We start from the raw sequence: 56,871 nt of genomic DNA on the forward strand, positions 1-56,871 counted from the left end.
AAAGACCGCGATCCGCTGGCGCTTCTTCACTGCGGCGAGGAAGCGGGCGGCGGCCTTCTCCATGTCGCGCAGAGACCGGGGATCGGGCAGCAGGGTGCCGAGCTTGGGCTCAAGGAAGGCCGCGGCCTCCTCGGGCGGCACGCCGCGCCGCGCCAGCACCTGGCACAGCGGGCGGGGCAGGGCGGTGACCTGCTCCATCGCCTCGGCCATGCGGTCCACCTCGGCCCCCGGGCCGACCCAGCGGCGGCCCGTGAGCGAGGCGGAGATGCCGAGGAAATCCGACAAACCGGGCCTCAGACCTGCTCGATCCGCAGGGTGACCGGGCCCGAGACCACCACGCCGGTGGCCTGCATCGCCTCGATCGCGCGGTCGAGATCGTTGCGCAGGCACTTGTGGGTGACGATCAGCACCGGGGCGCAGGATTCGTCATGGTCATACTGGCGCAGTCGGTGGATCGAGATGCCCTCGCTGCCAAGCGCGGTGGCCACCTTGGCAAGCGCACCGGGTTTGTCCTGCAGCATCATGCGCAGGTAGTAGGGCGCGGCCGAAACGGAGCGTGCAGGCGTGGCCGCCTCCAGCGTGGCGGCGGGCTGGCCGAAGACCGGCAGGCGGAAGCCGCGCGCGATGTCGCAGATGTCGGAGAGCACGGCCGAGGCGGTCGGCCCTTCGCCGGCGCCGGCGCCGCGCAGGACGATCTGGCCCACGGCGTCGCCTTCCAGCACCACCATGTTGGTGCCGCCTTCCAGCTGACCCAGCGGCGAGGAGGCGGGCACGAGGCAGGGCGCCATGCGCTGTTCAAGCCCGCGGCCGGTCTTGCGGCTCACCCCCAGCAGCTTGATGCGATAGCCCATGTCGGCGGCCTGACGGATGTCGTCGATGGTGATCTCGCCGATGCCTTCCAGCTCCATGTCGTCGAAGGCGACCTGCGTGCCGAAGGCGACCGAGGCGAGGATCGACAGCTTGTGGCCCGCGTCGATGCCGCCCACGTCAAGTTCGGGATCGGCCTCCAGATAGCCCAGCTGGCGGGCCTCCTCGAAGACTTCCTCGTAGGGCAGGCCCGCGCTTTCCATCCGGGTCAGGATGTAGTTGCAGGTGCCGTTCATGACGCCCATGACGCGGGTGATCTCGTTCCCGGCCAGCCCTTCGAGCAGGGATTTCACGACCGGGATGCCCCCTGCGACGGCGGCCTCGTAGCGGATCACGCGGCCCGCGCCCTCGGCCAGTTCGGCCAGCGCCTGACCGTTCACGGCCAGCATCGCCTTGTTCGCGGTGACCACGTCCTTGCCGGCCTTCAGGGCGGCCTCGGTCGCGGCCTTGGCGGGGCCGTCGGCGCCGCCCATCAGCTCGACGAAGATGTCGACGTCGTCGCGCGTGGCGAGCTTCACGGGATCGTCTTCCCATGCGTAACCGGCAAGCGAAACGCCGCGGTCCTTGTCGCGGGTGCGGGCAGAGACGGCGGTGATGACGATCTCGCGGCCCGTGCGGGCGGTCAGCATGGCGGCCTGTCGGCGGATAATGCGGACGACGCCAACGCCCACGGTGCCGAGGCCGGCGATCCCGAGGCGGAGCGGTGCGGCGGTCTGGCTCATGCTGTTCTCCCGATGTTCAGAGTGCGGTTTTGCCGGGGATAATCGGTTCGGGGGCGGCGTGCAACGCGGCTTTCACGGTGGCCTGCGGCCTTTTTCCCCGATCCCTCTGCCTGGGGTCCTACTCGGACAGGGTCCGGTTGCGCAGCCGGTCTGCCCGGGCCCGCAATCCGGCCGCGCGGGCCTCCAGCTGGGCCTGTGTCTCGGGCGTGGCGGTCTGGGCGGCGGCGGCCCCGTCGAGGATGCGGACCACCGGCATCACCTTGGGATAGGGGGCGGCGGCGGCCTCGGGGCTGATCGTGCCCTCCAGCGCCGGGATCTCGGCGCAGCCCGCCGTCAGCAGGCAGCCCGCCACGAGGGCAGGCAGGAGACGGGGGGAGGGGCGATCAGCTCGGCGCATGCCTGTTCATTGCCCCAAGCCCCGGCCGCTTGCAAGCGCGCAGAGGCTGCGGCGGCCTTGCCGCTGCTTACCGGCTTGAACGCGCCGGGGGGGCAGGTAGAAAGGACGCCATGGCCCGCACCCAAGGTTCCTTTGCCGCCCAGACCGGCCCCCGCGTCCGCGCCGCGGCCCTGACGCTCTTTGCCCGTCAGGGCTATGCCGCCGTCTCCATGCGCCAGATCGCGGCGGAAGTGGGGATGCAGGTCGGCGGGCTCTATAACTACGTCAGCGACAAGCAGTCCCTGCTGATGGACCTGCTGACCGTCCACATGGAAGAGGTCCTGACCGCGCTGGAGGCCGAGCCGCGCCCGGCCGATCCGGTGGCCGCGCTGGAAAGCTTCACCCGGTTCCACCTGCGCTTCCACACGGAGCGGCCCGACGAGGTCTTCATCTCCTACATGGAACTGCGCAACCTGACGGAGGAGAACTTCGCCACGCTGGAGGCGATGCGGGCCCGCTACGAGGCGCAGCTTGAGGCCATCCTGAGCGACGGACAGGCGGCGGGCGCGTTCCACATCACCGATGCGCGGGTCAGCACTAGGGCGCTGATCGCCATGCTGACCGGGGTGACCACATGGTATCGCCCGGGCGGCAAGCTGACGCTGGCGGAACTGGAAGAGATCTATTGCGCCCTCGTGCTGGGCGCTGTAGGCGGGCGACCCTGACCGGACCCAAGCGAGATCTCGCGCGGCTCTGGACAGACCCCGCCCCCGGACCGATATTCCCTACATGAGCCTGCCACCCGGATTCCTCGATGAACTGCGCACCCGCCTGAGCCTGAGCCAGGTCGTGGGTCGCAAGGTCATGTGGGATCAACGGAAATCGAACCAGGCCAAGGGCGACTGGTGGGCGCCATGCCCCTTCCACCACGAAAAATCCGCGTCTTTCCATGTGGATGACCAGAAGGGCTTCTACTACTGCTTCGGCTGCCACGCCAAGGGCGACGCGATTTCCTTCGTGCGTGAGACCGAGAACACCGGCTTCATGGAGGCGGTGGAGATCCTCGCCCGCGAGGCCGGGCTCCAGATGCCCGCACGGGACCCGCAGGCGCAGAAGAAGGCCGACAAGCGCAGCCAGCTGGTCGAGGTCATGGAAGCCGCGGTGCAATATTACCGGATGCAGCTCTCCACCGGAGCGGCCACCGAGGCGCGCGCCTACCTCGAACGCCGCGGGTTGCGCGGCGAGGCGCTGCAACGCCACGAGATCGGCTTTGCGCCCAATGCCCGGCAAGGCGCCTTCCAGCACCTGACCGCCAAAGGCATTTCGCCCGAGTTGATCATCGAGGCGGGCATCTGCGCCAAGCCCGATGAACCGGGCCGCAATGCCGCGCCCTATGACCGGTTCCGCGACCGGATCATGTATCCGATCCGCGATGCCCGGGGCCGCTGCATCGCCTTCGGCGGCCGCGCGATGGACCCGAATGCGCGGGCCAAGTACCTGAATTCGCCGGAAACGCCGCTCTTCGACAAGAGCCGCTCTCTCTACAATCACGGGCCCGCGCGGGCGGCGGCAGGCAAGGGGCAGCCTGTCATCGTGGCCGAAGGCTACATGGACGTGATCGCTCTGGTCGAGGCTGGCTTCGGCGGGGCCGTGGCGCCCTTGGGGACGGCGGTGACGGAACACCAACTCCAGATGCTGTGGCAGATGTCGCCGGAGCCGATCGTGGCGCTGGATGGCGATGCCGCGGGCTTCCGCGCCGCGCTCAGGGTGATTGACCTTGCCCTGCCGCTGCTGGAGGCGGGCCGCGCCCTGCGCTTTGCCCTGATGCCCGAGGGCAAGGACCCCGACGACCTGATCAAGGCCGAGGGCGCCGAGGCCATGCAGAAGGTGCTGGAGGGCGCCCTGCCGATGGTCAACCTGCTCTGGCAGCGTGAGGTCGAGGGCAAGACCTTCGACAGCCCGGAACGGCGTGCGGCGCTCGACAAGACGCTGCGGCTGAAGCTGCAGCAGATCAAGGACACCTCGCTGCGCCGCCATTATGGCGACGCGATCTTCGACCTGCGTCAGGACCTCTTCAAGCGCCGCCGCGACAGCGATGGCCGCGGGGACGGGGGCTTTGACGGCGGGTTCAACGGCGGTGGCTTCAACGGAGGCGGCTTCTCCGGCAAGCGCGGTCCGCGCAAGCCGTGGTCGCCCGGCGGGCGCAACGTGGCGCTGCCGCCCACGGCCTCGACCAAGGCCTCGCCGCTGGCGATGGACGACGACAGCGTGCAGGAGCGCCTGCGCGAGGCGGTCATTCTGGCCGCGCTGATCCTGATGCCGGAACTGGTGCTGGAATTCGACATGCAGGTCGAACGCATGGCCTGTTCCGACCCGCATCACGCCGCCCTACGCCGCCTGATCCTGACCCATGCGGGCAACGGATCGGAGGCGCTGCAGGAGGCGATCGCCTACGAAATGGGCCCCCACGCGGTTGATTCCTTCTTGTCCAATCCCCATGTGGCGCTTACGCCCCCGGTACGCCGCCGCGGGGATGTTGAGATCGCCCGCATGACGGTGGCCGAGGAACTGGCCAAGCTTTCCGCCCAGCATGGGCTGCGTGGCGAAATAGAAGAGGCGCTGGAAGAATTCGACGGTCCTGCGGACGAGACCCTGACCTATCGTCTGGGCGAGGCTGCACAGGCCCGAAATCGTGCGGCCCGGTCCCTGCAGGAGGATAAGGCCGAGTACGACCTGGGCGCGAATGGCGCCCGAATCAACCGGGAAGAACGCAGTGCGCTGGATGCGCTGATGGAGACGATTCGCTTCACCAAGCCTCGTAAGTGAAGACTTGGTGACGAAAATATAAAGAAAACGGGGTAAACGGGTGTGCGAATCGAGGATTCGCGTTATTGATTCGGACCATCGAATCATCCCGAGCCCGCTTTTAGGAGCACCGCATGGCCGCCAAGGACAATACCGAAGAGACCCAGCAGGAAGACCAGGAGCAGGAAGTCTCGCTCGATATGAGCCAGGCACAGGTCAAGAAGATGATTGCGGAAGCGCGCGAGCGTGGCTTCATCACCTATGACCAGCTGAACCAGGTCCTGCCGCCCGATCAGGTCTCCTCGGAACAGATCGAGGACGTGATGTCGATGCTCTCCGAAATGGGCATCAACATCATCGAAGACGACGAGGTCGAGGAAGAGGAACAGAAATCCACCGCCGTGGTCGAGACCAACTCGAACCGCGACGTGGCGCTGTCCTCGGGCACGCAGGAAAAGCTCGACCGCACCGATGACCCGGTGCGCATGTACCTGCGCGAGATGGGCTCGGTCGAACTGCTGTCGCGCGAGGGCGAGATCGCCATCGCCAAGCGGATCGAGGCCGGTCGCAACACGATGATCGCAGGGCTCTGCGAAAGCCCGCTGACCTTCCAGGCAATCACGATCTGGCGCGACGAACTTCTGTCCGAAGACATTCTGCTGCGCGACGTGATCGACCTCGAAACCACCTTCGGCGATCAGCTGGGCGACGACGAGGCGCCGGTCGTGGATGCGGCCAATGTCTCCACCGCGCCCAATGCAGAGCGCAGCAAGGGGCAGGAACTCGACGCGGACGGCAACCCGATCTCCTCGGACGATGACGAGGACGAGGACGACCAGGCGAACATGTCGCTGGCCGCGATGGAGGCCGCGCTGAAGCCGCGCGTGCTCGAAACGCTGGACCGCATCGCCTCCGATTACGCCACCCTGTCGGAAATTCAGGACAGCCGGATCAGCGCCACGCTGAACGAGGACGGCTCCTTCTCCGCCGAGGAAGAGGCCGAGTACCAGACGCTGCGCTCCGAGATCGTGAAGCTGGTGAACGAGCTTCACCTGCACAACAACCGGATCGAGGCGCTGATCGACCAGCTCTATGGCATCAACCGCCGGATCATGCAGATCGACAGCGCCATGGTGAAGCTGGCGGACCAGGCCCGCATCAACCGGCGCGAGTTCATCGATGAGTACCGCGGTCACGAGCTGGACCCGAACTGGATGGACCGCATGTCGGAGAAGGCCGGCCGCGGCTGGCAAATGTTCTTCGAACGCTCCGCCGACAAGGTCGAGGAACTGCGCAACGACATGGCGCAGGTCGGCACCTATGTCGGCCTCGACATCTCGGAATTCCGCCGCATCGTCCAACAGGTGCAGAAGGGCGAGAAAGAGGCCCGTCAGGCCAAGAAGGAAATGGTCGAGGCGAACCTGCGCCTCGTAATCTCCATCGCCAAGAAGTACACGAACCGCGGCCTGCAATTCCTTGATCTCATTCAGGAAGGCAACATCGGCCTGATGAAGGCCGTGGACAAGTTCGAGTACCGCCGCGGCTACAAGTTCTCGACCTATGCGACCTGGTGGATCCGTCAGGCGATCACCCGGTCCATCGCGGACCAGGCGCGCACGATCCGTATCCCGGTCCACATGATCGAGACGATCAACAAGCTGGTCCGCACCGGACGCCAGATGCTGCACGAGATCGGCCGCGAGCCGACCCCGGAAGAGCTGGCCGAGAAGCTGCAGATGCCGCTCGAGAAGGTCCGCAAGGTGATGAAGATCGCCAAGGAGCCGATCTCCCTCGAAACCCCGATCGGGGACGAGGAAGACAGCCAGCTGGGCGATTTCATCGAGGACAAGAACGCGATCCTGCCGCTGGACAGCGCCATTCAGGAAAACCTGAAGGAGACCACGACCCGCGTTCTGGCCTCGCTCACCCCGCGCGAGGAGCGGGTTCTGCGGATGCGTTTCGGCATCGGCATGAACACCGACCACACGCTGGAAGAGGTGGGTCAGCAGTTCTCGGTCACCCGCGAACGTATCCGCCAGATCGAGGCAAAGGCGCTGCGCAAGCTCAAGCACCCGAGCCGCTCGCGCAAGCTGCGGTCGTTCCTCGACCAGTAAGCCCGCAGGGCAGTGACAAACATCTGAAAGGCGCGCGGACCTCCGTGCGCCTTTTTCCATGCGCGCTCTGGCCGTCGCTCTGCCCTTGGTCTCGGCACCTGACCGGGCCGCCAAGGGTGCCAAGGTCCGGAATCCCTGACTGTCGCGCCTGCGTAAGAAGTTGTTATGCCTTCTCCCGTCTCATGGCCTTGGAACGATTTTCGCCATCGGGGCGTTATTTGATCAAAGAACGAAGGATGCGATTATGCGCAAGGCCCTCATTTCCCTGTCTTTCATCGCCGTTGCCGCGACGGCTTCGGCCGCCTTTGCGGCCTATTCCGTGATCGACGGTTCGCACAACGATCTGGTGTCGCCGTCGGAGTTCTATGACCCGTCCGAGCCGGTGCTGATCGAAGTCAGCCCCGAGGAACTCGGGCGCTGCGTGATGACGATCGCCAGCGTCTTCCAGCCGCCGGTGGATGACAGCGCCCCCCTTCAGATGTCCTCGGACATGCCGCCCGCACCGCCGGTGCGCTGCGTGGCGAAGTGACCCGCTTGCCCGCGGGGCAGGGGCCGGTCTAGGCTGGCCCCGACGTCCCGACGGCAGGCAGCATGGCCCATACCACCTTCACGATCCCGACCCGCGGCCCCGGCCTTTATGAATTCACCCGGCAGGTGGCGGACTGGGTGTCCGATCACGACCGGGACGAGGGGCTTCTGACGCTCTTCGTCCGTCACACCTCCGCCTCGCTCCTGATCCAGGAGAACGCCGACCCGGAGGTGCGCAGCGATCTGACCGAGTTCTTTCACCGCCTCGTGCCGCCCTCGGATGATCCCGCCATGTCTTACCTGACCCACACCTACGAGGGGCCGGACGACATGCCCGCCCATATCAAGGCCGCGCTGCTGCCGGTCAGCCTGTCGATCCCGGTCCGGGCCGGGCGGATGGTGCTGGGCACATGGCAGGGGATCTATCTCTTCGAGCACCGGCGCGCGCCCCATGCCCGTCAGGTCGCAGCACATCTAGGTCATTGAATTCGGTACTACCCAAGGCTTCGTGGCTGTCCTATAGTCGCTGTGGATAAGTTGGGGCATGAACCCCACAACGTGACGAGGCGGAAGTGAAAAGGGGACCGGCTGATGCGCTGTCCGTTTTGCGGCAATATTGATACCCAGGTGAAGGATTCCCGCCCGGCGGAAGATCACGCGGCCATCCGGCGCCGGCGGTTCTGCCCGGCCTGCGGCGGGCGCTTCACCACCTATGAACGCGTCCAACTGCGCGATCTGGTCGTGATCAAGTCCAACGGGCGGCGGGAAGATTTCGACCGCGACAAGCTGGAGCGTTCGATCCGGATCTCGATGCAGAAACGCCCGGTGGAGCCGGAGCGGATCGACCAGATGATCAGCGGCATCGTGCGTCGCCTCGAAAGCATGGGCGAGACGGACATTCCCTCCAAGGTGATCGGCGAGATCGTGATGGAGGCCCTGGCCCGGATCGACACCGTGGCCTACGTGCGGTTCGCGAGTGTTTACAAGAACTTCCAGGCTGCCGACGACTTCGATCGCTTCGTGAGCGAACTGCGTCCGCCGGTCCTGCCCGAGGACAAGCCCGGCGACGACGGGTGAGCGAGGCAGACGACCGACGCTTCCTGGCGATGGCCCTCTCGTTGGGCCGTCGCGGGCGCGGGCAGACATGGCCGAACCCCGCGGTCGGCTGCGTTCTGGTCAAGGACGGCCGCGTCGTCGGGCGCGGCTGGACCCAGCCCGGCGGGCGGCCCCACGCGGAGCCTGTGGCGCTTGCTCAGGCGGGCGCGGCCGCGCGCGGCGCCACCGCCTATGTCTCCCTCGAACCCTGCGCCCATCACGGCAAGACCCCGCCCTGCGCCGAGGCGCTGATCGCCGCGGGCGTGGCCCGTGTTGTGGCGCCGCTGGAAGACAGCGACGCCCGCGTTTCCGGTCAGGGCTTTGCCATGTTGCGTGCCGCCGGGATCGAGGTCTCCACCGGGCTGCTGGCGCAGGAGGCGCTGCATGATCACGCGGGCTTCTTCCTGCGCACCGAACAGGGCCGCCCCCTCGTCACGCTGAAACTGGCCCTGTCCCTCGACGGGCGGATCGCCACGGCCAGCGGCGAGAGCCAGTGGATCACCGGCCCCGAGGCACGCCGCCACGTCCACCTGCTGCGCCACCGCCATGACGCGGTGATGGTGGGGGCGGGTACGGCGCGCGCCGACGATCCCGCGCTCACCGTGCGCGGCATGGGCGTGACCCGCCAGCCGGTCCGCGTGGTGGTCTCGCGCCGCCTCGACCTGCCGCTACTGGGGCAACTGGCCCGGACGGCAAACGAGGTGCCGGTCTGGCTCTGCCACGGGGCGGATGCCGATGCGACGCTGGTGCGGACATGGCAGGGGCTCGGCGCGCGGCTCTTCTCCTGCGCGCTGCGCGATCGTCAGCTCGACCCCGCCGCGGTGCTGCAGGCGCTCGGCGGCGCCGGCCTCACGCGGGTCTTCTGCGAAGGGGGCGGAGCGCTCGCGGCCTCGCTGCTGCAGGCGGATCTGGTCGATGAACTCATCGTCTTCTCCGCAGGCGTCGCCCTTGGGGCCGAAGGCCGCCCCGGCCTCGGCGCGCTTGGCATCGACCGCCTTGCCGAGGCTCCGCGCTTCACCCTGCGGGAAACCCGCGCCCTTGGCGGCGACGTGATGCACCGCTGGCACAGGGCGACCTGTTAAGGGACCACCTGCCGCGGCGGCCCGCTCACCGCCAAGGTTCACCCCGGGCGCGCCTCAAGCCCCAACGATTCCCCGCCGCAGGCCCGTCCCAAAACCGCAGTCCCCTCATCCACTGTTCCCAAATATCCTCGGGGGACGGCCCGCAGGGCCGGGGGGCAGACAGCCCCCTCTCCCCTCACCGCCAGAGCGACGCTCGGCTCGCCAGCAGCCCCTGCACCTTCGCCAGCAGCCGCAGCCCCGGTCCGCGTCGCCCGATGGCGCCCTCCGCCAGCCGTTCCAGCGCCAGTTCCACCGCGCAGGGCAGCCCGCTGACCGGATCACGGTAGCGCGGATAATCGATCAGCGCTGCGTGGACGAGGCCCGCCAGCGTCACATGGGCCTGCCGCCGTTCCGGCATGGGCCCGAGGTCGCGGGTCAGGCCCCAGCCAGCATAGAAGGGCGCGCCGAGCACGGTAATCCTGCGCCCGCGCAGCAGCGCCTCGAAACCGGTGAGGGAGGTGATGGTCCAGACCTCGTCGACTGCCTCCAGCAATTGCGCCATGTCCTGCTGTGCGACCTCGGCATCGGCCAGAGCCGCGACGTCTTCGGGCGCCACCGCGCCTGGCCGCAGCCCGGCGGTGACATCCGGATGCGGGCGGTAGAGGATCACCGCTTCCGGGTTGGCGGTCCGGGCGGCCTGCAGCAGCGCAAGGTTGGTGCGCACCTCGCCGGCGCCGAGACGGATCGAGGCGTCGTCCTCCACCTGTCCGGGCACGAGGATGCGGTAGCCCTCGGGCAGCGGTGCGTCGTCACCGGGCAGGTTGTACTTGGTCAGCCCGCGCGCCACGAGGGCGCGGGTCAGCGCCTCGGCCCGGGCCTGCTGTTCGGGGCGCAGGCGGGCGCGGGTCGCGATCATCCGTTCGAGGCGGCTCTCGCGGGTCGGATCGTAGTAGATGCCGAGATCGTCAAGCGCCAGCGACAGCGGCGGCACCAGCTCCGCCCCCAGCCCGCGCGAGCGCAGGAAGCCATCCTCCAGCCGCCAGGCCTCGCTGCCCTCGGCGGCCTTCCCGGCCCAGACCATGGTGCGGGCAGGCGGCGTGGCCTCCCGTCCGGAGAAACGCACACGGCGTTGCCCGCCAAAGAACCCCTGCACGAACGGCCGTTTCCACAGCCGCATCCCCTGCGCGACCCATCCGTGACGATCTTCGCGCCACGCCCGGACCTGCGCCTCGAACTGGCCGAGCGCCTCCTCGAAGGTGGCCAGCCGGTCGCGGGCGGGATCGTACCATGTCGGGTAAAGCAGCATCGCCCCGGCAAAGAGCTGAGCCGCGGTGAGGCTGCGGCCCCGGCGCGGCGCGCGCAGGGGCAGGGGATGGCGATCCTCGGTCAGACCCCATCCGGCATAGAAGGGCTGGCCGTAGACCCGGGGACGGTGGCCCGCGAGGATCGCCTCGAAGCCAAGCTGCGAGGTCACGACATAGACCGCCACGGCGCCTTCCAGCAGCGCCCAGGGGCTGACCGGATCGGAGAAGAGTGTGACGCGCTCGCTGGTGTCCTGATCGGTGAAATAGCCGGACCGGTGGCCCTGCGCTGTCTCCGGGTGGGTCTTGATCAGCACCGGCGCGCCGGGGTTCTCCTCCTGCGCGTAGTAGAGCATCTCGCGGAAGGTGTTCGCATCCGCCCCGCCGTGGGTGACCGAGGCATCGCCGCGGGTCTGGTCGATGACGAGGACATAGCCCGGCGCGGGCAGGGGCGCCTCGGGATCGACGGCGGAATACTTGGTGAGATGGGCCTCGCGCAGCCGGGCGATGCCGCCACGGGCGCGGTTCAGCAGCGCGGTGTCATCCAGCGGATGACTCGCCAGCAGCACCTCGAGGTCCGAGGGCTGTGCCGCGTCGAAATAGGCACCACGCTGGTCGATCAGCAGGCCAAGCGGCGGTTCCCCGGCGCGTCCGGGATGGAGCGAGCGCAGGAAGGCATCCTCGATCCTGAGAAGCGACGCGCCGCTGGCCTCGGCCACGGCCTCGCCCCGGTGGGCATAAGCAGCCCGGCCCCAGACCGCGATCAGGTCGTCCGGCCCCATCCGGCGGGCGGGACGGCCCGGTGTCAGGTCATAACCCGCCAGCGTCAGGATGCGCCGCAGGCGCCGCTGGCGCAGGAAACCGGCGGTGTAGAAATGCAGCCGCCGGCGGGAGGACCCGCCGGCGGCATCATCATGGAAACGCTCGTCCATCTCCTGCCTTAGTTGGCGATGGAGTCGATCGTGTTGAGGGTGGTCAGCGACCCGGTCAGCATCGAGATCGTCTTGTTCCACTGGGCGAAGGGCGCCTCGGTCACATAGAGCGTATCGCCGTCGCGGATCACGAAGTCGCGGGCCATGAACATCCCGTTGGGGCGCGTCAGGTCGAGGACATAGACCATGCGCTGCTCGCCCATGAGGTCATTGCGGCCCAGCACCTGGTTCGCGATCTCGGCCGGTTCGTTGCGCAGAACGAAGACGCCGGTGGGATCGGCCCAGGCCGCCATCAGCCCGCCGACCTGCGCGATGGCCTCGAGGCCCGAGAGGTTCTGGCTCTCGAAGGGCACGCGGGCCTGCTGGCCGGTGGCGCCAAGCGCGGTGAAGGAGCGGGTGTCTTCCTCGATCAGGATCCGGTCACCTCCGCGCAGGGCGATGTCGAAGCGCGGGCTCTTGTAGAGGTCCTGGAACCAGACGGTGGATTTCTGGCCGCCGCGCATCACGCTGATCTGGGCGATCTCGGGCTCGATGGTGATGCCGCCGGCGCGGGCGATCATCGAGGAGAGCGTGCGGGTGGGGCGCTCGATCGGGTAGACGCCCTGCGCGCCGATGGAGCCGACGAGGCTGACGGTGGAGCCGTCGCCTGCAAGTCGGCGCACCTGCACCTGCGGGTCCGGGGTCTGCTCTTCGAGCTTGGTGGTGATCAGCCGACGGACCGCTTCGGGCGTGTTGCCCGAGGCTTTGACGCGCCCGGCATAGGGCACGAAGATGAAGCCCTGACCGTCGACCTGAACCTCTTCCAACGACGTGGAGTTCAGGCCCTCGTCGGCCAGCAGGCCGTCATCGACGTTTTCCCAGATCGTAAGGCCCAGCGTATCACCGGGCTGGATCGTGTCCGAGCCGACCTGACCTGCGTTGATGAAGTTGTCCGAGAAGCCGAGCGCGGGCACCACGGCAGTGGCGCGCGTCACGCGATCGTTCACGGAGACCACGAAGGCATCGCCTTCACGCTGCACGGAACCGGAGAAAAGTTGCTTCTTCGTCGGGCCGGTCCGGGGCAGGCCACAAGCGGCGACGAGGCCCACAATGGCCAAAAGGGCGACGGATCTCGCCCAGCGGGTTGCAAGGGGTTTCACTGCTCGGTCTCCTCGACCTGTTTTTATCTGCCTCAAGTTTTGCTCGTAAACTAGCGGAATCCGGTCTTAAAAACCAGTCCCGTCTTATGGGGATGTCAGTTCACGAGCCGCAATTGTTGCCGAGGTGCCGCGGTTCCGGACTTCAGCGCATCATAGGGGTCTTCAGGGGCCAGCATCATGTCCACCACGAGGCGCAGCAGTTGCCGCCGCGCGCGGGCCGAGTAGAAGCCCCCCGGAATCTGGCTGGTTTCAAGCAGATAGCGCCGATAATCCTGATAGGCCTTGCGGTCCGGGCGGCCCGGCTGGGCAAAGAATTCCGGCAGCGGCTGGGTCGAGACGAACTCGGGCTTGGCATAGACCGCATCGCCGAAGACCTTGATCGGAATCCCCCGGAAGAGGACCTGCTGGGCGGCGGTGGAATTCACGGTGACCGCGGTGCGGGCATCGGCCAGCAGCTGCGCCAGCTTGCCGCCGCGGACGTAATGGACCCGGCCCTTGAGGCCGTATTGCGCGGTCAGGCGGCGAATCTCGTTGCGCAGGTTCACCCGGCCGTCCTCCAGCGGATGCGCCTTGAAGACGAGGTGATGATGCAGCGGCGCGCCCTCGGCAAAGCCCTTGATCACCACTTCGAGGAAGTCGGTCATGGTGGAGAAGGGCGAATGCATCTGGAACGAACTGTCGTGTTCCAGCTGCAGCAGCGCCAGGTGATAGGGGAAGCCGCCGGTGCGGATGCGCCAGGTGGCGATCCAGCGTTCCAGCGCGGTGAAGGGCAGGGTCAGCAGGCGGCGGATATAGAGCCGGAACTCCTGCGTCACGGACAGCGAACGGTGTGGGCGGAAGTTGGCATAGCGCCCGTTCCGGAACATCACGAACCAGTGGTAGAGCGCGCCGTAGAAGATGTGATGCCGCATGTCGCCCCATTTCGCGGGGGGCAGGGGCGTGTCCATGTCGGACATCTCCAGATCGCGGCGCATCTCCTCGACGCTCATCTCCATCAGCCGCGAATGCCCGTTGGAGCCGCCGCGCTCATAGGTGACCCAGTAGGGCCGCATGTAGCCTTCCTCGAAGACATGGACCTGAAGGCCCATGGCGCGGGCGCGTTTCACGGCCTCTGCGTGGATCGCCCGTGTGTCGCCATAGAGGACAATGTCGGTGATGCCTTTCTCCTGCGCCAGTTTCGCGAAGGTGTCGGGCCAGTCCTCGACGCTGCCGAGGTAGGGGATGTAGCTGGACCTGTCGCGCCAGAACGCCTGATCGCCCGCGTTGAACCCCACCCGCCAGACCTGCGTCCCCGCACGCCGCAACATGCGGGCCAGACGGTGGAAGAAGGGGCCGTGCGGCCCTTGCAGGAACAGGAACACCCGGTTCTGTGCCGGGGAGCGGGGCAGGGTCTGGGGCATTGGGACCGGGGATCACTTGTTGTCTTTCCCTGTCTTTATCTTTCTTCTTCGGCAAAAATAAGGCGTGCAGCACGTCATTGTTGCCGCTTGGGCGTTGCCGTCGCGGCGGGGCGCGAGGCGCGTTCAGAGGGCCGGAGTGCAGGCGGCTCTTGTCGCGGGGCAAGTCCTTGGATAGGCAGGAAAACGAAGGAGAGAGCCCATGTTCACCGGCCTTGTCACCGATATCGGCACCCTCGTTGAGCGCAGCGAGGACCCGGGGCTGCGGCTGAAGATCCGCACGCGGTATGATACCGGCAGCCTGCCGCGCGGGGCTTCGCTGGCCTGCGACGGGGTCTGGCTGATCGTGGTGGACACCGGGCCGGACTGGTTCGCGGTCGAGGCCTCGGACGAGACGCAGGCGCGCACGACCATCGGCGGCTGGCAGCCGGGCAAACGCATCAACCTCGAACGGCCCCTGCGGGTGGGGGACGAGTTGGGCGGCCATATCGTGGCCGGTCACGTGGATGGCACGGCGCGGGTGGTCGAGATGACGCCGGTGGGAGGCTCGATCCGGATGCTCTTCGAGGCGCCGGAGGATCTGGCCCGGTACATCGCCGCCAAGGGCTCCGTCGCGCTCAACGGCGTGTCGCTGACCGTGAACGAGGTTGCGGGGCGGCGCTTCGCGATCACCATGATCCCGCACACCCGTTCGGTCACCAACTGGGACGACGTGCAGGTGGGGGACGCGGTCAACATCGAGATCGACACCATGGCCCGCTACGTGGCCCGGCTGCAGGAATGGCAGGACTGACCGACACGCCGCCTCCGCCACCGGGACCCGGTCACAACAACGGCCCCAGCATGGAGGCCGGGCGGGCGTGGCGTGTCCATTGCTGGACCAAGGCCCGCGCGGCGCGGCCCGAGGCCAAGCTGCCGCTGCCGATCGTCCGGATGCGGATCGCCCGGGCGCAGGAACTGGGTCTGCCCTACAAGACCTATGCCTCGGTCCGCGCGGTGTCGGGGCGCGACGTGGCGGCGCTGCTCTTCACCTCCAACGCGCTGCGGCTCTTCCGCGAAGGCGCGCTGCCCGAGGATCGGCGCGCGGCGCTGGATGCGGTGCGGCACTGCCTGCTGGCGGGGCTGATCCATCCGCCCCTGCCGGTCGCCGCGCCTGAACCGCTGACGCAGGCCGCCCGCGCGCCGGGCCTCTTCCACGGCTGGAGCGAGACCCGCGACATGGTCGCCGCCGCCCATCCGCGCCTGCCGGGCCCCGCGGTGCTGCTCATCGGGGAGACCGCGCTGGAGGAGACATGGGCCGCGGCCGGGCGGCTAGCGGGCTATCTCGACGGGGCAGGATATTTCGGGCCGAAAACGTCCTGACATATTCGCATCTGTTTACGGGACGCGCGGCGCACCCTAAGCTCGGCGGCAGGAGAGAGGAGACCCCCATGCCGCTGCTGCGCCCCACCCGCCGCGACCTGCTCAAGCTGGCCGCCGCCGCCCCCGCCCTCGGGCTGTCCCGCCCCCTGCGGGCCGAGCTTGGACCGCCCGCGGGCGAGAACCCGTCGCATTTCCGCTTCACCCTCGGGGAGATGCGGCTGACCGTCGTCTCGGACGGGTATTTCCAGATCCCGGCCTCTACGCTGGGGGTGAACGCCGATCCGGCCGAGGTGCAGGCCTTCCTCACGCGCTACTTCCTGTCGCCGGAGCAGAGCTATTCCCACACCAATCACCTGCTGATCGAAACCGGCGACGCCCGGGTGCTCGTGGATGTCGGCTCGGGCCATCGTTTCTTCGACACCGCCGGACGGCTGGTGGCGAACCTCGACGCGCTCGGGCTGGGGCTGGAGGATATCACCCATGTGATCATCACCCATGCCCACCCGGATCACATCTGGGGCATGCGCGACGAATTCGACGAGGCGCTCTTCCCCGAGGCGGCCTATACCATCGGGGCTGCGGAACATGCCTATTGGCTCGACGATGGCCTCGTGGACCGGGTGGCGCCGCAGGAACAGCAGTTCGTCGTCGGCGCGATCAACTCTCTCCAGACCGAGGGGGTGGAGTGGACGCTGGCGGAGGCGGGGCACGAGGTCGTGCCCGGTATCACGATGATCGCCACGCCGGGCCACACGCCCGGTCACATGTCGGTGCGGGTGCAGAGCGGCGAGGACGTGCTCTATGCCCTTGGTGATGCCATGACCCATGCCTGGCTGAGCTTTGCCCGGCCGGAGTGGTAAAATACCACGGACACCGACGGGCCGCTGGCCGTGGAGACCCGGCAGCGCCTGCTGGCCACGGTCTCGGCAGAGCGGAGCACCGTGCTGGGCTATCACTTCCCCTTCCCGGGCGTGGGTCACGTCGTGGAGGAGGGCGGGGCCTATCGCTTTGTCCCCGCGCTCTGGCAGTTCGACTGAGGACAACGCCGTTTCGCGCCCCCGGAGGGTCGCAGGGCAACGCGCCGCGGCGGGGCGGCGGGGCTAGGGAAAGGGCCGGGGCTGCGCAGCATCTGTGCGTCCCGGCCCGCCCGTCGCCCTAGCCATCGCTGCCGGTCTGCGGTAAGGCCACCGAAAGATTTGCCGAGGTGACCCATGTCCAGCACCCAATCCTACGAAGACGCCGGCCCTGTCGAACGGGACTGGCGCGATGCCATCTCCTCCATCGAGGAGATCCTCGACGACGCCCGCAACGGCCGGATGTTCATCCTCGTCGATCATGAGGACCGCGAGAACGAGGGCGACCTCGTCATTCCCGCGCAGATGGCGACGCCCGAGGCGATCAACTTCATGGCGACCCACGGGCGCGGGCTGATCTGCCTCACGCTCACCGGCAAGCGGGTGGACGAGCTGAACCTGCCGCTGATGGCCTCGCACAACTCTTCGCGCCACGAGACGAACTTCACCGTCTCGATCGAGGCGCGCGAAGGGGTCTCCACCGGGATTTCCGCCCATGACCGCGCGCGCACCGTCGCCGTGGCGATCGACGCGGGCAAGACCGCGGCCGACATCGCGACGCCGGGCCACGTCTTCCCGCTGCGCGCCCGCGAGGGCGGCGTGCTGGTCCGTGCCGGCCATACCGAGGCCGCAGTGGACGTCAGCCGCTTGGCCGGGCTCAACCCCTCGGGCGTGATCTGCGAGATCATGAACGAGGACGGCACCATGTCCCGCCTGCCGGAACTGGTGGCCTTTGCCCAGCGTCACAACCTCAAGATCGGCACCATCTCGGACCTGATCAAATACCGCCGTCGCCACGACAACCTCGTGCAGGTTTCCCGCGAGGAAGAGATCGAGGCCGAGTTCGGCGGCACCTGGACCCTGCGCGTCTATACCGACGCCATCGAGGGGGCCGAGCATATCGTACTGATCAAGGGCGACGTGTCCGGGCCCGAGCCGGTGCTGGTGCGGATGCATGCCCTCGACCCGCTCAAGGACGTGGCGGGCCTCGGCCCGTCGGGCCGTGCGGATGAATTCCGCGACGCGATGAAGATCATCGCCGAGGAGGGCCGGGGGGTTCTCGTGCTGCTGCGCGACACCCATATGAAGCTGAACGCCGACGCCGGTGTCTCGCCGCAGGTGCTGCGGCAGTACGGGCTGGGGGCGCAGATCCTCACCTCGCTCGGGATCAGCGCCATGACCTTGCTGACCAACCACGGTACGCCCTCGGTCGTCGGTCTGGATGCCTACGGGCTCGATATCGCCGGCACCCGCCGCATCAGTGGAGACAAGTGACATGGCCGCAGCCGAACAGCATTACATCCTGCCGCGCGGCAGCTTCGACAAGCCCGCCAAGGCGCTGATCGTCGTCTCGCCCTACTACAAGGACATCGCGGACGAGCTGATCGCCGGGGCCCGCGCCGAGATCGAGGGCTGGGGCGCGACCCATGACCTGATCGAAGTGCCCGGCGCGCTGGAGATCCCCACCGCCATCGCCATGGCCGCGCGGATGTCGAACTACGACGCTTTCGTGGCGCTCGGCTGTGTCATCCGTGGCGAGACGACCCACTACGAGACGGTCTGCAATGACAGCTCGCGCGGGCTGACGCTGCTGGGCCTGCAGGGGCTTTGCATCGGCAATGGCATCCTCACGGTCGAGACCCGGGAACAGGCGCTGGTCCGCGCCCGCGTGGCCGATCAGAATAAAGGTGGCGGTGCGGCGGCTGCGGCCTTGCATTTGCTGGCGCTTTCGCGCAAATGGGGCGCTCCGCGCGAAGGCGTCGGATTCCGTCCCTCGGACGAGGTCCAGATCGCCAGCGGCACCACCACGGCCTGAAAAGCGAACACCATGACCGAAGGACCCGCCCTCTCCGGCAACCAGAAGCGCAAGATGCGCAGCGCCTCGCGGCTCTATGCCGTGCAGGCCCTGTTCCAGATGGAACGCTCCGGCCAGACGGTCGAGGCTGTCTGCCGGGAGTTCGAGGATTTCCGGTTCGGCGCCGTCTATGACGGCGACGAAATGGCGGAAGGCGACCTGTCGCTGTTCCGCAAGCTGGTGCGCGACGCGGTGAACCATCAGGCCAAGATTGACCAGATGACCGACCGCGCGCTGGTGGCCAAATGGCCGATCGCCCGCATCGACCCGACCCTGCGCGCGCTCTTCCGCGCCGCCGGTGCCGAGTTCGTCGAGGGTGAGGCCCCGCCGCGCGTCGTGATCGTGGAGTTCGTCGATGTGGCGCGCGCCTTCTTCCCGGAAAGCAAGGAGCCGAAGTTCGTCAACGCCGTGCTCGATCACATGGCCCGCGAGGCCAAGCCCGAGGCGTTCTGACCGCCTCGCGCATCGCCCTCCGCCTGCGCATTTGGTCGCGGGGGAGGGCTGCGGCTTGATATATTGGCAATTGAATGTATCTTGTTTCCCGGAGACAGGAGTCGTTCCATGCCCAAGCTCATTCGCCTGTACATCACCCATGTCCTCATCGGTTTCGGCGTTGCCGCGCTCTTCGTGGCGGTGCTGATCGGCTTCAACGTGGCCAACCTGCGCCATCTGGTGAGCAGCACCAACGGCGGCCTACTGGCCGTGTTCCTGCTGTGGTTCTCCAACGGGATCGTCTTTGCGGGCGTGCAGTTCGCCATCGCGGTCATGCGCCTGCGCGAGGATGACGGCCCCTCGGGTGGCAAGCACCAGCCGATGCTGTCGCGTGTCCTGCATCCTGTGCGGGCCGAGGCCACGGCAAAGCCGCGCCGCTGAGCAGGGCTGCCAAGATGCGCCGCGCCCGCTGGGGCGGGGTCTTTTTCATGGATCTTAAGAGCTTGAAGTGGCGGGCCCGCACGCGACCGTTTGGTTGACGCATTCCCGAGGACCTGTTCATACAGGTGGGCGCCAGGTAACCGAACCAGGGCTCGGACAGAGCCAGCTCCCTCGGATTTGCTTAAGGCCACCGGAATGTAACCGTTCACGAGAAGGGCAGCACCCGCCAAGGCCTGACATAGGCCTCTGACAGGGGCGCGACAAGGGGGCAGGTGCATTCCGTCGTGCACATCTCGCTCGCGCAGAGGTGTCTGCTGCGCTCTTGCCTCTGTTCACCTTATGTTCATATGATGGCGTCATGAGTGACGCGCTGCTTCCCCCGATCCCGCCCCAGCCCGGCCAGCTGATCGCCCGGGGCGTCTGCCGCCTGCTGGCGGGCTACGATTTCGCCTGCCTCGAGGAATTCGTGCCAGAGCGCGGCCGCCGGGTCGACGTCATGGCCGTGGGCCCCAAGGGCGAGATCTGGGTGGTGGAATGCAAGTCCTCCCGGGCCGACTACATGTCGGACGCCAAGTGGCAGGGATACCTGCAATGGTGCGATCGGTTCTTCTGGGCGGTGGATGGGGATTTCCCGGTGGAGATCCTGCCCGAAGAGACCGGGCTGATCATCGCGGATGCCTATGGCGGGGAAATTGTCCGCATGGCGCCAGAGGACAAACTGGCCGGTGCGCGCCGCAAGGCGCTGACGCTGAAGTTCGCCCGCGACACGGCGCGCCGCCTGCAATCCTACCGGGATCCGCAGGGCGGCGTGTCGCGCTGACTCAGCGCTTCTTCTTGCTCTTGCCGCCGAGCTTCTCGGCAGCGGCAGCGGCGGCGCGGATCTCTTCGGCGATCTCCAGCGCCTCGTCAGGGTCGAAATCCATGGGGATCTCGGTGCCGCCCGCTTCGATGAAGAGGCGGACCATGCCCTGGTCGGTCGGACCGATCTGAAGATTCGCTTCGATGTCGCGTTCTGTGTCGATGCCCATGACGCTCTCCTGATTGAATGCGACTGGCTATCGCGGACGGGCAAAAGTTGCAAGATCCGGCGTCTTGGGGCCGCGGTACCCGGGGGCGACTGACGGTATTCTTCGGTTCTGCAGGTGCATTCAAGGTGGAAAAAAGACTGCCATTTCGGGCCGTTGGCTGGAAGGTTCGTGAGAGGCTTCGCTTGTATACAGATGCGGGCGCGCGGTGGAGGATCACGGCGCAGAACCACGTAAGTAGTTGACTTTGCATACATATGAAGATGCGTGACACTTCCTGTAAAACGGCGTAAAACAAGATTGCTTGGGGGACGCCCGTGGCAAAGACATACTTTTGCCACAATTGGGAAACATCCTGAGATGGTTAACCAGTGTGCCTCCGGTTTTGTTTTGGGGAGGCAGGCAGAGGCCTCATCCTCTCGCGTCAGCGGCGAGACGATGGAACGCAGGCCGGGGAGGGGGCACGATCCTTGATTGCGCCGCCTCTCCTGCTCAACGCAAAGGCCAGAGCCAAACGGGCCCGCGCTTTCCTCGTTGGATCGCGCGGGTTTTCTTTTACCGCGCAGGGGGAAGGGCGGGCGCAAAGCCGCCGTCGGGGAAGGCGAGATTTTTCCGTTACACTCTCTTGCATTCATCGCGAGAGGGCTGTATTTCGCCCCCCAGTGCCGCCTTAGCTCAGTTGGTTAGAGCGCTGGATTGTGGATCCAGAGGTCTCCCGTTCAAACCGGGAAGGCGGTACCATTTCCCTCACCTTCAGAATGTATATCCCGGATACACTGATTCCCGTCCGGGTGTCCGTTTCCGGGCCCGCGCCTCGCGGTCCGCTCTCTGGGCGGGTGCTTGCGCGCATCCGGTGGAATTGACCCACCGACGGCCCCGGGATTCTTCGCGATCAGTAAGATGCTAAGCTCCGCATTTGCGGGGCTTTTTCTGTGTGCGCTTCCTCGTTTGCGCAGGTTTGTCACGGCGGCGAAGAGCGATAATTTCATCTTATTGATGCGTGAACAAAATGCGATTTTGGTTTATCGTCCTCGACGGGTAGAGAGGACCCAGGCCCCGACTGAACGCGATCTCCTGCGCACGGGTTGAGGGCGATGGGATTATATCCGGCAGGGCAGAGGCGCTGCCGGAACACAGGTACCGAATTTCGGAGGACATCATGGACGGCAACGATATTCCCGCAGGCGGCAAATGCCCCGTCATGCACGGCGGTCAGACTTCGACCAAGACCTCGGTCACCAGCTGGTGGCCCAATGCGCTGAACCTCGACATCCTGCACCAGCACGATACCAAGACGAAACCGCTCGGCGCGGACTTCAACTATCGGGAAGAGCTCAAGACGCTCGACGTCGAGGCGCTGAAGGATGACCTGCGCCAACTCATGAAGGAAAGCCAGGACTGGTGGCCCGCGGACTGGGGCTCCTACGTGGGCATGTTCGCGCGCGTCGCATGGCACGCCGCCGGCTCCTACCGTCTGGCCGATGGCCGCGGTGGCGGCGGCACCGGCAACCAGCGCTTTGCCCCGCTGAACTCCTGGCCCGACAACGTGAACACCGATAAGGGCCGCCGTCTGCTCTGGCCGATCAAGAAGAAGTACGGCAATGCCGTCTCCTGGGCGGACCTGATGATCCTCTCGGGCACGATTGCCTACGAGGTCGCGGGCCTGAAGACCTTCGGTTTCGCCTTCGGCCGCGAAGACATCTGGCACCCCGAGAAGGACGTCTACTGGGGCGCCGAGAAGGAATGGCTCGCCCCCTCCGACACCCGCTATGGCGACGTCTCCAAGCCCGAGACGATGGAAAACCCGCTGGCCGCCGTCCAGATGGGCCTGATCTACGTGAACCCGGAAGGGGTGAACGGCCAGCCCGATCCGATGAAGACCGCCGCGCAGGTGCGCGAGACTTTTGCCCGGATGGCGATGGACGACGAGGAAACCGCGGCGCTGACCGCAGGGGGCCACACCATCGGCAAATGCCACGGCAACGGCGATGCGGCCAACCTCTCGGCCGATCCCGAAGCGGCGGACGTCGAGTATCAGGGCATCGGCTGGATGAACACCAAGGGCCGCGGCATTGGCCGTGACACCGTGGTGTCCGGCATCGAGGGCGCCTGGACCAAGAACCCCACCCAGTGGGACATGGGCTGGTTCGAGATGCTCTTCGGCCACGAGTGGGAGCTGAAGAAATCCCCCGCAGGCGCCTGGCAGTGGGAGCCGGTGAACATCAAGGAAGAGGACATGCCGGTCGACGTCGAGGACCCCTCGATCAAGAAGATGCCGATCATGACCGACGCCGACATGGCGATGAAGGTGGACCCGACCTACAACGCGATCTGCCAGAAGTTCATGGCCGATCCGGCCTACTTCAACGAGACCTTCGCCCGCGCCTGGTTCAAGCTGACCCACCGCGACATGGGCCCGAAAGCGCGCTACGTCGGCCCCGACGTGCCGCAGGAAGACCTGATCTGGCAGGATCCGATCCCCGAAGGCCCGGTGAATTACGACATCGGCGGGCTCAAGTCCAAGATCGCCGCCTCGGGCCTCAGCATCGCTGACCTCGTCTCGACCGCATGGGACAGCGCGCGCACCTACCGTGGCTCGGACATGCGCGGCGGGGCCAATGGCGCCCGTATCCGTCTCGCACCGCAGAAGGACTGGGCCGGCAACGAGCCCGAGCGTCTGGCCCGCGTGCTGGCCGTGCTGGAGCCGCTGGCCGCTGCGGCGGGCGCCTCGATCGCGGATACCATCGTGCTGGCGGGCAACGTCGGTGTCGAAATGGCGGCCAAGGCGGCCGGTCACGACATCGCTGTGCCCTTCGCCCCGGGCCGCGGCGACGCGACCGACGCGATGACCGATGCCGACAGCTTCGACGCGCTGGAGCCGGTGGCCGATGGCTTCCGCAACTGGCAGAAGCAGGACTACGTCGTCTCCGCCGAGGAAATGCTCCTCGACCGGGCGCAGCTTCTCGGGCTGACCGCCAACGAGATGACCGTTCTGGTCGGCGGGATGCGCGCCATGGGCACCAACCACGGCGGCACCAAGCATGGCGTCTTCACCGAGACCGAAGGCGCGCTGACCAACGACTTCTTCGTCACCCTGACGGACATGGTCTATGCCTGGGAGCCGAAGGGCAACGGGCTCTACGACATCCGCGACCGCAAGTCGGGCGCGGTGAAATACACCGCCACCCGCGCGGACCTCGTCTTCGGGTCGAACTCGATCCTGCGGGCCTATGCGGAAGTCTACGCGCAGGATGACGGCATGCCCGCCTTCCTCAAGGCCTTCGTGGCCGCCTGGACCAAGGTGATGAACGCGGACCGCTTCGACATCGCATAAGCGATGCGGATGGGATGAGAGGCCCCGCGCTGCCGAAAGGTAGCGCGGGGTTTTTCGTATCTGCCGGGGCAGGGGGCTTGCGTCTGCCGGTCTCGGGCTCTCGCCATGGCGGATCACAGGAGGTCCCGACGGCGCACCGCGCCTTGTCGGCGCGGGCCGTCACGCTATGTCCGGTGGGCGGGGGGCGACGCGGGCGCTGCTCAGTCCCTCAGGTCGAGGCTGTCGCGCAGGGCGCCGCTTGCGCTGTCATAGACGAGGATCTGCTGATCGTCGGTCACCACCGCGATCCAGCCCGTACCGAAGGTGATCGCCTGCGCACTCGCGCCCTCGGGCAGGGAAATCGCCTCGGGCAGCTGTGGCAGGGCCGGGCCGGCCGCGGGAGTGGACCAGAAACGGATGACAATCAGCGCAATGAGGATTATGAGGCCCACGATCATTGTCCCGGTGAGCGCCGTCACAAGGCGCCGCAGGAACCGAAGGTTCGCGGGTTCGTTCATCTCTTGCTGCTGAGGATTGTCCTCCATGGACCTTGACCGCCTTGTCGTCACCATTGCCGCGGACCCGCCGCCCCGCCTTGATAAGGCGCTTTCGCGGGATGTGCCAGAGAGCGCCGCGCTCTCCCGGACCCGGCTGGCCAAGCTGATCGCGGAAGGCGCCGTGAGCCGTGGGGACGAGGTCCTCAGTGACCCGAAAACCAAAGTAGCCGAAGGGGAGGTCATCGAGATCACGATACCGGTACTTCACGACACGCTGGTCGCCCCCGAGGCGATCCCGCTCGACATCACCTACGAGGACGAAGACGTCATCGTGGTCAACAAACCCGCGGGCATGGTCGTCCATCCTGCGCCCGGCTCGCCCAACGGCACGCTGGTGAACGCCCTGCTGGCCCATTGCGGCGACACGCTGTCGGGCATCGGCGGCGAGAAGCGGCCCGGCATCGTCCACCGGATCGACAAGGACACCTCGGGCCTGCTGGTGGTGGCCAAGAGCGACCGCGCCCACCATGGCCTTGCCGCCCAGTTCGAGGCCCACAGCGCTGAACGCGCCTACCAGGCGATCTGCTACGGCGTGCCCGATGCGGCTGATCCCCGGCTGCGCGGCATCCGTGGCACCTCCTTCGAACAGGGCGGTGTGCTCAAGATCACCACGCAGCTTGCCCGCCACCGGCACGACCGGCAGAAACAGGCGGTCTTCTTCAACACCGGACGCCACGCCGTCACCCGCGCCCGGGTGGAGGAGACCTTCGGCACGCCGCCCACGCTGGCGCTGCTGGAATGCCGGCTGGAAACAGGGCGCACGCATCAGATTCGCGTCCACCTCGCCCATGTCGGCCATGGCCTCGTGGGCGATCCGGTCTATGGCGGCACCCGCAAGCTCTCTCCCCGTGCCGTGAACGAGGCCGCCATCGCCGCGGTGAACGCTTTCCCGCGTCAGGCGCTGCACGCGGCCCTTCTGGGCTTCGAACATCCCGTCACCGGGGAAATGCTCCGCTTCACGGCGCCTCTGCCCGCCGATATGTCCCGCCTGCTGGACACCCTGCGCGGCTCACCGAGCTGACACATCGACGTGAGTCAGCGGTAACATCGGGCCTTTTTGCGTCAGATCCCGGCCTTTCATGCGTTAAGCACGGGTAACCCAAGAAGACCCACGGCGCTTGAACCGGCGTCACAGGCACCCTATCTGGATGTTAAAGCCTCTTACATGAGGCGCAGAGACGAGAGAGAACGGGACATGAGCAACTACGCCAATCTGCCGGCCCCGACGCCGGAAGGCGGGATGAACCGCTACCTTCAGGAGATCCGCAAGTTTCCCCTCCTGGAGCCCGAAGAAGAATACATGCTGGCGAAACGCTGGGTCGAGGATCAGGACACGCAGGCGGCGCACCGCCTGGTGACCTCCCACCTGCGTCTCGCGGCCAAGATCGCCATGGGCTACCGCGGCTATGGCCTGCCCCAGGCCGAGGTGATCTCCGAGGCCAACGTCGGCCTGATGCAGGCGGTGAAACGCTTCGACCCGGAGAAGGGCTTCCGCCTCGCGACCTATGCGATGTGGTGGATCCGCGCCTCGATCCAGGAATATATCCTGCGGTCCTGGAGCCTCGTGAAGCTCGGCACCACCTCGGCGCAGAAGAAACTCTTCTTCAACCTGCGCAAGGCCAAGGCCCGCATCGGCGCGCTGGAAGAGGGCGACCTGCGTCCGGAACACGTCAAGCAGATCGCCAATGATCTGGGCGTGACCGAGGAGGAAGTCACCTCGATGAACCGCCGGATGTCCGGCGGCGATGCCTCCCTGAACGCCACCGTCGGCTCGGACGCCGACAGCACGATGCAATGGCAGGATTGGCTCGAGGACGAGGACGCCGATCAGGCCACCGACTACGAGGAGCGCGACGAGATGACCGCCCGCCGCGAGCTTCTGGTAGAGGCCATGTCGGTGCTCAACGACCGCGAGAAGGACATCCTCACCCAGCGGCGCCTCTCGGACGAGACGGTGACGCTGGAGGACCTCTCCTCGCAATACGACGTCAGCCGCGAGCGCATCCGCCAGATCGAGGTTCGCGCCTTCGAGAAGCTGCAAAAGCGCATGCGCGAACTGGCCTCCGACAAGGGCATGCTCCCCGCCGCGTAACGCGCGCGGTGGGCATCATCCACTGTTCGGAAATATCCTCGGGGGGGCTTGGCCCCGCCGGGGCCAAGGGGGGGCAGACAGCCCCCCTTTTTCATGACCTCGCCACAGGCGCCACCACCAGCAGCATCGCCGCCAAAATTCTTGAACCAAGAATTTTGAGAAGAATTTTGCTTAAATTCTTCCGCGCCCACCCGCAAAGGGATCGCGCCGGTCAAGCGGGTCCCCGCCCCATCACCGCGCATAAAGACACCGCGCGACCAGTCGCGGCGCAGCAAAAAGGCCCGGCCGCAGCGCGACCGGGCCTTTCCCATGTCTCGGCAGGCTCTGCCTCAGTCTTCCATCGCCTCGAGCTCGTCGATCATGCCCGAGATCATCGACAGGCCCTTGTCCCAGAAGGCCGGGTCCGAGGCGTCGAGGCCGAAGGGCGCCAGCAGCTCCTTGTGGTGCTTCGACCCGCCCGCCTTGAGCATGTCGAAGTACTTCTCCTGGAAGCCCTCCGGCTGATCCCGGTAGACCGCGTAGAGCGCATTCACCAGCCCGTCGCCGAAGGCATAGGCATAGACGTAGAAGGGTGAGTGGATGAAGTGCGGGATATAGGCCCAGAAGGTCTCGTAGCCCTCCATGAAGTCGAACGCCGGCCCGAGGCTCTCGGCCTGCACGGACATCCAGAGCGCGTTGATGTCGTCGGGCGTCAGCTCGCCCCCGCGGCGCGCCTCGTGCAGCTTGCACTCGAAGTCGTAGAAGGCGATCTGGCGCACGACCGTGTTGATCATGTCCTCGACCTTGCCGGCCAGCAGCGTCTTGCGCTCCTTGTCGTCGGCGGCATTGTCGAGCAGCCGGCGGAAGGTCAGCATCTCGCCGAAGACCGAGGCCGTCTCGGCCAGCGTCAGCGGCGTGGAGGAGAGCATTTCGCCCTGGCCCGCGGCCAGCACCTGGTGCACCCCGTGGCCCAGCTCGTGCGCCAGCGTCATCACGTCCCGCGGCTTGCCGAGGTAGTTCAGCATCACGTAGGGGTGCACGTCGGTCACGGTGGGGTGGGCGAAGGCGCCCGGCGCCTTGCCGGGCTTCACGCCCGCGTCGATCCAGCCCTTGTCGAAGAACGGCTTGGCGATCTCGGCCATGCGGGGATCAAAGGCGTCATAGGCGTTCATCACCGTCTCGCGGGCCTCGGTCCAACCGATGGTACGGGTCTCTTCCGAGGGCAGCGGCGCGTTGCGGTCCCAGACCTGCATCCGGTCGAGGCCCAGCCACTTGCGCTTCAGCTCGTAGTAGCGGTGCGAGAGCTTCGGATAGGCCGCAACCACCGCGTTGCGCAGCGCCTCGACCACCTCCGGCTCCACGTGGTTCGACAGGTGCCGCCCGGTCTGGGCCGTGGGCATGCCGCGCCAGCGGTCGATGACCTCCTTCTCCTTGGCCTGCGTGTTGTGCACGCGGGCGAAGGTGCGGATGTTCTCGGAGAAGACGGCGGCCAGTTCGCGGGCCGCGGCCTCGCGCTGGCTGCGGTCCTGCTCGGTCAGCAGGTTCAGCGTGCCCTCGATGTTCAGCTCCTCGCCGTCCACCATGAAGGTCAGCCCGGCGATCGTCTCGTCGAAGAGCTTCTCCCAGGCGTCGCCCACGACGCCGAGGTCATGGAGGAACTTCTCCAGCTCGTCGGAGAGCTGGTAGGGCTTCATGGCGCGGATGCGGTCGAAGACCGGCTTGTAGCGCGCCAGATCGGCATTTGCGCCAAAGAGCCCGTCGAGGAAATCATCCGGCAGCCGGTTCAGCTCCAGCGTGAAGAAAACCAGCGGCGTGGTGAAATTCGTCAGCCGGTCCTGCATGTCGGACATGAACTTGGCCCGCTGGCCGTCGGTCGTCAGCTGGTAGTAGCGCAGCCCGGCGTAGGACATGATCCGGCCCGAGACCGACTGGATGCGCTCGTTGCGCTTCACGCAGTTCAGGAACCCTTCTGCGTCCAGCTCACCCAGCTTGCCCTCGTAGTCCTCGGCGAAGGAGAGGCAGGCCTGCTCCAGCCAGTCGAGATCGCGTTTCAGCTCCGGCGCGTCGGGCGCGGTGTAGAGATCGGTCAGGTCCCATTCGGGCAGGTCGCCAAGACCCTTGCCGCCCTGGCTGGCATTGGCATCGGACACGGGGAAAGGCAGCGGGATCATGACGTCTCCTGTACTTGTGTTGCTCAAGACATAGGCCCCGGGGCAGGGGGTCTCAAGTCCTCTCGGCTGCCTGCCGCGCCGGCAGGCGGCGCCCGGCCGCCGGAGACGGGCAGAATGGCGCGATCTGGCGTGGCTCGGGGGAGGGGCAGACGTGCAGGGGGGGCGAAGGCGCAAGGTCCAGATCGGCCTCACGGCATTCTTTGAAAGCGCCGCGCGCGCCCAGCTCGGTCGCCTGTACGCTCCTCCCCCGATAGGTCCCGCGTGGCGCGCCAGCTCTCTCCCCTGCGCGCTATTCCCTCGATATGTCCCGCCCGGCCGAGAGGCCGGGCAGCGCCGAACCGCCCCCACGGGGCGGCGCTTTCGCGCCACCCCTCGGTTCGGCGCCACCCGGCGCGTGAGCCGGAGGGCGTTGGCGAGGTGCGCGTTGATCGATGCCGGAAACGGCCAGCCATCGGGCTGAGGTCTCAGCAGGCAGCAGGCACTACGCGCGGTTCCCAAGGCCGCGCAGGGCACGTGGCGAAAGTGTGCCAGTCAGAGACGCCTGGGCGGGGTGACCCCCTCAGGCGCTGTCAGCCGATACGCTGCGCGCGCGGGGCACGAAGAGCTCCGCCGCGGTATCGAAGACCCGGGCGCGCACCTCGGGCGTCTCCATCATCACCTCGTGGCGGCCGCTTTCGACCATCTCCAGCCGTCCGCCGGGCCATTGCCCCATGCGGCTGACGATCCGCGCGGGATCGACGATCTCCTCGTCGGTGCCGAGGAAGGTCACGCAGGGCACGTCCGGTGCGGGACGGCGGGCAAGGGCCTGCATCTCGCGCAGGGATTCGTGCAGCCAGTGCAGGCTGGGCCCGCCGAGCGACATTTCCGGATGCAGCCGGGCCTGGTGGAACATGTAGTCCCACATCTCCCGGTCGGTGGTCAGCTTGTTCTCGCCGAAGGGGCAGGTCAGCACGTAGGTCGCGCCCGTGGTGCCGGGCGCGAAGACATGGCCCAGCCCCAGCCGCACGCTGCCCCAGGCCACCGCCCAGGCGGCGGGGCGGGTGGCGGCGGCCAGCCGGATGCCCCACATCGGCGCGGTGAACATGGCCGCCTCGACGGGCGCCCCCTCCAGCAGGGCGCGCAGGCCGATGGCGCCGCCCATGGAATGGGCAATCAGGTAATAGGGTTTCGGCAGCCCCTCGGCCTCGGCGACTTCCAGCGCAGCGGCCACGTCCTTTTGATAGTCCGTGAACTGGCCGATATGGCCGAGGCTCCGGTCGCCCGACAGCCGGTCGGCAAGGCCCTGACCGCGCCAGTCGATGGTCAGCGTGGCATAGCCGCGCGCCGCCAGATCGACGGCGGCGCGGCCGTATTTCTCGATGTACTCGGTCCGGCCGGGGAAGAGCAGGACAGTGCCCCGCGCCCCCTCCGGCGACCACAGGCCGACACGGATGCGCACCCCGTCGGACGCCTTGACCCAGTAGGCCCGCCCGCTGGCGGGGCCTTCTGCTATCTCGTCGTAGAAGGGCGCTTTTTCCATGTCTTCAGGCCTTTATCGTCAGGCGAGGGCCGAGCCGAGCGCCATGGCCTTGCCCATGTCGCCATCGACCGAGAGCTTGCCGGTCATGAAGGCGGTGGTCGGGTTCATCTCGCCGCCGATGATCGCCTCGAAGGTCTCGCGCGTGGCGGTCAGCGTCACGTCGGCCTCGTCGTCACCGGCGCGGGCCCCGTCGCCATCCACGATAATCGAACCCTCGTCCTCGATCACGAATTTTGCGATTCCGTCGATGCCACTGCCGTCGAGCCGCTCGTTCAGGGCCGCCACGGCCGCGGTGATCAAATCGCTCATTCTGTTTCCTCCTGAAAATTTGCTCTGAAAAGGGGATCCCAATTGGCTCAGAGCACGCTACATTTAAACCTGTTATGAGCGCGTCAACATCACATCTCAATTATATCGTGGCGGCATTTCTGGCCGCGGGGTCTCTGACGCTGGGTCTTTCCGGCGCGGCCCTTGCGCAGACCGCCGGGGCCGAATCGTCGGAACACCTCCTGCAGGAGCTGCAGGATGCCGATCCGACCGACGCCAAGCGGATCGCCCGTGAGCTGGGACTGGAGTGGAGCCGCACCGGCTCGCCCTCCATGGACCTGCTGCTGCAACGGGGCCGCGACGCGCTGGAGACCCAGGACCTCGACGAGGCGATCGGGCATTTCTCGGCCCTGACCGACCATGCGCCGCAATTTGCCGAAGGCTGGCACGGCCGGGCGCAGGCCTATTATGCCGAGGGCGAACTGGGCCTTGCCGTCGACTCGCTGGAACATACGCTGGCGCTGAATCCGGATCACTACGAGGCGATCTTCGGACTGGCCGTGATCGCCGAGCAGACCGGCGCGCTGGAAGAGGCCTATGGCCTCTATGAGCGGGTGCTGGAGCTCTATCCGACGCATGAACCTGCCGAAGAAGGCATCCAGCGTCTGGACATTCCGGTCAACGGCACCGAGATCTGATCCAAGCGAAACGAACGGACGCATTCAGCGATGGCCGAACAAGGGCGGATCACCGCGGTCCTTGGCCCGACCAACACGGGCAAGACTCACTACGCAATCGAGAGGATGCTGGGCTATCGCACCGGCGTCATCGGGCTGCCCCTGCGGTTGCTCGCCCGCGAGGTCTATGACCGGATCGTGAAGGCGCGCGGCCCCTCGGTGGTGGCGCTGGTGACGGGGGAGGAGCGCATCGTGCCGCCACGGACCCAGTACTGGGTCTGCACGGTCGAGGCGATGCCCGAGGGCATGGGCCCCGACTTCCTCGCCATCGACGAGATCCAGCTCTGCGCCGATCCCGAGCGCGGCCATGTCTTCACCGACCGTCTGCTCCGGGCGCGCGGTACCCATGAGACGCTCTTCCTCGGCTCCGACACCATGCGCCCGACCATCGCGCAGCTGGTCCCGCAGGCGCAGTTCCTGCGTCGCGAGCGGATGAGCCATCTGAGCTACGCTGGTTCGAAAAAGATAAGCCGGATGCCGTCTCGCAGCGCGATCGTCGGGTTCTCGGTTGAGAATGTCTATGCCATCGCCGAGCTGCTCAGGCGCCAGAAGGGCGGTGCGGCGGTCGTCATGGGGGCGCTCAGCCCCCGGACGCGCAACGCGCAGGTGGAACTCTACCAGAACGGTGACGTGGATTACCTCGTGGCCACCGATGCCATCGGCATGGGGCTCAACCTCGACATCAACCACGTCGCCTTTTCCTCGCTGACGAAGTTCGACGGCCGCCGGATGCGGCATCTCTTCCCGCACGAGCTGGCGCAGATCGCCGGCCGGGCCGGGCGGGGGATGCAGGACGGCTCCTTCGGGGTCACGGGCGAGGCGCCGCCGCTCGACGAGGAGGTCGCCGAGGCGATCATGGAGCATCGCTTTGCGCCGGTGCGCAAACTCCTGTGGCGCAATCCTACCCTGAATTTCGGCTCTCTGGAGCGGCTGATCGCCTCGCTGGAGGAAAGCCCGAAGCACGAGTTGCTGATGAAAGCACGCGAGGCGGATGACCTCGCCGTCCTCAAGAATCTGTCCCGCGAAGCCGAGGTAATGGCCCGCGCGTCCTCTCCCAATGCCTTGAAATTGCTCTGGGATGTCTGCCGGATCCCCGATTTCCGCGGCATCAGCCATGCGGAACACGCAAGCCTGCTGGGGCGGATTTACGAATTCCTCCATGAAAGCGGGCGGATCCCCGATGACTGGATGGCGCGGCAGATCCGCCGAATAGACCGTATTGACGGCGATATTGATGCATTGTCGAAACGGCTGGCTTATATTCGCACATGGACCTATGTCGCGCAGCGTAGCGGGTGGGTTTCGGACGAAAGTCATTGGCGCGGGGAAACACGCGCTGTAGAAGACCGCCTGTCGGATGCGCTGCATGCGCGCCTGACGCAGAGATTTGTGGACCGCCGGACGTCAGTCCTGCTTCGGCGGCTCAAGCAGAAGGAGGCCCTCTTGGCCGAAGTGAATGACAAGGGTGAAGTGACGGTCGAAGGCGAATTCGTCGGCCGTCTCGAAGGCTTCCGGTTCCGCCAGGACAAGGATGCGACGGGTCAGGAGGCCAAGACGCTCCGCCAGGCCTCGGTGCAGGCGCTCGTGCCGCACTTCCACCTGCGCGCAGACCGGTTCTACAACGCGCCCGATACCGAGATCGACTTCACCGAACAGGGTGGCCTCATGTGGGGCGACCAGGCGGTGGGCAAGCTCGTGGCCGGGTCCGAACCGATGAAGCCCACCGTGCAGGTCTTCGTCGATGACGAGGCGGGCCCGGACGTGGCGCAGAAGGTGGAACGCCGTCTGCAGCATTTCATTGACCGCCAGGTTGCCGCGCTCTTCGAGCCGCTGCTGAACCTGCAGCGCGACGAGACCCTGACCGGTCTGGCTCGCGGCTTTGCCTTCCGCATGGTCGAGGGCCTCGGCGTCCTGCCGCGCGGCGACGTGGCCGACGAGGTCAAGTCGCTCGACCAAGACGCCCGGGGCGCACTGCGCAAGCACGGCCTGCGTTTCGGTCAGTTCACCATCTTCATGCCGCTGATCCTGAAGCCCAAGCCGACCCGGCTGCGGCTGGTTCTTTGGTCTCTTTTCAAAGGCCTGCAGGAGTTTCCTGAAGCGCCGCCGCCGGGTCTGGTGACCATTCCCGCCGCAGCGGATGCGCCCGAGGGCTATTACACCATGGCCGGCTACCGGGCCGCCGGGGAGCGCGCGATCCGCATCGACATGCTGGAACGTCTCGCCGACCTGCTGCGCGGTCAGGACAGCCGGACCGGCTTCGAAGCCACCGCAGACATGCTGTCGATCACCGGCATGACGCTGGAGCAGTTCGCCGACCTGATGCAGGGTCTGGGCTACAAGGCCGAGAAGGGCGAACGCGAGAAGCAGAAACCCGCCCCGGACGCGCCCGCAGAGGCCGCCGCCGAGACGGCCGAGGCTGCGCCCGAGACCGAGACCGCGACCGAAGCGGAGGCTGTCGAAGCCCCCGCCGAGGCGACCGAGGCCCCGGCTGAAGCCGTCGAGACCCCGGCCGAGCCCGTCGCGGAAGAGACTCCGGCCGAAACGGCAGAGGCCCCCGCCGCAGTTGACGGCGAGGCCGATGCCGCGCCCGAGATCGAGGTGTTCTACACCTTCACCTGGGGCCGCAACCGGCAGGCCAACCGCGGCCCGCGCCGGGGTGGCCAGCAGGGGCAGGGCGCCCGCGAGGGCCGTGAAGGCGGCAACCGTGGCAAGCCCCGCGGCGAAAACCGTGGTGAAGGCCGCGGCGATCGTGGTCCCCGTGGCGACAAGGGCCCCCGCGGCGCCAAGGGCAAGGGCAAGCCGCGCGACGCGGGTCCCAAGACCTACGAGGCCCGTCCGCCGCGCAAGGAAAAGCCGATCGATCCGGACAACCCGTTCGCCGCAGCCCTCATGGGGCTGAAGGACAAGAACTGAGCGGGTCCGACACATCCTCGTCCGGGGCCTCGCGGCCCCGGATGCGCCTCGACAAGTGGCTCTGGCAGGCGCGTTTCGTGAAGAGCCGTTCGATCTCGGCCGAGCTTGTCGGCGGCGGTCATGTGCGCGTGAATTCCCAGAAGGTCTCGAAATCCGCCCATGCCGTGGGGCCGGGGGACGTGCTGACCTTCGCCTATGGCGGGCAGGTCCGGGTGATCCGGATCGAGGCCCTCGGGACGCGGCGCGGCCCGGCCAGCGAGGCACAGGCCCTCTATACCGATCTGGAACCGCCCCAGCCCAAGGAGGAGGTTCCGACCATAGCCCGAATCGAGGGCAATTCTCGCCCGACCAAGCGCGAGCGCAGGAAACTCGATCTTGATCGCCTCCGGGCGCTTGAATGATCCCGGCACGCGCGGTACTCCCCCTCTGAGAACGACGTCCGAGGACTGGAATGACCTATATCGTCAACGACAAATGCATCGCCTGCAAATACACTGACTGCGTGGAAGTCTGCCCCGTGGACTGTTTCTACGAGGGCGAGAACATGCTGGTCATTCACCCTGACGAATGCATCGACTGCGGCGTCTGCGAGCCTGAATGCCCCGCCGACGCGATCCGCCCGGACACCGAGCCGGACATGGAGAAGTGGGTCGAGTTCAACCGCAAGTATGCGGAGCTCTGGCCGGTCATCGTGACCAAGAAAGACCCGCTGCCGGGTTACGAAGAGCGCGACGGTGAGTCGGGCAAGCTGGAGAAATACTTCTCCGAGACGCCGGGCGAGGGCGGCTGAGCCGCGAATCATCTGTTATGCGCGTTTGCGGCATGATCCGTTAGCGCACAAACAACTGGGGTTTTCCCTTCATCGACAGGGGATTGGGCCATCTTCCGCCCGGTCTCTCCTGCACTGCAGCGCCGATCCTCTTTTGAATCGGCGTTTTTTGTGGTAGGATGGTCTTCGCAAATGAGGAAGCCTGCCTGTAGATCACCCCGCGTCAGCTGCCGTCGCGGGGCATAAACCTGACAGATCATATCGGTGAGACGAGGCCGCAGACGCGGGCTCGGCTGACCTGTTGTCTTGAAAGGCCGTAGTGCTCCCATCGGGTTGGGAGCTGCGGAGATGGGCATGCTTCATGAGGAAGGATTGCATGAGCAAAATGAAAAAATCCGAATTCCGCCCGAACGACTATGTTGTGTATCCGGCCCATGGCGTCGGTCAGATCATCTCGATCGAAAGCCAGGAGATCGCCGGGATCCCCCTGGAGATGTTCGTCATCTCCTTCGAAAAGGACAAGATGACCCTGCGGGTCCCCACCAACAAGGCGACCGAAATCGGCATGCGCTCGCTCTCGAGCCCCGATGTCGTGTCCAAGGCCATGACGACCCTGAAGGGCAAGGCCAAGGTGAAGCGCGCCATGTGGTCGCGCCGCGCGCAGGAATACGAACAGAAGATCAACTCCGGTGACCTGATCGCCATCGCCGAAGTGGTGCGCGACCTGCACCGTAACGACGATCAGCGCGAGCAGTCCTACTCCGAGCGTCAGCTCTACGAAGCCGCGCTTGAGCGCCTGACCCGCGAAGTGGCCGCCGTGACCGGTGGTGACGAAGTGGCCGCCGCCAAGAAGGTGGACGAAGTGCTGGTGTCCCGCGCCGCCTGATCCGGCTGCGACAGGATGACTGTTTGAGAACCGCGCTCTTCGGAGCGCGGTTTTTTCATGCGCTGATCGCAGGCTGGCCTCAGCCCGGCCTTAGCCCGGGATCAGCGCGAAAAGCACGGCCACCTCGGCCAGCTGCTGTCCCGCCCCGAGAATGTCGCCGGTCTGGCCGCCGATCTTGCTGCGTGCCAGCCAGCGGAGGGTGAGACCGGCCAGTAGGGCGACGATGACGGGGCCAAGCGCGGCCGAGCCGGAGCAGATCACCGCGATCACCAGCGCCAGCAGCACGGCAAGCCATGCCGCGTAGGGCGGCGCCCGTCCGACCTGCCGCGAGAGTCCGTCGCTGCGGGCGTGGGGCAGGGTGGCCATGAGCACCGGCATCACGGCCCGGCTGAGCGCGGCCGCGGTGATCAGCGCGCCGATGGCCTGGAACACGCCCGGCATCGCCCAGATCGAGGTGAGTGCGAACCACCGCGCCAGCAGCGAGAGCACCAGCGCGATCACCCCGTAGCTACCGATGTGGCTGTCGCGCATGATCTCCAGCCGGCGTTCGCGGGTCCAGCCGCCCCAGAGGCCGTCGACCGTATCGGCAAGGCCGTCCTCGTGCAGCGCCCCGGTGACGAGGATCATGGCCGCCAGCGAGGTGATGGCCGCCGCGCCCGTCGGCAGGCCGAAGGCGAGCAGCGGCAGAGCCCCCAGCGTCCCCGCGATGGCCACGGCGACACCGGCCAGCGGATAGGCCCACGCCGCCTGCGCGCCCCGGTCGAAGTGACGGGCCAGAGAGGCGGGCAGGGGCAGGCGGGTCAGCAACGCGAGGGCCGCGGGAATGTCGCGCCAGTCGGGCGATACGGTATTCTTCACTTCCCGGTTGCTCCTCGGTGGCGGTCCGCTAGACAGGCTGAAGTGTTTGCGTGCGGGAGGCAAGAGATGACGCAGTTTCCGGGAGACCTTCAGGCCCTGCGGGAGGTGCTGCGCGCGGCCCCCGGCCCCGATCGCGCCGCGCTGGAGGGGGCTGCCGACCGCAACGGCCAGCTGACCAAGCCGCCCGGCGCGCTCGGCCGGCTTGAGGACCTCGCCATCTGGTACGCGGGCTGGCAGGGCCGGGCGCGGCCCGCGCTGGAGGCGCCGCAGGTGCTGGTCTTTGCCGGAAATCACGGCGTCGTGGCACAGGGCGTCTCGGCCTTCCCGGCCGAGGTGACGGTGCAGATGGTCGCCAATTTCGAGGCCGGCGGCGCGGCGATCAATCAGTTGGCAGGCGTGGCCGGGGCGCAGATGTCGGTCCATCCCATCGCGCTCGACCGTCCGACGCAGGATTTCACCACCGCGCCCGCCATGTCCGAGGCAGAGGTGCTGGAGGCGCTGCGCATCGGCTGGGAGGCGGTGGATGCGACGGCCGATCTGCTGATCACCGGCGAGATGGGGATCGGCAACACCACCCCCGCGGCCGCCATCGCCTGCGCGCTCTTCGGGGGCGCGGCAGCGGAGTGGGTCGGGCGGGGCACCGGCGTCGATGACGCCGGGCTGGCGATCAAGGCCGATGTGGTGGCCCGCGGTGTGGCGCTGCATGGCGACCGCGACGGGCTGGAGGTGCTGCGTTGCCTCGGCGGGCGCGAGATCGCGGCCATGGCGGGGGCCATGGCGCGGGCGCGGGTCGAAGGCATCCCGGTGATCCTCGACGGCTTCATCTGCTGCGCGGCCGCGGCCTGCCTGCGGGCGGTCACACCGGCGGCGTTGGATCACGCGGTGGCGGGCCATGTTAGCGCCGAGGCCGGGCACGGCGCGCTTCTGGCGCAGCTTGGCAAGGCGCCGCTGCTCTCGATGCAGATGCGCTTGGGGGAGGGCACGGGCGCGGCGCTGGCGGCGAATATCCTGCGCGGCGCAGTGGCTTGCCTCTCGGGGATGGCCACCTTCGGTGAGGCCGGTGTGAGCACCGGCTGACTTGCACGGGGGCGCTCAGGGCGGCTCAGGCCGCCCGGCGCGGCGGGCGGCCAGTAACTGTCCGACGTGGCGCAGGTCTCTGAGGCTGTCCTCAGGCCTGTCCGCGCCCCCCTTCAGGGCCGCTCAGGCCACGTCCCGATCGCGAGAGGCCAGCTGCGCCAGTAGCGCGGACTCGAGGTCCTTGTCCAGCTCCTTCGACCGGTCGATATACTCGCTGTTCTTGGTCGTCGGCACGTTCGGATCCCAAAGCTCCGCCAGCTCCCGGATCGCCTTCCGGTCGTGGTGGTAGAAGGTCGCCTCGGCCTCGGCCGCCTCGTATTCCGACAGGCCGATCCGCTCCAGCACGTAGCGCCCGGCCCGCAGCGAACTGTCGAAGAGCTCGCGCACGATGTCGTCGGCGCCTGCGCGGTAGAGCTGGTAGGTGTGGGTCCGGTCATAGGCCCGGGCGATGATGTGCAGATCGGGCCGCGCCTTGCGGGCATAGGTCACCAGCCGCGTGGTGGCCTCCGGGCTGTCCATCGCCGCGACCAGCACCCGCGCCTTGTCGAGCCCCGCCGCATGCAGCAGGTCGGGCCGCGTCGGGTCACCGAAGTAGCCCTTGAAGCCGAAGCGGCGCATGACCTCGATCGTCTCCATGTCGTGATCCAGCACCACCGTCTTGAAGCCCGAGCTTTGCACGAGGCGGTTCACGATCTGACCGAACCGGCCGATGCCCGCGATGATCACCGGCCCCTGATCGTCGATCTCGTCCGCCTCGAGCGTGTCGCGGTTATCCTGCATCCGGTTCGAGATCTTCTCGTAGAGGATGAAGAAGAGCGGCGTCAGCAACATCGTCAGGGCGATGACCAGCAGCACCCGTTCCGCGATCGCGTCGGGCAGCACCGATTGCTGGCGCGAGAAGGAGACCAGCACGAAGCCGAATTCCCCCGCCTGCGCGAGCGAGAGGGTGAAGAGCCACAGGTCACGCCCGCGGAGCCGGAAGATGAGGCCGAGCCCGTAGAGGATCACCCCTTTCAGGGCCATGACGCCGAGGGCAAAGCCCACGATCACCAGCGGATCCCCGAAGAGCACGGAGAAGTTGATGCCGGAGCCCACGGTGATGAAGAAGAGCCCCAGCAGCAGCCCCTTGAAGGGCTCGATATCGCTTTCCAGCTCATGCCGGAATTCGCTGTTGGCCAGAACCACCCCGGCGAGGAAGGTGCCGAGCGCGGGCGAGAGGCCCACGAGGCTCATGATGAAGGCGATACCGATCACGATCAGCAGGGCAAAGGCGGTGTACATCTCGCGCAGCCGCGCAAGGTGGATGAAGCGGAAGAGCGGCCGCGTCAGGTAGACCCCGGCGAGGATCACCGCCGCCACGGCTGCCAGCGTCACCAGCGTGACGCCCCAGCCCGGCAGCCCGTCAACGAGGGACATGGCTTCATGGGCCACATCATCGGCATGGGCGAGGGCCTCGATCGAGCTGTCGGCGTGGTCCTCCTCCACCGGGGCGCCCATGGCCAGCAGCGGCATCAGCGCCAGCATCGGAATGACCGCGATGTCCTGCGTCAGCAGCACCGAGAAGGCAGAGCGCCCGCCGCCGGTCTGCATCAACCCCTTCTCGGACAGCGTCTGCAGCACGATGGCCGTCGAGGACAGCGCCACGATCAGCCCGATGGCGAGCGCGTGGTTCAGGTGGTAGTTCAGCGCCAGCAGCGCCCCCGTCACGGCCAGCGTGGTGACGACCACCTGCAACCCGCCGAGCCCGATCAGCCTGTGCCGCATGTCCCAGAGCGCGCGGGGCTCCAGTTCCAGCCCGATGAGGAACAGCATCATCACCACGCCGAATTCGGCAAAGTGCTGAAGCCCCTCGGAATCCGTCGCAACGAGGCCGAGGATCGGCCCGATCACGATCCCCGCCGCGAGGTAGCCCAGCACCGAGCCGAGGCCCATGCGCGCCGCGATCGGCACGGCGATCACCGTGGCCAGCAGATAGATTGATGCCTGGTAGAGAAAGCCTTCCATCGGGGCTCCTTGGGGGTCTTGTGCGGGTGGGGCTGGGGTCTTGCGGGGCGGTGTCGACGGCGGGCAGCGGCCCGTGGCGGGGCGCGCGGCCGTGTTATCGTCGGTGTGTCGAGATCGTCATATAATCGGCTCCGCCGCGGCTGCGAATGTCTGGCGTGAAGAAACGTCGTGCGTCGGCGTGAAAATTCCACCCATGCCAAGTGTTTCGCAGCGGCAGGCGGAATGCCAGAGCAAAGTGCCGCGCAATGGAGGCGTGCCATGCGCGGATCGCTGCTTCTGGTGGGGCCCGCAGGGGGCTTGCGGGACCGCGCCCGGGACAGTCGGGTCTCTGCGGGCTTGCTTGCCAGCTCGTCCCGCGGTGCCGGTGGTCACGGTCACGGTCACGGTCACGGTCACGGTCACGGTCACGGTCAAAGAACCGTGGCCACCGTCCCCGGGCCGTCCGCGTACCGCCGGAGCGTCGCCTTCGGCCTCAGCCCTCGGTCGGCATCCGCAGGATCACGTCACGCCCGCGCTTCACGTAGCGCAACTCGCTGTCGCCGATGGCCGCCACCTTGCCGCCGTCGATCGTGTCGCCGACCTGCACCTTGCGATAGCGCCCGTTGGAGAGCCGGATCAGCGCGCGCCGGTCGGAGGGCTGGCCATAGACGCCGATCAGGTTGATCTGGTTCAGCCGCATCACGTTCTGCATCGTCGCCTGACGGGTGACAGAGGCGCTGGACGGGATCGAGGGGGCGACGTTGCGGGCCGGAGTCGTCGGGGCCGCGGCCACGGCGGCGGCCGCAGCGGCACTGACCTGCGGCGTGGCGGGGGCCTGCTGCGCCGCTGTCACGCGCGAGGCGAAATCCTGCGGGCGGGCGCGGGGGAAGAGCGAGGCGCCCACGGCGAACTCGGTCCCCGGGGCGTTCTCCTCGGTTTCCTGCTGGGCCTCGGGCAGGGAGGGACGCAGGCGCGGTCGCAGGTCGGCAAGCTCGTCGCGGGTGAAGCCGCCAAGCTCGCTGCGCTCGTTGCGTTCTTGCAGGCCATCGGGCCGCACGCGCGGCCGGAAGGCATCGAGGTTCACCCCGCCGATGGTGCGCGGCACACCCGGGACGAGGGCGGCGATCTGCGTTTCCGCGGGACGTTCGGGCGGCAGCAGCGGCGGGTTGCCCGCATAGACGCGGCCGCCTGCGGGGGTCATCGCACCATCGGGCGTCGCGGCAACCAGCCCGCGGTCATCCAGCACGAACTGCGTCCCGGCCGGGGGCGGGTTCAGCGGGGTTGCCGGGCGCTGGTCCGTCTCGATCCCCTCGGGCAGGGGCAGGGCGATGGCATCGAGGTTCGGCACGCCGCCGTCGATGGAGGCGACGTAGAGATCGGAGAGCGAGGCCGCGGGCGGCGGGGTCGCGTGATCGGGGGCCTGCGGCCAGATGCCGGTCGCGGCATAGGTGGCCTCGGCGGCGGCGCTGTCCTGCGCTTCGAGGGACTGCGGCGCGGCCTCGCGCGGGACGGCGCGCAGCTGTTGCGGCTGCTCCGGCTGGGTGCCGGTCAGGCGGGCGAGGGCGTCGTCGACCTGCGGCGGTTCCTCGGATTCGGCCTGCTCTTCCGGGGTCGGCAGGGCGGCGAGTTCCCGGGCGCGGGGCGCCTCCTGGCTGTCGGCTTCGCTGTCTGCTCCCGGGGTGGCCTCGGGCGTGGCAGGCGCGTCCTCGGGCGCGGGCAGGGCGGCCGCGACGGCGTTTTCCTGCGGGGCGCGCCGGAACAGCGAGGCGAGCGCGCTGTCGGAGAAGATACCGGCCCAGGCCGCAACACCTGCCATGAGCAGGAGCAGGACCACGGTCAGGAAGAGGCCCATGTAGCGTGGCCGATGCGCCGCCGCACCGCCGGCGCGGGCGCCGAAGACGGTCATCCGCTCGGCTTCTTCGCGCGAGGCCTGCCGCATGGAGCCGGATGCACCGCCAAGCGTCGCGGAGGCCGCGGCGGCGGGGGCCGTGATCGGCGCGGTGGGGGAGACGCCCGTCGTGGCAGGGCGGGTCGGGGCGGGCTCTGCCTCTGCGGTCAGGCCGGGGTGGCCGCCGTGGCGGTCGCGCTGCGTGGCAGCGAGGGCGACGAGCGCCGGGTTCGGCGCGCGGACGGGGCGGGCCTCTGCCTCTTCGGTGGCCTGCGGCTCCGGTGCGGCCTTGGGGGCCTTGGCTGCGGGTTTGCGCGGGGCCTTGGCGGGCTTGGGCGCCGGGGTGTCCTCTTCGGCGGCCTGCGGCTTGCTGCGTCCGGCGAGGCGGGTGAGCAGGCCCTTGAGCGCGTGGCTGTCAGAGACCGGTTCCAGATCGGACGGGTCGGTGTCCCCGGCCTGTTCAGGACGCAGGGAGGCGATCGAGGCGCTGCGCGCGGCCTCGGGATCGAGGTCCGGCTCGGGGCTGGACGCGGGCGCAGGCGTCGGGGCAGCGGCGTCCTCGGCCCGGTGCGCTGCGGCGAGGTCGAGCTTGGGGGCGATGTCCTCGTCATCGCCGCTCGGATCGAAGAGAGCTGCCTTTTCGGGCGCGGGGGGCTTTGCGGGGGCCTCTGGGGTTGCCTCTGCCGCCTGCGTTTCGGCGGGTGCGGGCTCTGCCGCAGGGGCGCTGCGGCGGGAGGAGAAGGCCGGGGTGACGGGCGTCTCGTCCTCCGGCGCGGCGGCCTCCGCCTCGGGTTTCTCCACGCCGCTCGTCTCGGGCAGCGTCAGCTCTTCCGGGACGGGGGTTTGTTCGGGCTCTTGGACGGGGGCCTGTGTCGCATCCGGCAGGCGCGCGGTGCCGAGGATACGGATCGGCAGGGCGTCGGTTTCGACGCTGTCCCCGGCGGACAGAAGCCGCCCGGCGGCGCGGGTGCGCCCGAAATCCGGCTCGCCGCGATAGGCGCCCTCGGGCGGGATCGCGGTGAAGGTGACGGCATCGAACCCATGCTGTTCGGCGAACTCCTCCGCCTCGTCGAGGGTCTCGCGGGCGACGGCGGCGATATGGGTCTCGCCGCCGGAAATGGTGAAGTCATAGACCAGTTCGTCGAGGTCATAGGGCGTGGCCCCGTCGAGCGCCGTCTCGACCGACTTGCGCCGCTCGCTTTCGCTGGCGGGGGCGGTGGCAATGGTCAGGTAGCGGATCTGGTCGTTCGGCAGGACCAGCTTGCACAGCTGGCTGTCGGGGGCCAGCAGCGTGGCCTGTTCGCGCAGCCGCTCCAGCGCGGGACCGAAGGCGCCATCGTCCAGCGCCACCTCGCCCACGAGCAGCCAGCCCGGCGAGGAGCGCTGCATCAGGCGGATGCCGTCGACGGAGAGGGACAGCGCGAAATTCGGTTTCATGCAAAGGGTCCCGGACCAGTTACCAAGGCGGTGCGCGCGGGGTCGCACCCGCGCGGAAGCTTAATACAGGGGAGGGTCAAGGAAAAGTAAAACACCCGCCAGAACCTGCGTGAGGGCGGTCTGCCGCCACCCGGGGTGGCGGCAGATTGTGCAAGCGGGAGAGGGGCTTGTGCCAATCGCCCTTGCTGCGACGCAGCATTCCCGCGTCGGTTGCAGCCTCAGGCCGTGGCCTTGGCGAGCGCCTGATCCAGATCGGCGATCAGGTCGTCCGCATCCTCGATCCCGATGGAGACACGCACCACCTCGGGCCCGGCGGAGGCCGCGCGCTGCTGTTCCTCGGTCAACTGCCGGTGGGTGGTGGAGGCGGGGTGGATGATCAGCGACCGCGTGTCGCCGAGGTTGGCCACATGCGAGAAGATCTCGAGGCTGTCGACCAGCTTGATGCAGGCCTCGTAGCCGCCCTTCACGCCGAAGGTGAAGAGCCCGCCCGCGCCCTTGGGACAGATCCGCGCCACCCGGTCGTGGTAGGGCGAGGAGGGCAGCCCGGCGTAGGTCACGGTGGAGACGCGGGGATCGTTCTCCAGCCATGTGGCGAGCTTCACCGCGTTCTCCACGTGACGCGCCATGCGCAGCGAGAGCGTCTCGATCCCCATCAGCGTGTAATGCGCGCCCTGCGGGTTCATCGTCATGCCGAGGTCGCGCAGGCCGATGGCGATGCCGTGGAAGGTATAGGCCAGCGGGCCGAAGGTCTCGTGGAACTTGAGCCCGTGGTAGGCGGGCTCGGGCGCCGAGAGCGAGGGGAACTTGTCCGAGGCGGACCAGTCGAAACGGCCCGAGTCCACCACGACGCCGCCGGTCACCGTGCCGTTGCCAGTCAGGTACTTGGTGGCCGAATGCACCACCAGCGTCGCGCCGTGTTCGATGGGGCGGCAGAGGTAGGGCGTGGCCGAGGTGTTGTCGACGATCATCGGCAGGCCGGCCTCGTCCGCGACGGCGGCGACGGCGTCCAGATCGGTGATGTAGCCGCCCGGGTTGGCGATGGACTCGCAGAAGACCGCGCGGGTGTCATCGTCGATCGCGGCCTTCACCGCGTCGAGGTCATCGAAATCCACGAACTTGGCGGACCAGCCGAAGCGCTTGATGGTCTGGCTGAACTGGGTGACCGTGCCGCCGTAGAGCCGGGTGGAGGCCACGACATTGCGCCCCGGCCCCATCAGCGGGAAGAGCGCGAGGATCTGCGCCGCATGTCCCGAAGAGCAGCAGACCGCGCCGACGCCGCCTTCCAGCGTGGCGATCCGCTCCGCCAGCACGCTGACGGTGGGGTTGGTGAGGCGGGAATAGATGTTGCCTACTTCCTGCAGGTTGAACAGCGCCGCCGCGTGATCCGCGTCGCGGAAGACATAGGCCGTGGTCTGGTAGATCGGCGTCTGCCGCGCGCCGGTGGCCGGATCGGGCCGGGCGCCGGCGTGGATCTGCAAGGTGTCGAAACCGTAAGACATGAAGAACCTCCCTCAAAATATGCGCATGCGCGCCCTAGGGATAGGACATCGGGGGAGGTGTCACAACGGTGAGGTTGGGGGGCGGGGCGGTGGGCTGGTTGAGGCGCGCTGTCGGGACAGGGAGGGGGCGTCAGCCGTTCTAGGCTGCAGACGTGCTGTGGCGTAGGCCCGGTGGAGCAACCCGTCTGGCCGGATGGGGTCTGCGGCTAAGGCATGCGGCGGCATGGCTGGACAGAAACCGCGAGGCAAACCACGGGGCCGTGTCCCCTCGGGATGTCCCGCCCGGCCGAGAGGCCGGGCAGCGCCGGCCCGCCCCCATGGGGCGGCGCTATTGCGCCACCCCGCGGGACGGCGCTGCCCTCCCGACGGGCCGGAAGGCGTAGCAAAGGGGCAGTGGCAGTAACCGGGGCCTTCAATTTACTTGAGCGCCAAAAGCAAGGGCCTTCCGCGCTCTGGTTGGGTTTTAGCCGCGCTCAGTCCCCGCGCACCACGCCCCTCACCGCAGCCAGAGATTGTGCCGTTTCAGCCGCTTGCGGATCTGCACGCTGCGCAATGGCCCCTCGTCCCGGTCGAAGAGCTTGCGCGCCTTCTCGCCCTTGCCCTGATAGATCACCCGCTTGAACGCATCGTGGCCTTTCAGCAGCTTCTTCAGCCGGTTGTCCTGCGCCAGATGCTCCAGCTTGGCGATGGTGGCTGGCCCTTCCAGCGCGTAGAGCAGCGGCAGCAGCCGGTAATGGCAGGTCACCCGCCCGTCCATCAGCCCCTCGGGCAGCGCGTCCCGCCCGCCGCCGAGCCCGTGGATCACCAGCGGCAGGGCGATCTGGTCAAGCCAGGGATAGAGCGCCTGTCCCAGCAGTTCCTCCGGCGGGTCGTCCCGGATCGCAAGCGCGATGTCGAGGAACCGCTGCCCGAAGACCCGCGGGCAGCGATAGAAGAAATAGCCCGCGTTGAAATAGAGATAGCGCCGCCAGAACTCGTCCGGCTGGCTCAGGTCGAGGGAGCTGTCGAAGTCCAGCCCGAAGCGGTCGTAGAGCGATTTCCAGATCGCGCCGTAGCCCGGGCCGTAAAGCTCGATCTCGGGCCATGTGCCCTCGCGCTTCAGCGAGGCGCCGGGGCGGTCGAAGTCGAAGGGCACCTGCGCGATCTCGTCCAGCACCAGCGTGTCGCTGTCGAGGAAGACGAAGGGCTCGCCCTCCGGCAGGGCCAGCAGGGCCTCGATCTTGTTGCCGTTGGGATAGGACGCGCCGAAGTGGCGGCTCTCGAAGGGCAGGATCTCGGCGCCCATCTCCTCCAGCACCTCCCGGACGCCGCTGTCATCCATCCGCGGGTCACCGTCCCAGAGCGGGCCGGGCTGCGGTTCGGCCACCACCACGCGGCCGGTGAAACCCGGCGCATAGGCCCTGAGCGAAGCCACCAGCAGCAGCGCCTCGTATTGCAGCCGCCCGGCCTGCCCGATGCAGAGCAGCGTGAACGCCTCCGCGGGCATGTCGGGGGCAGGGCGGTCAGGGCTGGACAATGGGGCCTCCGGTCTTGCGCCATGGCCCGGGCGGCGGTTTCGAACCGTGGGATCGAAGACTGGATCGGCCGGGGCACCTGAGAGTATAAGTAGGCCATTCATTGAACGAAATATCTTTCCGGCGCCTCGGTGCGCCCGCGATTTCAAAGGTGCCTTTCATGCGACATCTCCTTGCCGCCGCTCTGCTTTTGCCGCTGCCCGCCCTTGCGCAGGACGGCGATGTCTACCTCACCCCGGAACAGGCCGCGGCCTATGGCTACGTGGCCGAACCGCAGGTGCCCACGGGCAAGTTCACCACCGCGGGGGAGATCAAGCAGCTGCTGCTGGTCACGCGCGGGTCGTGGCTGGCGCTGAACGAGGTGAACGGGCAGGACTACCTCTATGGCACGCAGGTGCTGAGCTGGCGCTGCGGTCTGGCGGGCTTCCACATCTCGATCAATGGCGGCCCGATGTCGCGATGGGACATGCCGCCCTGCCACGAGGGCACGGCCTCGCCCAATGCCTTCACGGAGACGGACGGCCTGCCGCTGATCGCCTTCCCGCTCGGCTCGGTCCAGAGTGCGACGGTGGAGCTGGTGCTGGACGATCTCAGCCGGATCGTGACCAGCTTCCAGCGGCAGGACATCCTGATGCCCTGATCCGGCCCGCCCAAGGGCAGGCCGGCGCAGGTTAGGTCAGAACAGGAAATCGTCGGCCGAATAGGCCCCCGCAAGGCCGAAGTCGGCCACGGCCACATCGCGCAGGGTGATCTCGCCATCGTCGGTGGTGATCACCGCGTTGCCGTTCACCTCGCTCAGGTGGTTGGCGAGGAGATCGGCAAAATCCACGATCCCCGACACGCCCGAGAGGTCGATCTTCTCGGCGTCGTCGGCCGCGAAATCCTGAATCGTGTCGTTGCCGAAGACGCCCGCGAAAATGAACAGGTCGGCCCCGTCATCGCCGCGCAGCATGTCGTTGCCGCCCTGACCGGTGATCGTGTCATCCCCGGCGCCGCCGAGGAGCCAGTCACCGCCATCCCCGCCCGTCAGGATGTCGTCGCCACCCCGGCCGAGAAAGGTCTTGGCCGTATCGGCCGCCACGAAGACGTCGTCATGGGCGGAACCGCGGATCACTTCGATCGAGCTCAGCACATCGCCCTCCGCCTCGCCGCCGTGGGCCGCATGCAGGCTGTAGAAGTAATGATGGTTCTGGACGAAGACCATCTCGACCCCCGTGCTGTTGCCGCCATAATCCACCGTGTCGAAGCCACGGCCGCCAAGCAGGACATCTGCGTCGTCGCCTCCGATCAGCAGGTCGTCGCCGCTTGATGCTTCAAGGTAGTCGTTGCCGTCATTGCCGAAGAGCGTGTCGCGGCCATAGCCGCCCCGGACGATGTCGGACCCGTTGCCACCAATCAGCCGGTTGTTTCCGGTTACGCCTACAATGGTGTCGTTGCCCTCATTTCCAAAGAGCGTGTCGTTCCCCAGATGGCCGTATACGTAATCATTTCCGGCGCCGCCGTAGACGAGGTCATCACCGTAGTAGGCGAAAATACGGTCATTGCCGCCGTCGCCATAGATGGTGTCGTTGCCGTAGCCGCCATCGAGGAAATCGTCACCCCCGCCGCCTCCGATCACGTCGTTGTCATGGCCACCATAGATCGTGTCTTCGCCCCAGCCGCCCCAAAGCCGGTCGTTGCCATTGCTGCCGTCCAGGCTGTCGTCGCCCGAGCCGCCCCAGATGAGGTCGTCGTCCTCACCGCCAGAGAGCGTGTCATGTCCGGCGGACCCACCGCCAAGCGTGTCGTCGCCAGCGTACCCAACAATCGAGTCATCGCCTGCCGTGCCGATCAGGCTGTCATCGCCGGTTGTGCCGGAAATCAGTTCAGTGACTGACAGGCGATAAGTGCCCGTGTAATAGTTACCGTAGCCCGCGGCGTCGAGATAGTAGATCGCGGTTTCCGGAACAGTGAATTTGATAAGCGAATTCAATCCGGGACCACCATCATCGTTCCGACTGATCAACGTGCCATCGCTGTCGCGCAAATATAGATAGGTGTCGCTCAGGGTAACGCCGTTGAGGGAGATCGAAATCGTTTGACCCGCCTCCAGATCAATTGCGATCCAGTCATGACCGCCTCGATTGTCCACTGTCCCGTGAAAGGTCTGCCCGATCGTCATGGAATAGGGCGTCGTGATGTCGCCCGGCGCATCGCCGAGGTTTTCGTAAAGATCGGTCACTGGCATGGATTGGCTTCCTTGAATTGACAAGCGCGCAATGTGGATCATTGCGCCGCTGATCCACCGTAGGCTGGGCTCGTGCGATGGCACAATGACTTTGGGCGCAGTTGGCGAAAAGGAGCCGCCTCGCGAAAATGGGCAATCGAATGGGCCGTCGGGAGAAAAAATCGGCCCGGCTTTCAGGCCCAGATCCCCATATTTTTCCCTATTGTATGGGCGGGCAGACACAGCCTTGCTGGCGGCGCGGGACGCCTTGTTTTCCTGAAAAGGGCCGGAAAATCCCGACGCCGCGGTGCGGGCATCGTCCCGGGAAACGCCAATCTGGATCAAGTCCTTGTGGGCCCTGTGCCTTGACATCGCAATCCCGGATCAGTGCAAATGCCCCTGGGGAAGGGCTGCCGCAATACTGCTGTGGTCCAATTCAAGACGGGTGTTTCGGCGCCGGACATTTCGGGGGACTTCATGACGTTCAGCAAGGCGGGCCTGCGCCCGGTCATCGGTGGGGCCATCGCCCCGGCCGTCACGGAAACGCAGCCCCTGGACGAGGCGGCGGCTGAGGGCGATCTGCGCCTCGCCCAGGCCGTGATCGCGGCCTATCTGCCCGGAACCTCCGGCAACGACACCCTGACCGGGGATGCGAGCGACGACACGTTGGAAGGCTTCGACGGTGACGACAGCCTCTCTGGCGAAGGTGGCGATGACAGCCTTCTTGGCGGCAACGGCGACGACACCCTCGACGGGGGCGACGGGGCGGATACGCTCAGCGGGTGGACCGGCGCGGACGTGCTGCGCGGCGGGGCCGGGGATGACAGCCTGTCGGGCGGCACCGGAAACGACAGCCTCGAAGGGGGCGCGGGGGCCGACCTGCTGAACGGGAACGAGGACGACGACACCCTCGACGGCGGCGACGGCGACGATGTGATCAACGGCGGCGACGGCGCGGATTCGATCCGGGGCGGAGCGGGCGATGACACCATCAGCGGCGGCGCCGGGAACGACACGATCGAGGCGGGCGACGGCGCGGATTCCGTCCTCGGTGGCGACGGTGACGACGAGATCTGGGACGACAATTACGACGGCATCGGCACCATCATCCATGGCGAGTACGGCGACGATTCAATCTACGCGGGCGACGGGGACGACCTGCTGAGCGGCGGCTTCGGCAACGACGAGATTGATGGCGGCTGGGGGAATGACACGCTCTACGGCAACGAGGGCGACGACCGTCTTTACGGCTATGACGGGGACGACCTGCTGCGCGGGGACGTGGGCGGTGACACGCTGGAGGGCGGTGACGGCAACGACTCCCTCTTCGGCGAAGACGGGATCGACTGGCTTGCGGGCGGCGGCGGAAATGACCGGCTCTACGGGGGCGGCGGACAATGGGACCTGCTCGATGGCGGCTGGGGCAATGACACGCTCTATGGCGGTGACGGGGGGGACCAGCTCGACGATTTCGACACGGATGCGGACACCCTGCTGGGCGGGGCGGACGGGGATTACATCTATGTCGGGGGCTACGTCTCGGACGGGGATGTCTACAACGGCGAGGACGGGATCGACCAGATCGGCTTCACCGGGCGGGTCTACAACCCGGTGACGGGGGAGGATGAGATCGTCGATGTGACCCTCGATCTGGCGATCACCGGCTACCAGAACACCGGCTTCGGGACCGACCGTATCCTGAACATCGAGTGGGTCACCGCTGGCGACGGCAACGACACGATCTATGGCGATGCAGGCGACAACCGGATCGAAAGCTCCTACATCTCGGGCGACGATGTCTTCTTCGGGCGTGCGGGGGATGACACGCTGCTGGGCGGCGCCGGCAACGACAGTCTTGATGGCGGCGCGGACGACGACTCGCTGCTTGGACAGGCGGGCGATGACACGCTGCTTGGCGGGGATGGGGACGATACCCTGAACGGCGCGGCCGGGGACGATGATCTCTACGGCGGCGCGGGATCGAACACCGCCTCCTTCGCTACCGTCGACGGGATTGCCATCGATCTGCGGATCGCGGGCCGCCAGTTCATCAGCGCAAGCCTCGGGTCGGACCTGCTGGTCGACATCCAGAACCTCGAAGGCAACACCGGGGACGACACGCTCATCGGGGATGAGGGCGACAACAGGCTCAATGGCGCCAGCGGTGCCGATCACCTGATCGGCAACGGCGGGATGGATTACCTCATCGGGTCGGGCGGCGATGACACGCTCGATGGCGGCGACGGGGGTGACTTCCTCTATGACGCCTTAGACAGCAACCTCCTGCTGGGCGGGGCGGGCGAAGACACGATCTACGTCAACGGCGGGACGAACGACATCGACGGCGGCCTCGATCGCGACACGTTGCAGTTCAACTACAGCTTCTTCGGCGACGCGGTGAGCGTGGACCTCTCCGACACCGACTGGCAGGAGACCGGCGTGGGTCTTGTGCGGCTGGTGAACGTCGAGAATATCGAGGGCTCCTACTGGTCCGACACGCTGATCGGGGATGCAGGGGACAACCTGCTCGATGGTCTGAACGGGCACGATTCCCTTGTCGGCGGGGCGGGCAACGACACGCTGGTCGGCGGGCGGTACGACGATGACGGGGCGCTCTTCAACGATACGCTGGACGGTGGCGCGGGCGATGACATCCTGATCGGCGGCCGGGGCGACGACAGCCTCGTCGGCGGGACGGGCGCGGACATCGCGGTCTACGGCGATGACACCTCGGGCAGCGGTGTCGCTGTGGACCTCTCCATCGCGGGGGCGCAGTACATCAATGCCTATCACGGCACCGACACGCTGGTCGGGATCGAAAACCTCTTTGGCACGATTGGCGACGATACGCTTGTCGGCGACGGCGGGGCCAACCTACTCCAGGGCTGGAGCGGCGATGACAGTCTCGACGGGGCTGACGGGGATGACACGCTGATCGCGAACGAGGGCAATGACACGGTGATCGGCGGGACCGGGTTCGACCTCGTCGGCGTCTATGGTGTGACCGAGGCCACGGCGCTGACCGGCGTGACCATCGACCTTGGCGCGGCAGGCGTGCAGGCGACCGGGCTCGGCACGCTTGAGCTGAGCGGGATTGAGGGCGCCATGAGCGGCGGCGGGGACGATACCCTGACCGGGACCGGCGCGGCGAACCTGCTGATCGGCGCCTCCGGCGACGACAGCCTGCTGGGGCTCGGCGGGACGGATACGCTCTCCGGTGGCGACGGGGCTGACCTGCTCGACGGCGGCTGGGGCGGCGACCTGCTCGATGGGGGTGCCGGTGACGACACCGTGCTGGGCGCCGGGGCGGACGACACGCTGCTGGGCGGTGACGGCGACGACAGCCTCGACGGCGGGGAGGGCGACGACACCTTGGAGGGCGGCACCGGGGCCGACCTGCTGACGGGCGGTGACGGGAACGACCTGCTCGACGGGGGCGAGGGCGACGATACCCTACTTGGCTCCGCGGGCAGCGACACGCTTCAGGGCGGGGCGGGCGATGACCTGTTCGTCCTCGACGCCGGACCGGCCACCTTGGACGGCGGCGCGGGGGCGGATGTGCTCGACCTCTCTGCCAGCCTCGTCGGCGTGACGCTGGACCTGCGCCTTGCCGGGCCGCAGGCCAGCGGCCTCGGCGCGCTCCAGATCACCGCGGTGGAGGGCGTGCTCTCGGGTGCCGGGGACGATGACCTGACCGGCAACTGGGCCGACAACACGCTTTCGGGCGGGGCGGGGGACGATCGCCTGATCGGTCTCACCGGGAATGACCTGCTCCTCGGCGGGCTTGGCGATGACGTGATCAACGCCGGTCTGGGCGAGGACACGCTGGAAGGCGGGGATGGACAGGACACGCTCCTCGGCGGCGGCAACCGGGACCTCCTCACCGGCAATCAGGGCGATGACCTGCTCAACGGGGGCGACAGCCACGACACGCTCGACGGCGGCATCGGGAACGATGCGCTGGACGGGGGCGAGGGCAACGACCTGCTTCTGGGCGGCACCGGCGATGACCTCTTGCTGGGGGGCGCGGGCGGCGACGACCTGATCGGCTCGACCGGCAACGACACGCTCGACGGCGGCACCGGGGCGGACAGTCTTGATGGCGGCGCGGGATCGGACCAGCTTGTCGGGGGTGCCGGGCAGGACACGCTGATCGGCGGCACCGGGTTCGACAAGCTCGACGGGGGCGATGGCAGCGACTGGCTGGATGGCGGCATCGGCGATGACCGGCTGGATGGCAGCCTTGGCGGCGACACGCTGATCGGCGGCGAGGGCAACGACGACCTCAAGGGCGGCTCCGACTATGGCTGGGACAACCTCGACGGCGGCGCGGGGGCGGATACGCTGCGCGCCGGCGGCGGGAACGACCTGATCGCGGGCGGGGAGGGGAACGACCTTCTCAAGGGGCAGGCCGGGAACGATACGCTGATCGGCGGTGCGGGCGACGACAAGTTGATCGGCGGCGGTGGCGATGACCTCTTCATCTTCGCAGACGGGTTCGGCGTCGACGTGCTGAACAACTTCTCCGCCGATGACGCCGAGAAGATCGACCTCTCCGCCGTGACCGAGATCGTCAGCTTCTGGGACCTGCTGACCAATCACCTCGTCGATGTGGGCGGCACGGCGGTGATCGTCGACGGGGCGAACCAGATCACCCTGAACGGTGTCGCCTTCGCGGATGTGGGCTGGACCGGGCTCTACTCGGCGGATGACTTCCTCTTCTGAGGGGGCATCCACAGGCCGGGGCGGACAGAGCCCCGGCCGTTAGGCCGCCATATATGGGGGCCACGGCAGGCGCCGCGCCCTAGGCCCGCAGGCTTGGCACCACGGGCTGTCGGAGGATGAAGGCCGCCGGGACCAGCGAAAGCAGCAGCGTCACGGAGACGAAGGCCGCCAGCACGTGCAGCTCGCCCCACCCCAGTGGCGCGGTCACGAGGACATCTGTCCGCGCGGTCACCACCTTCGACAGCACCGAGGCGGCGGCGACGCCGGTCAGCAGGCCAAGCGCCGATCCCGCCAGCAGCAGCGCGGCCCCGAAGGACCAGATGACGGCAAAGACGAAACGGGCGGTCGCCCCGAGGGCGCGCAGCAGGGCGATCTGGCGGTGGAGCAGGCGCGACAGGATGAAGAGCCCCAGCAGCACCGCCGAGGCGACCAGCCCCTGGGTCACCAGAGCCATGAGAGACATGATCTGACGAATGTCGCCAAGCACGCGGTAGAGCTGCGCCAGCACGGCACCGGGGAAGAAGGCCATGGTCTCGCGGTCGCGCGTGAACTCGGACCGGAGGGCGTAATTCGCCCACAGCGCCTCGGAGCGCACGACGATGGCGGGCGTCCCGGGGAAATAGGCGGGATCGAAGGGCGGGCCGATCTGGTCCGCGCGCTCGGGCGCATGGCCGTTGCTGACGCCGTGCACTTCCCAGATCGCCTCGACCGGGAGGAGGATGGCGCGGTCCCATGGCGTTCCGCTGGCGGCCAGCCTGCCGACGACCTCCAGATGGGCCCCGTCATGGGCGTGCTCTTCGGCGGCATCGCCGTGCCCATGCGCCGGGGTGAACTCCTCGCCGATGGCAAGCGGCACAAGCGCGCCGACAAGGGCCTCGTGCTCGCTCTGCCACATCCGGCCCTCGATCCGGTCCTCGGCGAGGTAGCGCGCGAACTCCGCCGTTGTCCCGATCACCGGGGAGGTGCCGAAGCTGTCGCCGAAGGCCAGCGGGGCGGCGATCGAGACATTCTCGTGGCCCGCGACCTCGGCATAGGTCTCGCCGTCCAGCAGGGGCATGTCGGAGGGTTGCAGGAAGACGGCGGCCATCATCACGCTCATCTCGCTGCCGGGGGCGGCAACGACGAGGTCGAACTTGTCCGCCGCCTGCGCAGTGCCGCGCCGCAGCCCGCGTTCCTGCGCCAGCAGCCCGATCCCCATGCCGACCGAAATCGCGATCAGCAGGACGAAGAGGGCCGAGGCGACCCGGAACCGCCACAGGATCGCGCGCACCAGCGGCCAGGGGGCATAGCCCCGCAGCACCAGCGCACCGACGATCAGCGCGGGCAGCAGCAGGGCGAGTGTCATCAGGATGTCCTGCGACAGGGCGGAGAGGCCGTTCCAGAGTGCGCTCATGCCATGGTCATCCTGTCGGCGGTGAGGGCGCCATCCCGGATCGTCAGCACGCGGTCCATGCGCGAGACGAGGGCGGCGTCGTGGCTGACGACGATCAGCGTTGTGCCGTTCGCGCGGGCGAGGGTGACCAGATCGTCGATCAGCCGGTCCGCCGCCGCCCGGTCGAGGCTGGCCGTCGGTTCATCGGCCAGCAGCACCGCGGCGTCGGTGGCCGTGGCGCGGGCAATGGCGACGCGCTGACGCTCGCCACCGGAAAAGCTGCTGACGGTGCGGTCGGAGATCTGGGCGCCAAGCCCGAGAAACGCCAGCCGTTCGGCGGCCTTCGCGCGCAGGGCGGCGCGGTCGCGGCGGGGGCGGAACAGGGCAGAGAGGGCCGCATTGTCCCCCGCGCCAAGCTCTTCGAAGAGCAGGAAATCCTGAAAGATCATGCCGATGTTGCGGGCGCGGAACCGGGCGCGTTTCTCGGCGCCCAGAGACAGGAGATCGTCATCGCCCCAGCGAATGCGCCCCTCCGCCGCCAGCAATCCGGCGAGGGCATAGAGCAGGGTCGACTTGCCTGCGCCCGACGGGCCCTCGATCCCCACGAGGGAACCTGCGGGGATTTCCAGCCCCGGGACAGACAGCAGGACACGTCCCCGCGGGGCGGTGACCCGCAGATCGGAAATGGACAGCGCCAGTCCCATGGTCAGTCGTAGCTCGCGTCGACCAGCCGGACCATGCTGAGGAAGCCGGTCTCCGGGTCGCGGTAGGCGCCAAGCTCCAGCACGCCGGAGGTCACGATCTTGACGTTGTAGGGCACCACGTCGACGATCCGCTTGGTGTAGACGGCGAGGATATCGTTCGGCCATTCGGCCTCCGTCTCGCAGAAGGGGCAGACCGACATGGGGCGTCGCGTCAGCACGAAGAAGGCGCTTTCCGCCTTCAGGGGCGGGGCCATGTAGCCATCCACCGCGATCCGCTTGCCCTCGCGGGATTTCGCCAGGTCGGACAGGGCCTTGCGGTCGTAGAGATTGCGCAGCTTGATGACCTCGTCTGCGGCCAGCGTGGGCCGGGCCAGCAGCGGGGTCGCGAGCGAGGCGGTCAGGAACGTACGGCGCGTGAACATGGGTGGTCTCCTTCATCTTCCGTGCCGCCCGGCGCAGGGGCAGGGGCGGGGCGGGCCGGAACGGCGCAAGGGGCCCTGCAACGGGCCCCTTGCTTCTGGTGTCGTAGAGGGCCGATTACTCGACGTTAACGGCGTGGTTCATCACGTGGAAGATGACGTTCTGTTCGATGGTGCCGTCGATCAGATGCGCCCAGGGGCCTTTCGCGTAGACGGCCACATCCTCGCCCGAATGGGTTTCCGAGGACATCGGGATCAGGGCCTGCTGGAGGTAGTCGACGTCCATCGCCTCTTCCTGCGTGACCGCCGGGCGGACGCCCGCGTAGTTCATGTCCTCGCGCAGTATCGAGCCCGAGCCGTTGGCGTAGGAGATGACCGAGTAGGGCTGGCCGTCATCGGCGAGGTTCAGATCGTCGCTGTGGATTTCACCGGTCTTGGCGATACCGAAGCAGAGCCCCTGGATCGGGGTGCCGCGGCCGCAGTAGCCGTTGAAGGCAATGGCGTGCTCGTGGTCGGCGGTCACGATGATGAGGGTGTCCTCGTCGCTGGTCATCTCGTCGGCCAGGGCGACGGCTTCGGTCCAGATCATGCCGTCGGCCGCGGTCCGGGCGAAGTTGCCGGCGTGGTTGGCGTGGTCCACACGGCCCGCTTCGATCTCGAGGTAGAAGCCGTCTTCGTTCTGGCTCAGGAACTCGATCGCGGTGCGGGTCATGTCGGTCAGCGAGGGTTCGGTGGCCGGGCGGTCCGCCTCGTAGGAGGTGTGGCTGTCGGTCCACAGGCCGAGGATCGGCGCGGTCATCTCCAGCGCGTCGAACTCTTCCTTGTTCGAGGCATACTGGATGCCTGCATCCGCCGCGGCGGTCAGCAGGTCGGCACCGTCGGCGCGGTGGCCGCTGCCGCCGTTCGGGGTGGCCGTGCCCTTGGGCACGAAGTAGCGCGCGCCGCCGCCGAGCGCGATGTCGAGCATGCCCGAGGTCATCGCGTCGATCATCTGGGCGGCGATGTCCGTCTGGGCGGTGCAGCCTTCCGGCACGGCGTCTTCCCAGTTGCGGTTCGCGGTCTTGGAGTAGACGGCGGCCGGGGTCGCGTGGGTCAGCCGGGCGGTGGAAACGATGCCGACGGACTTGCCTTCGGCGGCGACCAGTTCGGCGAAGGTGGTCAGCTCGTTGCCGGCCACGGTCGAGCAATCGTCATGGATCGCGGTGCCGCCGAGGTTGATCAGGTTGAACCGCTGCTTCACGCCGGTGTTCATCGCGCCGGCGGTCGGAGCGGAATCCGGGGTCTGGGCGTTGATGTTGTAGGTCTTCACCAGCGCCGAATAGAATTCGCTGGTCTCGTAGGGAAGCACGTGCTCCTCGCCCAGCTTGCCCATCTGCTGACCGACATAGAGGCGGGTCGCGTAGTTGGTGCCCACGCCGTTGCCGTCCGCGATCATCAGGATGACGTTCTTGGCCCGGCCGG

At 67.4% G+C, this 56,871-nt stretch carries 48 protein-coding genes and 1 tRNA gene (2 of these 49 running past the window's edge); 28 read left to right on the plus strand and 21 right to left on the minus strand.

Annotated elements, in window-relative coordinates; genetic code table 11:
• From recJ to LCM32_RS04350, 3 genes are all read right to left on the minus strand, one after another.
• Positions 1-285: the 5' portion of a single-stranded-DNA-specific exonuclease RecJ gene (gene recJ / locus LCM32_RS04340; RefSeq protein WP_224819813.1), read on the minus strand. It extends 1,464 nt beyond the left edge of the window; 285 of the gene's 1,749 nt are visible here — the first part of the coding sequence; the start codon lies at positions 283-285; its stop codon lies off the left edge, out of view.
• An 8-nt stretch (positions 286-293) separates the two neighbouring features.
• The gene (locus LCM32_RS04345) at positions 294-1,589 is read right to left on the minus strand and encodes a homoserine dehydrogenase (protein WP_224819814.1); all 1,296 of its coding nucleotides are present in this window, start codon (positions 1,587-1,589) and stop codon (positions 294-296) included.
• A 118-nt stretch (positions 1,590-1,707) separates the two neighbouring features.
• A complete protein-coding gene (locus LCM32_RS04350) occupies positions 1,708-1,986 on the minus strand; it encodes a hypothetical protein (RefSeq protein WP_224819815.1) in 279 nt (92 codons plus the stop codon).
• 110 nt (positions 1,987-2,096) lie between these two features.
• Here LCM32_RS04350 and LCM32_RS04355 point away from each other — a divergent pair, with 110 nt between their 5' ends.
• The 7 genes from LCM32_RS04355 (at position 2,097) to ribD (ending at position 9,589) form a co-directional block, all read left to right on the plus strand.
• Positions 2,097-2,690, plus strand: a complete 594-nt coding sequence (locus LCM32_RS04355; RefSeq protein ID WP_224819816.1) for a TetR/AcrR family transcriptional regulator — start codon at positions 2,097-2,099, stop codon at positions 2,688-2,690.
• Positions 2,691-2,754: 64 nt separating this feature from the next.
• Complete coding sequence (gene dnaG, locus LCM32_RS04360; RefSeq protein WP_224819817.1) at positions 2,755-4,791, plus strand: DNA primase; 2,037 nt, start codon at positions 2,755-2,757, stop codon at positions 4,789-4,791.
• A gap of 113 nt (positions 4,792-4,904) precedes the next feature.
• Positions 4,905-6,884: an RNA polymerase sigma factor RpoD gene (rpoD, locus tag LCM32_RS04365; protein WP_224819818.1), complete on the plus strand. Its 1,980-nt coding sequence runs from the start codon at positions 4,905-4,907 to the stop codon at positions 6,882-6,884.
• Positions 6,885-7,128: 244 nt separating this feature from the next.
• A complete protein-coding gene (locus tag LCM32_RS04370; protein ID WP_224819819.1) occupies positions 7,129-7,413 on the plus strand; it encodes a hypothetical protein in 285 nt (94 codons plus the stop codon).
• 62 nt (positions 7,414-7,475) lie between these two features.
• On the plus strand, positions 7,476-7,898 hold the full coding sequence (locus tag LCM32_RS04375; protein WP_224819820.1) for a secondary thiamine-phosphate synthase enzyme YjbQ: 423 nt from the start codon (positions 7,476-7,478) through the stop codon (positions 7,896-7,898).
• A gap of 105 nt (positions 7,899-8,003) precedes the next feature.
• On the plus strand, positions 8,004-8,489 hold the full coding sequence (nrdR, locus tag LCM32_RS04380) for a transcriptional regulator NrdR (RefSeq protein WP_224819821.1): 486 nt from the start codon (positions 8,004-8,006) through the stop codon (positions 8,487-8,489).
• A complete protein-coding gene (gene ribD / locus LCM32_RS04385) occupies positions 8,486-9,589 on the plus strand; it encodes a bifunctional diaminohydroxyphosphoribosylaminopyrimidine deaminase/5-amino-6-(5-phosphoribosylamino)uracil reductase RibD (RefSeq protein ID WP_318246170.1) in 1,104 nt (367 codons plus the stop codon). The genes nrdR and ribD overlap by 4 nt, the downstream gene beginning before the upstream one ends.
• A 175-nt stretch (positions 9,590-9,764) precedes the next feature.
• Here the strand turns inward: ribD and LCM32_RS04390 are convergent, their stop codons facing one another.
• From LCM32_RS04390 to LCM32_RS04400, 3 genes are all read right to left on the minus strand, one after another.
• Positions 9,765-11,801, minus strand: a complete 2,037-nt coding sequence (locus LCM32_RS04390) for a capsular polysaccharide biosynthesis protein (RefSeq protein WP_224819822.1) — start codon at positions 11,799-11,801, stop codon at positions 9,765-9,767.
• A gap of 8 nt (positions 11,802-11,809) precedes the next feature.
• Complete coding sequence (locus LCM32_RS04395; protein WP_224819823.1) at positions 11,810-12,940, minus strand: polysaccharide biosynthesis/export family protein; 1,131 nt, start codon at positions 12,938-12,940, stop codon at positions 11,810-11,812.
• A 95-nt stretch (positions 12,941-13,035) separates the two neighbouring features.
• Positions 13,036-14,340, minus strand: a complete 1,305-nt coding sequence (locus LCM32_RS04400; RefSeq protein ID WP_224819824.1) for a capsule biosynthesis protein — start codon at positions 14,338-14,340, stop codon at positions 13,036-13,038.
• 199 nt (positions 14,341-14,539) lie between these two features.
• Here LCM32_RS04400 and LCM32_RS04405 point away from each other — a divergent pair, with 199 nt between their 5' ends.
• The 9 genes from LCM32_RS04405 (at position 14,540) to LCM32_RS04440 (ending at position 20,320) form a co-directional block, all read left to right on the plus strand.
• Positions 14,540-15,130 carry a riboflavin synthase gene (locus LCM32_RS04405; RefSeq protein ID WP_224819825.1) on the plus strand — a complete coding sequence of 197 codons (591 nt, stop codon included), beginning with the start codon at positions 14,540-14,542 and terminating at the stop codon, positions 15,128-15,130.
• A 50-nt stretch (positions 15,131-15,180) separates the two neighbouring features.
• On the plus strand, positions 15,181-15,699 hold the full coding sequence (locus LCM32_RS04410) for a hypothetical protein (protein WP_224819826.1): 519 nt from the start codon (positions 15,181-15,183) through the stop codon (positions 15,697-15,699).
• 68 nt (positions 15,700-15,767) lie between these two features.
• Complete coding sequence (locus tag LCM32_RS04415) at positions 15,768-16,559, plus strand: MBL fold metallo-hydrolase (RefSeq protein WP_318246171.1); 792 nt, start codon at positions 15,768-15,770, stop codon at positions 16,557-16,559.
• Between the two features lie 30 nt (positions 16,560-16,589).
• Entirely contained in the window at positions 16,590-16,736 is a 147-nt protein-coding gene (locus LCM32_RS22080) for a hypothetical protein (protein WP_318246172.1), read from the plus strand.
• A gap of 174 nt (positions 16,737-16,910) precedes the next feature.
• On the plus strand, positions 16,911-18,047 hold the full coding sequence (gene ribB, locus LCM32_RS04420; RefSeq protein ID WP_224819827.1) for a 3,4-dihydroxy-2-butanone-4-phosphate synthase: 1,137 nt from the start codon (positions 16,911-16,913) through the stop codon (positions 18,045-18,047).
• A 1-nt stretch (position 18,048) separates the two neighbouring features.
• Positions 18,049-18,588: a 6,7-dimethyl-8-ribityllumazine synthase gene (locus LCM32_RS04425; protein WP_224819828.1), complete on the plus strand. Its 540-nt coding sequence runs from the start codon at positions 18,049-18,051 to the stop codon at positions 18,586-18,588.
• A gap of 12 nt (positions 18,589-18,600) precedes the next feature.
• Positions 18,601-19,080, plus strand: a complete 480-nt coding sequence (nusB, locus tag LCM32_RS04430) for a transcription antitermination factor NusB (RefSeq protein ID WP_224819829.1) — start codon at positions 18,601-18,603, stop codon at positions 19,078-19,080.
• 108 nt (positions 19,081-19,188) lie between these two features.
• Positions 19,189-19,500 (plus strand): hypothetical protein, encoded by a 312-nt coding sequence (locus LCM32_RS04435; protein ID WP_224819830.1) that lies wholly within the window; start codon positions 19,189-19,191, stop codon positions 19,498-19,500.
• Between the two features lie 358 nt (positions 19,501-19,858).
• Entirely contained in the window at positions 19,859-20,320 is a 462-nt protein-coding gene (locus tag LCM32_RS04440; RefSeq protein ID WP_224819831.1) for an MmcB family DNA repair protein, read from the plus strand.
• Between the two features lies 1 nt (position 20,321).
• Here LCM32_RS04440 and LCM32_RS04445 read toward each other — a convergent pair whose 3' ends face one another.
• Entirely contained in the window at positions 20,322-20,528 is a 207-nt protein-coding gene (locus tag LCM32_RS04445; RefSeq protein ID WP_224819832.1) for a DUF6324 family protein, read from the minus strand.
• Between the two features lie 661 nt (positions 20,529-21,189).
• On the opposite strand from LCM32_RS04445, the gene LCM32_RS04450 reads away from it, so the two are divergent.
• Positions 21,190-21,266 (plus strand) — tRNA-His (locus LCM32_RS04450).
• A gap of 418 nt (positions 21,267-21,684) precedes the next feature.
• Positions 21,685-23,859 (plus strand): catalase/peroxidase HPI, encoded by a 2,175-nt coding sequence (katG, locus tag LCM32_RS04455; protein ID WP_224819833.1) that lies wholly within the window; start codon positions 21,685-21,687, stop codon positions 23,857-23,859.
• Between the two features lie 200 nt (positions 23,860-24,059).
• On the opposite strand, the gene LCM32_RS04460 is transcribed toward katG, so the two are convergent.
• On the minus strand, positions 24,060-24,383 hold the full coding sequence (locus tag LCM32_RS04460; RefSeq protein WP_224819834.1) for a DUF6476 family protein: 324 nt from the start codon (positions 24,381-24,383) through the stop codon (positions 24,060-24,062).
• On the opposite strand from LCM32_RS04460, the gene LCM32_RS04465 reads away from it, so the two are divergent.
• Positions 24,382-25,416, plus strand: coding sequence for an RluA family pseudouridine synthase (locus LCM32_RS04465; RefSeq protein WP_224819835.1), 1,035 nt, complete (start codon positions 24,382-24,384; stop codon positions 25,414-25,416). The genes LCM32_RS04460 and LCM32_RS04465 overlap by 2 nt on opposite strands.
• A gap of 174 nt (positions 25,417-25,590) precedes the next feature.
• A complete protein-coding gene (gene rpoH, locus LCM32_RS04470) occupies positions 25,591-26,487 on the plus strand; it encodes an RNA polymerase sigma factor RpoH (protein WP_224819836.1) in 897 nt (298 codons plus the stop codon).
• 329 nt (positions 26,488-26,816) lie between these two features.
• Here the strand turns inward: rpoH and LCM32_RS04475 are convergent, their stop codons facing one another.
• The 3 genes from LCM32_RS04475 to LCM32_RS04485 form a co-directional block, all read right to left on the minus strand.
• Positions 26,817-28,637, minus strand: a complete 1,821-nt coding sequence (locus LCM32_RS04475) for a M3 family oligoendopeptidase (RefSeq protein WP_224819837.1) — start codon at positions 28,635-28,637, stop codon at positions 26,817-26,819.
• Between the two features lie 559 nt (positions 28,638-29,196).
• Positions 29,197-30,156: an alpha/beta fold hydrolase gene (locus LCM32_RS04480; RefSeq protein WP_224819838.1), complete on the minus strand. Its 960-nt coding sequence runs from the start codon at positions 30,154-30,156 to the stop codon at positions 29,197-29,199.
• An 18-nt stretch (positions 30,157-30,174) separates the two neighbouring features.
• Entirely contained in the window at positions 30,175-30,465 is a 291-nt protein-coding gene (locus LCM32_RS04485) for an SCP2 sterol-binding domain-containing protein (protein ID WP_224819839.1), read from the minus strand.
• Positions 30,466-30,572: 107 nt separating this feature from the next.
• Between LCM32_RS04485 and LCM32_RS04490 the strand changes: the two genes are divergently transcribed.
• From LCM32_RS04490 to LCM32_RS04510, 5 genes are all read left to right on the plus strand, one after another.
• Positions 30,573-31,121: a tetratricopeptide repeat protein gene (locus tag LCM32_RS04490; protein WP_224819840.1), complete on the plus strand. Its 549-nt coding sequence runs from the start codon at positions 30,573-30,575 to the stop codon at positions 31,119-31,121.
• Positions 31,122-31,151: 30 nt separating this feature from the next.
• A complete protein-coding gene (locus LCM32_RS04495; RefSeq protein WP_224819841.1) occupies positions 31,152-34,073 on the plus strand; it encodes a helicase-related protein in 2,922 nt (973 codons plus the stop codon).
• 41 nt (positions 34,074-34,114) lie between these two features.
• On the plus strand, positions 34,115-34,474 hold the full coding sequence (locus LCM32_RS04500; protein WP_224819842.1) for an RNA-binding S4 domain-containing protein: 360 nt from the start codon (positions 34,115-34,117) through the stop codon (positions 34,472-34,474).
• A gap of 50 nt (positions 34,475-34,524) precedes the next feature.
• Positions 34,525-34,863, plus strand: coding sequence for a ferredoxin FdxA (fdxA, locus tag LCM32_RS04505; RefSeq protein ID WP_224819843.1), 339 nt, complete (start codon positions 34,525-34,527; stop codon positions 34,861-34,863).
• Between the two features lie 355 nt (positions 34,864-35,218).
• Entirely contained in the window at positions 35,219-35,728 is a 510-nt protein-coding gene (locus LCM32_RS04510; protein WP_224819844.1) for a CarD family transcriptional regulator, read from the plus strand.
• Between the two features lie 90 nt (positions 35,729-35,818).
• On the opposite strand, the gene cobS is transcribed toward LCM32_RS04510, so the two are convergent.
• Entirely contained in the window at positions 35,819-36,586 is a 768-nt protein-coding gene (gene cobS, locus LCM32_RS04515) for an adenosylcobinamide-GDP ribazoletransferase (RefSeq protein WP_224819845.1), read from the minus strand.
• A 66-nt stretch (positions 36,587-36,652) separates the two neighbouring features.
• Here cobS and cobT point away from each other — a divergent pair, with 66 nt between their 5' ends.
• Positions 36,653-37,663, plus strand: a complete 1,011-nt coding sequence (gene cobT / locus LCM32_RS04520) for a nicotinate-nucleotide--dimethylbenzimidazole phosphoribosyltransferase (RefSeq protein WP_224819846.1) — start codon at positions 36,653-36,655, stop codon at positions 37,661-37,663.
• A 123-nt stretch (positions 37,664-37,786) separates the two neighbouring features.
• On the opposite strand, the gene LCM32_RS04525 is transcribed toward cobT, so the two are convergent.
• From LCM32_RS04525 to LCM32_RS04540, 4 genes are all read right to left on the minus strand, one after another.
• Positions 37,787-39,667, minus strand: a complete 1,881-nt coding sequence (locus LCM32_RS04525) for a monovalent cation:proton antiporter-2 (CPA2) family protein (protein ID WP_224819847.1) — start codon at positions 39,665-39,667, stop codon at positions 37,787-37,789.
• A 472-nt stretch (positions 39,668-40,139) separates the two neighbouring features.
• Positions 40,140-42,971: a hypothetical protein gene (locus tag LCM32_RS04530; protein WP_224819848.1), complete on the minus strand. Its 2,832-nt coding sequence runs from the start codon at positions 42,969-42,971 to the stop codon at positions 40,140-40,142.
• Between the two features lie 218 nt (positions 42,972-43,189).
• Positions 43,190-44,470, minus strand: a complete 1,281-nt coding sequence (locus tag LCM32_RS04535; protein WP_224819849.1) for an O-acetylhomoserine aminocarboxypropyltransferase/cysteine synthase family protein — start codon at positions 44,468-44,470, stop codon at positions 43,190-43,192.
• Between the two features lie 496 nt (positions 44,471-44,966).
• The gene (locus tag LCM32_RS04540) at positions 44,967-45,956 is read right to left on the minus strand and encodes a glycosyltransferase family A protein (protein WP_224819897.1); all 990 of its coding nucleotides are present in this window, start codon (positions 45,954-45,956) and stop codon (positions 44,967-44,969) included.
• Positions 45,957-46,144: 188 nt separating this feature from the next.
• Between LCM32_RS04540 and LCM32_RS04545 the strand changes: the two genes are divergently transcribed.
• Positions 46,145-46,624 (plus strand): hypothetical protein, encoded by a 480-nt coding sequence (locus LCM32_RS04545; protein WP_224819850.1) that lies wholly within the window; start codon positions 46,145-46,147, stop codon positions 46,622-46,624.
• Between the two features lie 36 nt (positions 46,625-46,660).
• Here the strand turns inward: LCM32_RS04545 and LCM32_RS21930 are convergent, their stop codons facing one another.
• Positions 46,661-48,211 carry a pre-peptidase C-terminal domain-containing protein gene (locus LCM32_RS21930; RefSeq protein WP_263618059.1) on the minus strand — a complete coding sequence of 517 codons (1,551 nt, stop codon included), beginning with the start codon at positions 48,209-48,211 and terminating at the stop codon, positions 46,661-46,663.
• A 456-nt stretch (positions 48,212-48,667) separates the two neighbouring features.
• Between LCM32_RS21930 and LCM32_RS04560 the strand changes: the two genes are divergently transcribed.
• Positions 48,668-52,915, plus strand: coding sequence for a beta strand repeat-containing protein (locus tag LCM32_RS04560; protein ID WP_224819851.1), 4,248 nt, complete (start codon positions 48,668-48,670; stop codon positions 52,913-52,915).
• Between the two features lie 79 nt (positions 52,916-52,994).
• On the opposite strand, the gene LCM32_RS04565 is transcribed toward LCM32_RS04560, so the two are convergent.
• The 4 genes from LCM32_RS04565 to LCM32_RS04580 form a co-directional block, all read right to left on the minus strand.
• Complete coding sequence (locus tag LCM32_RS04565; RefSeq protein ID WP_224819852.1) at positions 52,995-54,308, minus strand: FtsX-like permease family protein; 1,314 nt, start codon at positions 54,306-54,308, stop codon at positions 52,995-52,997.
• On the minus strand, positions 54,305-54,991 hold the full coding sequence (locus LCM32_RS04570; protein WP_224819853.1) for an ABC transporter ATP-binding protein: 687 nt from the start codon (positions 54,989-54,991) through the stop codon (positions 54,305-54,307). The genes LCM32_RS04565 and LCM32_RS04570 overlap by 4 nt, the downstream gene beginning before the upstream one ends.
• 2 nt (positions 54,992-54,993) lie before the next feature.
• Entirely contained in the window at positions 54,994-55,413 is a 420-nt protein-coding gene (locus tag LCM32_RS04575; protein WP_224819854.1) for a hypothetical protein, read from the minus strand.
• 115 nt (positions 55,414-55,528) lie between these two features.
• A protein-coding gene (locus LCM32_RS04580) for an alkaline phosphatase (RefSeq protein WP_224819855.1) crosses the window boundary here: on the minus strand, positions 55,529-56,871 show its 3' portion. It continues 145 nt past the right edge of the window; only the last 1,343 of its 1,488 coding nucleotides appear in the window; its start codon lies beyond the right edge, outside the window; its stop codon occupies positions 55,529-55,531.

It is taken from the genome of Pseudooceanicola nanhaiensis (assembly GCF_020171315.1).
GTDB lineage: Bacteria > Pseudomonadota > Alphaproteobacteria > Rhodobacterales > Rhodobacteraceae > Pseudooceanicola > Pseudooceanicola nanhaiensis_A.

Excerpts from the sequence above, each read along its gene's own strand:
- LCM32_RS04575 (WP_224819854.1), bottom strand. The coding sequence starts at position 55,413 with ATGTTCACGCGCCGTACGTTCCTGACCGCCTCGCTCGCGACCCCGCTG.
- LCM32_RS04530 (WP_224819848.1), bottom strand. The coding sequence starts at position 42,971 with ATGAAACCGAATTTCGCGCTGTCCCTCTCCGTCGACGGCATCCGCCTG.
- fdxA (WP_224819843.1), top strand. The coding sequence starts at position 34,525 with ATGACCTATATCGTCAACGACAAATGCATCGCCTGCAAATACACTGAC.
- LCM32_RS04350 (WP_224819815.1), bottom strand. The coding sequence starts at position 1,986 with ATGCGCCGAGCTGATCGCCCCTCCCCCCGTCTCCTGCCTGCCCTCGTG.
- nrdR (WP_224819821.1), top strand. The coding sequence starts at position 8,004 with ATGCGCTGTCCGTTTTGCGGCAATATTGATACCCAGGTGAAGGATTCC.
- ribB (WP_224819827.1), top strand. The coding sequence starts at position 16,911 with ATGTCCAGCACCCAATCCTACGAAGACGCCGGCCCTGTCGAACGGGAC.
- LCM32_RS04425 (WP_224819828.1), top strand. The coding sequence starts at position 18,049 with ATGGCCGCAGCCGAACAGCATTACATCCTGCCGCGCGGCAGCTTCGAC.
- LCM32_RS04390 (WP_224819822.1), bottom strand. The coding sequence starts at position 11,801 with ATGGACGAGCGTTTCCATGATGATGCCGCCGGCGGGTCCTCCCGCCGG.
- LCM32_RS04355 (WP_224819816.1), top strand. The coding sequence starts at position 2,097 with ATGGCCCGCACCCAAGGTTCCTTTGCCGCCCAGACCGGCCCCCGCGTC.
- LCM32_RS04475 (WP_224819837.1), bottom strand. The coding sequence starts at position 28,637 with ATGATCCCGCTGCCTTTCCCCGTGTCCGATGCCAATGCCAGCCAGGGC.
- LCM32_RS04495 (WP_224819841.1), top strand. The coding sequence starts at position 31,152 with ATGGCCGAACAAGGGCGGATCACCGCGGTCCTTGGCCCGACCAACACG.
- cobT (WP_224819846.1), top strand. The coding sequence starts at position 36,653 with ATGACGCAGTTTCCGGGAGACCTTCAGGCCCTGCGGGAGGTGCTGCGC.
- LCM32_RS04570 (WP_224819853.1), bottom strand. The coding sequence starts at position 54,991 with ATGGGACTGGCGCTGTCCATTTCCGATCTGCGGGTCACCGCCCCGCGG.
- LCM32_RS04525 (WP_224819847.1), bottom strand. The coding sequence starts at position 39,667 with ATGGAAGGCTTTCTCTACCAGGCATCAATCTATCTGCTGGCCACGGTG.
- rpoH (WP_224819836.1), top strand. The coding sequence starts at position 25,591 with ATGAGCAACTACGCCAATCTGCCGGCCCCGACGCCGGAAGGCGGGATG.
- LCM32_RS04565 (WP_224819852.1), bottom strand. The coding sequence starts at position 54,308 with ATGAGCGCACTCTGGAACGGCCTCTCCGCCCTGTCGCAGGACATCCTG.
- LCM32_RS04540 (WP_224819897.1), bottom strand. The coding sequence starts at position 45,956 with ATGCCCGCGGAGGCGTTCACGCTGCTCTGCATCGGGCAGGCCGGGCGG.
- dnaG (WP_224819817.1), top strand. The coding sequence starts at position 2,755 with ATGAGCCTGCCACCCGGATTCCTCGATGAACTGCGCACCCGCCTGAGC.
- LCM32_RS04410 (WP_224819826.1), top strand. The coding sequence starts at position 15,181 with ATGGAGGCCGGGCGGGCGTGGCGTGTCCATTGCTGGACCAAGGCCCGC.
- LCM32_RS04445 (WP_224819832.1), bottom strand. The coding sequence starts at position 20,528 with ATGGGCATCGACACAGAACGCGACATCGAAGCGAATCTTCAGATCGGT.
- LCM32_RS04375 (WP_224819820.1), top strand. The coding sequence starts at position 7,476 with ATGGCCCATACCACCTTCACGATCCCGACCCGCGGCCCCGGCCTTTAT.
- LCM32_RS04510 (WP_224819844.1), top strand. The coding sequence starts at position 35,219 with ATGAGCAAAATGAAAAAATCCGAATTCCGCCCGAACGACTATGTTGTG.
- LCM32_RS04535 (WP_224819849.1), bottom strand. The coding sequence starts at position 44,470 with ATGTCTTACGGTTTCGACACCTTGCAGATCCACGCCGGCGCCCGGCCC.
- LCM32_RS04545 (WP_224819850.1), top strand. The coding sequence starts at position 46,145 with ATGCGACATCTCCTTGCCGCCGCTCTGCTTTTGCCGCTGCCCGCCCTT.
- nusB (WP_224819829.1), top strand. The coding sequence starts at position 18,601 with ATGACCGAAGGACCCGCCCTCTCCGGCAACCAGAAGCGCAAGATGCGC.
- LCM32_RS04400 (WP_224819824.1), bottom strand. The coding sequence starts at position 14,340 with ATGCCCCAGACCCTGCCCCGCTCCCCGGCACAGAACCGGGTGTTCCTG.
- LCM32_RS04345 (WP_224819814.1), bottom strand. The coding sequence starts at position 1,589 with ATGAGCCAGACCGCCGCACCGCTCCGCCTCGGGATCGCCGGCCTCGGC.
- LCM32_RS04500 (WP_224819842.1), top strand. The coding sequence starts at position 34,115 with ATGCGCCTCGACAAGTGGCTCTGGCAGGCGCGTTTCGTGAAGAGCCGT.
- katG (WP_224819833.1), top strand. The coding sequence starts at position 21,685 with ATGGACGGCAACGATATTCCCGCAGGCGGCAAATGCCCCGTCATGCAC.
- LCM32_RS04415 (WP_318246171.1), top strand. The coding sequence starts at position 15,768 with ATGCCGCTGCTGCGCCCCACCCGCCGCGACCTGCTCAAGCTGGCCGCC.
- LCM32_RS04460 (WP_224819834.1), bottom strand. The coding sequence starts at position 24,383 with ATGGAGGACAATCCTCAGCAGCAAGAGATGAACGAACCCGCGAACCTT.
- rpoD (WP_224819818.1), top strand. The coding sequence starts at position 4,905 with ATGGCCGCCAAGGACAATACCGAAGAGACCCAGCAGGAAGACCAGGAG.
- LCM32_RS04465 (WP_224819835.1), top strand. The coding sequence starts at position 24,382 with ATGGACCTTGACCGCCTTGTCGTCACCATTGCCGCGGACCCGCCGCCC.
- LCM32_RS04440 (WP_224819831.1), top strand. The coding sequence starts at position 19,859 with ATGAGTGACGCGCTGCTTCCCCCGATCCCGCCCCAGCCCGGCCAGCTG.
- LCM32_RS04485 (WP_224819839.1), bottom strand. The coding sequence starts at position 30,465 with ATGAGCGATTTGATCACCGCGGCCGTGGCGGCCCTGAACGAGCGGCTC.
- LCM32_RS04370 (WP_224819819.1), top strand. The coding sequence starts at position 7,129 with ATGCGCAAGGCCCTCATTTCCCTGTCTTTCATCGCCGTTGCCGCGACG.
- LCM32_RS04560 (WP_224819851.1), top strand. The coding sequence starts at position 48,668 with ATGACGTTCAGCAAGGCGGGCCTGCGCCCGGTCATCGGTGGGGCCATC.
- LCM32_RS04435 (WP_224819830.1), top strand. The coding sequence starts at position 19,189 with ATGCCCAAGCTCATTCGCCTGTACATCACCCATGTCCTCATCGGTTTC.
- LCM32_RS04480 (WP_224819838.1), bottom strand. The coding sequence starts at position 30,156 with ATGGAAAAAGCGCCCTTCTACGACGAGATAGCAGAAGGCCCCGCCAGC.
- LCM32_RS21930 (WP_263618059.1), bottom strand. The coding sequence starts at position 48,211 with ATGCCAGTGACCGATCTTTACGAAAACCTCGGCGATGCGCCGGGCGAC.
- LCM32_RS04405 (WP_224819825.1), top strand. The coding sequence starts at position 14,540 with ATGTTCACCGGCCTTGTCACCGATATCGGCACCCTCGTTGAGCGCAGC.